This window comes from Serratia sp. CoH_134_PS_4 (assembly GCF_058190535.1).
This window is the reverse complement of the sequence record NZ_JBXWKI010000018.1, coordinates 1-57,264: the sequence shown is the minus strand read 5'-3', so window position 1 is coordinate 57,264 and position 57,264 is coordinate 1. Positions and strand designations below refer to the sequence as shown.

The window sequence follows — 57,264 nt, the reverse complement described above, 5'->3', positions numbered from 1 at the left end:
TATCGGTGTAGCCGGTGCCGGTCAAGAGATCTCTACCCGTCCGTTCCAACTGGTGACCGGCCGTGTGTGGCGTGGCTCCGCCTTTGGTGGCGTGAAGGGCCGTTCGCAACTGCCAGGTATTGTCCAACGCTACCTGGACGGCGAGTTCGCTCTGAACGACTTTATTACGCATACCATGGGACTCGAACAGATTAACGAGGCGTTCGATTTGATGCACGAAGGCAAATCTATCCGTTCCGTTATTCACTTCGATAAAAAATAAGCCAGGAGGCAGAGATGACTTTGTCATTAGAACTTCTCGAAGAGCACCGTATGTTCGGCGGCTGGCAACAGCGCTACCGCCATGCGGCGCAGAGCCTGAATTGCAACATGACTTTCAGCATCTATCTGCCACCACCGCGCGACGATAACCCGCCGCCGGTGCTGTACTGGCTGTCGGGGCTGACCTGCAATGATGAAAACTTCACGTTGAAGGCCGGCGCACAGCGCATCGCTGCTGAACTGGGACTGATACTGGTTATGGCTGATACCAGCCCACGCGGCGAGGATGTCCCCAATGATGAAGGGTACGATCTGGGCCAGGGTGCCGGTTTCTATTTGAATGCCACCCAGGCTCCCTGGGACAAACACTTCCGGATGTACGACTACATTAGCGATGAGTTGCCGGCGTTAATCAATCAGCATTTCAGCGTAAGCGACCGTCAGTCGATTTTCGGTCACTCTATGGGCGGTCACGGTGCATTGATGATGGCATTCCGCAATCCTCAGCGTTTCCGTTCTGTCTCGGCGTTCGCGCCGATCGTGAACCCCTGCCAGGTACCCTGGGGGCGTAAAGCCTTCAGCACCTATTTGGGGGATGACGAAAGTCAGTGGCTGCAATATGACAGTTGTCATCTGCTGGCCAATGGTGCGGAAAAAATGCCGGTGTTGGTGGATCAGGGGGATGACGATCAATTCCTGGCCGATCAACTGCAACCTGCCAAGCTGGCCGAACTGGCACGCCAACGCGACTGGCCGCTGACCTTGCGCATCCAGCCGGGTTACGATCACAGCTATTTTACCATCGCCAGTTTTATTGAAGACCATCTGCGTTTCCACGCCGAGCATCTGTTCCGATAAATAAAGCCAAATAAAGGGGTTTGGCGGCGTATGACTGCCAAATCCCTTACTCAGAACGCGAAGAAACTGTCTCTATACCTTTGTACCAAGGGTAAAAGGCTTGCGCCAGATTGCACACTTTCCAGATGGCGAAATAAGCCAGCACACCGCATTTCGGCTCCGGTAATAGAATATTCAACGGGGGCTGACGACAGGATTTAATCAGAAACCATCAATCAGAAAATCAATGGCGGCCTTAATTTGATTTCTCTGTTCACTCGCATTACCAGCAGTATCCCCAATCTGCGTCCGCCGCACGCTGGCCATTTCATGCGTCATAGCCAAATAACGCGCCCCATTAACCTCAATTTCCGGACACAAACGCGGAGGAATTTTCGTTCTGATTTTGTCCAGAGGGTAGAGAGGAATCACTAATCTTGTCGAAAGGACATCAATAAGATCGCTTTGAACATCCAGTAGATAGGGTAAGCGGAGGCAGGATGCGTATTATGATAAACCGTGAACTGCATAGTCAGAACACCTTGTATTCATCAGAAAGCAAACCATTCTCTTCAGAAATACGGTTGAGCTCTTCCAATGCATGTCGATTTTCCTCACGCCATTGTTGAATTTCAATATCGCGTACCCGAGCATTTAAAGCATCAGCCAATACTGAGGATACATTGACGCCGAGAGCCTTTGCCTTCTGGAAAAGTTCGCGATCAACAGTCACGTTTACCGTTTTTTTTGTCGAGCTATTATTGACTGCAGACATGCTTTCACCCCTGCTTGACGCATGGATTAAATAATCATCAATTATACTCATGAAGCAGGGGTATACCAATCAAACTATGCCGCACTCCGCCCCTGCCTCACAGAAAATCATCCCTTCAATTTCGGATCCAAGGCATCTCGCAGCCCATCCCCCAACAGGTTAAATGCCAATACGGTAATGAATATCGCCAGGCTGGGGAAAATCGCCACGTGTGGTGCAATCACCATATCCGCTCGCGCTTCATTAAGCATCGCCCCCCATTCCGGCGTGGGGGGTTGCGCGCCCAAACCGAGGAATGACAGGCTGGCGGCGGTAATGATGGATGTGCCGATACGCATAGTAAAATAGACCACGATCGACGAAATCGTCCCAGGGAATATATGCCGCATGATAATGGTCCAGTCCGACGCCCCCAGGCTGCGTGCCGACTCGATATAGGTCAGGTGCTTCAACACCAGCGTGTTGCCTCGTACCAGCCGGGCAAATGCCGGGATGCTGAAAATGGCCACCGCAATGATCACATTGGCCATGCCGCTGCCCATTATCGCCACCACACCGATTGCCAGCAAAATGCCGGGGAAGGCAAACAGCACGTCGCAAATACGCATGGTGATGCGATCCCACCAGCCTTCGTAGTAACCCGCCAACAGGCCCAGCAACGTCCCAATCACGCCGCCGACCAGCACCGAAAACACCCCGGCAGCCAGTGAGATACGCGCCCCCATCAGAATGCGGCTAAAAATATCCCGCCCCAGTGAATCCACCCCCAGCCAATGCATTAACGAAGGGCCTTCGTTCAGTCGGTCATAATCAAAGTAGTTTTCCGCATCAAAGGGCACCAGATAGGGCGCCAGCAATGCGGCTACCGCCAATACCACCACCAGCGCCCCGGCCAACAGCGCCACGCGTTGTTGGCGGAAACGCCGCCAGAACTCATGCCATGGCGTACGCACTGCGTGAGAATCCATCGTCGGTAGCGCTTTCAGTACGGCATTACGTCGCCAATGCTTAATCATCCCGCGTCCTCATTTGTAGCGTATCGCCGGGTTAATTGCCGCATACAGCAGGTCCACCAACAAGTTAATCAAAATAAACTCCAACGAAAACAGCAAGACTTCAGCCTGGATCACCGGATAATCACGCATCTCTACCGAGTCGACCAACAGCCTGCCCAGCCCCGGCCAGTTGAACACTTTCTCCACGACGATCGAACCGCCGAGCAAAAAGCCAAACTGTAACCCCATCATGGTGACCACCGGGATCATCGCATTGCGCATCCCATGTTTCACCACCACCATGGTTTCCCGTACCCCCTTGGCCCGCGCAGTGCGCATATAGTCCTCTTGCAGCACTTCCACGAATGAAGCACGGGTAAAACGCGCCATCACCGCCGCTACCGCCGCCCCCAGTGTGATGGAGGGCAGGATATAGTGCCGCCAGCTGTCGGCGCCCACCGTCGGCAGCCAACCCAGGTTGACGGAAAACACCTGCATCAGCAGCATACCAAGTGCAAACGCGGGGAATGAAATCCCAGAAACGGCCAGCGTCATACCGAGGCGATCGGGCCACTTATTGCGCCATACAGCAGACACCATGCCGATCCCCATACCGAAGATCGTCGCCCACAACATGCTGGTCAGAGTCAGCCACAACGTCGGCAGGAAACGCGAGCCGATTTCTTCGCTCACTGGGCGTTTGGATACCATCGAGGTGCCAAAATCCCCCTGCAGCGCATTGACAAAAAAGTGCACAAACTGCTGCGGTAGCGGCTTGTCCAACCCCAAATCCTTACGGACCAGTTGCACCACCGCCTCGTCGGCTTCCGGGCCTGCCGCCAGCCGGGCCGGATCACCAGGCAACATATGGACGAACAGAAACACCAGCACCGCGACAATCAATAACGTCGGGATTAGGCCTAACAGTCGTTTCAGAAAATAATTAAGCATCTCGCGTGAGTCCCCTCACCCCGCCCTCGAAGAGAGCGGGGATGGGTGCCTTATTTAAGGTCGGCATTGTCAAAGTTGAACGAGGTATCCGGCATCACATAGAAACCACTCAACTGCTTGTTATTGGCTGACAACAGGCGTTCTGTCGCCAGGAAGATCCAGGGCGCGTCAGCCCAAATGCGATCCTGCGCATCCTTGTACAGTTTTTGCTTTTCGGTACGATCGGTCGTCGCCAGAGCACTGGTCAGATCCTGATCCACCTGCGGATTGCTGTAAAACGCCGTGTTGAACTGCTTCGGCGGTGCGGCCTGGGTAGAGAACAACGGTGACAGTGCCCAATCTGCCTCACCGGTTGACGCAGACCAGCCGGTATAGAACATCCGTACCCCGGTGTCCTTCACACCAACGCTTTCCACCTGCGCCGCACGCTGGCCGGCATCCATGGCAGTGACCGTCACTTTCACCCCAACCTGCGCCAACTGCTGCTGGGCAAATTGCAGTACTTTTTGCGCAGTACTGTGGTTATGAGAGGACCACAGTGTGGTCGTGAAACCGTTAGGATAACCAGCCTCTTTCAGCAGTTCGCGTGCCTTGGCCGGATCGTACGGCCACGGCTTATAACGGGTAGCAAAATCGATGGCCGGTGGCACCGGCCCTTCTGCCGGTACCGCATAGCCGGAGAACGCCACCTTGATCAACGCATCTTTGTTGATGGCGTAGTTTAGCGCCTGACGGACCTTCAGGTTGTCAAAGGGCTTTTGGGTCACATTCAGGCTGATATAACGCTGCAGAATCGAGGGAGCGGCCACCAGATCAAGCTTGGCATTGCCTTCCAACACCTTGGCTTGCTCATAAGGGATCGGGAAGGCAAAGGTCGCCTCGCCGGTTTGCAACATCGCCGCTCGGGTATTGTTGTCCACTATCGGTCGCCAGGTGATGCTGTCGAGCTTAGGTAGCCCCGGTTTCCAATACCCATCAAACTTTTTCACCTTGACGAAATCGGTTTGGTTCCAGGTCACGAATTGATACGGGCCGGTGCCGACCGGATGGAAACCGATCTCTTTACCGTACTGCTTCAGCGCCGCCGGGGATATGATCACCGCTGCCGGGTGTGCCAGGTTGTTGATAAACGCCGAGAACGGCGCCTTCAGCACAATCTTCACCGTGGTGGCGTCCACCACCTCGGTTTTGTCGATCATCTTGAACAGGTTGTAGCGTTTGAGGTGGTTGTCCGGGTTGCTGGCGCGATCCAGGTTAACCTTCACCGCCTCGGCATTAAACTCGGTACCGTCGTGGAATTTCACCCCCGGGTGAAGCTTGACGGTGTAGGTCAAACCGTCTGGGCTCACCTCGTAGCTATCAGCCAATACGTTCACCAGTTTCATATCCTTATCAAAACCAAACAGGCCCTGATAGAAGGATTTGGCCACCGCCTGTGACAACGTGTCATTGGCATCATAGGGATCAAGCGTGGTGAAGTTGGACGCGACGGCGATCACCGCATCCTTTGCTGCCCAAGCTGGGCCAGCGCCCACCGCCGCCAGCAGCACGACGGCCGCTAATGCCTTACGTTTGAATGTGTGCTTCATGGTGCTTGCTTCTCCTGAGGTCACTAAAAGGCACCGGCGATCGGGTGACGGGCAACAAAGTGCCCGGGGCCAACCTGCACCAGCGGTGCGGTAACGGGTTCATCGCCCAATGCGCGGATCGGGCTGGGGATTTCATCTACCAGCAGAGGCTGGCGTTTGTGATCATGGGTCGGATCGGCCACCGGCACGGCCGCCATCAGCTTGCGCGTATAGGCATGCTGGGGGTTATCAAACACCGCACGACGTGGGCCGATCTCAACGATCTGCCCGAGGAACATCACGGCGACGCGGTGGCTAATACGCTCCACCACAGCCATATCATGGGAGATAAATAAAAAGGCGATGCCAAACTCACGCTGTAAATCGAGCAGCAGGTTGACGATCTGCGCCTGAATCGACACATCGAGAGCCGACACCGACTCGTCGGCGATCACGACTTTAGGATTGAGTGCCAACGCACGTGCAATGCAGATGCGCTGCCGCTGCCCGCCGGAGAATTCATGTGGGTAGCGCCGAGCGTGTTCCGGTTTCAATCCGACACGCTCCAGCAGCCAGGCGACCCTCTCTTGCGCCGCCTTGCCGCGCATCACGTTATGTATCAGCAAGGGTTCCATAATCGAGAAACCGACGGTCAAACGTGGGTCAAGTGAGGCGTAGGGGTCCTGGAAAATAAACTGAATGTCTCGCCGCACATGCTGTAATGCCGACCCTTTCAATTGATTAATCTGACGACCATCAAAAGTAATGGTACCGCGCTGGCTGTCCACCAGCTTCAGCAACGAACGGCCGGTGGTCGATTTTCCGCAACCTGACTCCCCCACCAAACCCAGCGTTTCTCCGGGGTAAAGATCAAAGCTGACATTTTCCACCGCATGTACCTGACGGGTGACACGGTTCAGAATGCCGCTGCGCAGATCAAAGCGAGTAACCAGGTTTTCTACCCGTAGGATCGGCGAGGCGCCTGACGGCACGGTGTCCTGAGGCCCGCCATTGTCCGTACCGTCCGGCAAGGGAAACTTGGCCGGAAAGTCTTGCATCGCCATCGAACCGAGCTTCGGTACCGCGGCCAGCAATGCCTGGGTATACGGCTGTTGCGGGGCGGTGAACACGTCTCTCACTGTGCCTTGTTCGACGCTCTCCCCCTGGCGCATCACCAGTACCCGGTCGGCAATCTCCGCCACTACGCCCATGTCGTGAGTAATGAAAATCACCCCCATCTGCATTTCCTGCTGAAGCACACGGATAAGCTGCAGGATCTGCGCCTGAATGGTCACGTCCAGCGCGGTAGTCGGTTCGTCAGCGATCAATAAAGCAGGTTTGCAAGAGAGCGCCATGGCGATCATCACCCGCTGACGCATACCGCCGGAAAGCTGATGCGGATAGCGCTTGAGCACGTCTTTGGCTTCAGGGATCCGTACCAGGTCGAGCATCTGTAAAGCGGCTTGCTTCGCCGTGCGGTGATCCATTGCCTGATGCAGGCGTAAGGATTCGGCGATCTGCTCACCTACCGGGAAGACCGGATTCAGCGAGGTCATGGGTTCCTGAAAAATCATCGCCATATCGGCACCGCGAACCCTGCGCAGCATGCCCTGAGGCGCCTGGGCCAGATCCAGCACGTCACCGCTACGCCGCCGAAACGGCATGGCACCACTGACGATTTCCCCGCCCCCCTGCTCGACTAAACGCATCAATGCCAGCGAAGTGACGGACTTTCCTGAACCGGACTCGCCCACGATCGCCAGCGTTTCACCGCGATCGACATCAAATGACAGGTTACGCACCGCGTTGACGGTTTCGCTCTGTTGATGAAATTGAATACTCAGATCACGCACCGACAGTACGCGCTGCGGTGGCAGCACTAACCCACTGTCGGCCGCGGGTGGCATTAAGGTCTCAGTCATGCACCCTCCTGGCGATCGATTAGCGATAAATCCCTACCGACGGCGCATCGCCGACATAACCAAAACCGCGGTACATACCTTCACTATTAAAAGGCAGCGCCACGTTACCCTGGCTGTCGATGGCGATCATGCCGCCGCTGCCACCCATCGCCAGCAGCTTTTCCATTACCACCCGGTCGCTGGCCTGTTGCAAGCTGAGACCGGCATACTCCATCAAGGCGGAAACGTCATAGGCCGACACGCCGCGCATGAATATCTCACCCGTGCCGGTACTAGACACCGCCACGGTGGCGTTATTGGCATAGCAACCGGCGCCGATAATGGGCGTATCACCGACCCGACCCGCTTGTTTGTTCGTCATTCCGCCGGTCGAGGTCGCTGCCGCCAGGTTGCCCATGACGTCCAGCGCCACCGCACCCACGGTGCCGAATTTACGATCGGGATCAATCGGCTCACCGGTCTGTGCGGCACCGTCATGATCGAGCAACACGCGCCCCTGCTCCGCCTGAGCACGGTGCAATTGGTCAAAACGCTGTTGGGTAAAGAAGAAGTCGGGGGAGACCATTTCCAGGCCATGGGCGGCGGCGAATTTCTCAGCGCCCTCTGCGGCGAACAAGACGTGTTGGCTGTTTTCCAGTACCGCGCGCGCAGCCAGCACCGGATTGCGTATCCGGCTCACGCACGCCACGGCGCCAGCATCACAGGTTCGGCCATCCATCACACAAGCATCCAATTCATGCGTGCCCTGATGGGTAAACACGGAACCTTTGCCTGCGTTAAACAACGGGCACTCTTCCAGTAACCTTACGGCTTCGGTAACCGCATCCAATGCGCTGCCGCCTCTGGCCAGAATCGCCTGACCCGCGCCAACAATGCTGGATAACGCCAAAATATACTCTTGTTCCTTTTCAACACTCAGCGCCGCACGGGTAATTGCACCCGCACCGCCATGAATAGCAATCACTGGTTTGCTCATTTGCCTGACACCCTGTGTTAATCCCGCACCGTTTCCGGGCTGATAATTATTTATTTTATCTTTTCCCGACTATATTTAGCCCGGCATTCTATGTAAAGCATTAAGTCATGGCTCAGCCTTTAGCGTAGCCCGCTTAGATTATTTCGCACATTGAAATAGCTTAATGGAATAAAAACAGTGGGTTATAACGCACTCAAAACGTCATAAATAACGGCTGGGATTTTTGGTAAAAACACCTGACGGAGGGAGAACTATTATCTAAAGAAATAACCGATATCTCTGAACATTTCGAAACCACAGGTTCAACCTGCTGTTTTTACGCAGGCTGAACGCAGAAAATCAATATTCAGAACCCCGATCCCGGTAACAACAAAAATGCTTCTTCTTCCGGCGTAGAGACACGGCCTAATATCGCATTCCGGTGCGGGTAACGGCCGAAACGGTCGATAATGGCTTTATGCCGCAATTCAAAATCCAACTGATCGCCATTATCAAGTTCTCGGTAAAGCGCCAGCGCTTGCTGATGAATCAGTGCCGACTCCGAATGCATAAAAGGCAAATAGAGAAAACCACGTTGCACCGGGCTGAGCTGTTCACACTGCCCGGTGCGGATCGCCTCTTGCGCTAACACCAATGCCATACAGTCACTGGCAAATGAACGTGGCGTACCCCGGAACAAATTACGGCTGAACTGATCAAGGACAATCACCTCCGCCAGCCGCCCTTCAATGGTTTCTCGCCAGTGAGCCAACTCTCCGGCAGCGGCAGCATGCCAAATTTCGCTAAAACGCGTATGCAGCAGGCGATCAAAATCATCATCCTTTTTGAACCACAATGCCGGTTCGATCTCGTCGAACCAGAAGTCTAATACCTGTGTGTGCATCACTGCCTCCTGTTGTTTATACCCTTCATACTTGAAGCTGCATCTGTGTTAACTGCGAGCATCCCCCCTGTCACTTACTTGAGTAAGCTCCCGGGGATGAATGCTCTTGTCGCCGTGATGCAACTCCAATTATTTTGGGTATACATCAGCATAGCATCCTTCATAATACCCCTACTTTGCCGAAAATTTCGCGCACCCTGATTACGGAGCTCCCCCGATGGATCATTGCCATACTTCCGATCTCATTTCCCTGGAGCAGGCATTAGAGAAGATGCTCAGCCAGCTTTCTCCCCTGCAACAGACCGAATCCATTGCCCTGACCGCCGCTGCGGGCCGCATTACTGCCGCACCGGTGATATCCCCTATTGATGTCCCGCCGTTCGCCAACTCGGCCATGGACGGTTACGCCGTGCGCCTCGCCGACTTGCAGGCCAACACGCCACTGCCTGTGGCCGGAAAAGCCTTTGCCGGTGCGCCATTCAACGGTGAGTGGCCGGCAAATTCCTGCATCCGCATCATGACCGGCGCGCCTATCCCTGCGGGTACAGAAGCCGTGATCATGCAGGAACAAGCAGAGGTGAGTGAGGCTGGCGTACGCTTCACCGTTGAAGTGCAAACCGGGCAAAATATCCGCTTGGCCGGGGAAGACATCCGCCAGGGCGCAGAGGTGTTGCCCGCAGGTGTGAGATTGGGTGCCGCACAGTTGCCCTTGTTGGCTTCGCTCGGCGTCGCCGACGTACAGGTCATGCGTAAATTGAAGGTAGCCGTATTTTCTACCGGTGATGAACTGCAACCGGTCGGCCAGCCCCTGCAGGCCGGTCAAATTTATGATACCAACCGTTTTGCTGTGCGCCTGATGCTGGAACAACTCGGCTGTGAGACGCTGGATCTGGGCATTATCCGTGATGATCAACATGCGTTGCGCGCGGCCTTTGAACAGGCGGACAGTCAGGCAGATGTGGTGATCAGCAGCGGTGGGGTCTCGGTGGGTGAAGCCGACTACACCAAGCAAATGCTCGATGAGTTGGGCGAAGTCAGTTTCTGGAAGCTGGCAATCAAACCGGGTAAACCTTTTGCTTTCGGTAAATTAAAGCATGCTTGGTTCTGTGGCCTGCCGGGCAACCCGGTTTCCGCAGCCCTGACCTTCTACCAACTGGTACAACCGCTCTTGGCGAAACTGGCCGGGCACAGCGACTGGCATCTGCCACCGCGCCTAAAAACCCGCACATTGACGCCATTGAAGAAGGCACCTGGTCGCCTCGATTTCCAGCGCGGCGTGTTTACCAGCAATGCTCAGGGTGAGTTGGAAGTGAGCACTACCGGGCATCAAGGGTCGCACATATTCAGTTCATTCAGTCAGGGTAACTGCTTTATCGTATTGGAGCGCGAACGCGGGTTTGTTGCCGCAGGCGAAATGGTCGAAGTTGAGCCCTTCAACGCCCTGCTGAGGAACTGAGCATGCTGCCGGAATTAACCGATGCCGAAGCGCTTCGCTATAACCGCCAAATTATCCTGCGCGGCTTCGACTTTGACGGCCAGGAAAAACTGAAAGCCGCACGGGTGTTGATTGTCGGCCTCGGCGGGTTGGGCTGCGCCGCCGCCCCCTATCTGGCCGCGGCGGGCGTGGGTCACCTGACGCTGGTTGATTTCGACACCGTTTCGCTCTCCAACCTGCAGCGCCAGGTTCTGCATCGCGACGCGCGCATCGGCATGGCAAAAGTGGAGTCTGCCCGCATCGAATTAAGCGCGATCAATCCCCATGTTCACATTGATACCCTTGATGGCCAACTGAATGACGAACAGATGGCGGCGCAGATTGCCGCCTGCGATCTGGTGCTCGATTGCACAGACAACGTGGCGACGCGCGACCTGCTGAACCGCCTGTGTCACGCACAACGCAAACCCTTGGTATCCGGTGCGGCGATCCGTATGGAGGGGCAGCTCAGTGTCTTCACCTATCAACCTGACGAGCCTTGTTACCGCTGCCTGAGCCGGTTATTCGGTGACAATGCGCTGACCTGCGTTGAAGCCGGGGTAATGGCACCGCTGGTCGGCACGATTGGCACCTTGCAGGCCATGGAGGCCATCAAGCTGCTGGCGCAGTATGGCCAGCCACTCACCGGTAAACTGCTGATGTTTGATGCAATGACCCTGCAGTTCCGCGAAATGAAACTGCCGAAGAACCCGCAGTGTGAGGTGTGTGGCGGGGAATAACAGCAACAAAAAAGGCGGGATTGCTCCCGCCTTAGCGTGTCACTGGTTAGGGGCGCGCCCCTACCGAAGCGTTATACGATACCCTGGCTACGCAGATAGTCTTCGTAGTTGCCGGTAAAGTCGACAACCTTGGTCGGTGTCATTTCCAGTACGCGGGTTGCCAGTGAGCTAACGAACTCACGGTCATGGGAAACGAAGATCAAGGTGCCCTCGTACATTTCCAACGCCATGTTCAGCGACTCGATGGATTCCATGTCCAGGTGGTTGGTTGGTTCATCCATAATCAGGATGTTAGGGCGCTGCATCATCAGCTTGCCGAACAACATGCGGCCCTTCTCCCCCCCCGACAACACCTTCACTTTCTTCTTGATGTCGTCCTGGCTGAACAGCAAACGACCCAGTACGCTACGCACCGCCTGCTCGTCGTCTTTTTCCTGTTTCCACTGGCTCATCCAATCGAATACCGTCAGGGTGTCATCGAACTCGTATTCGTGATCCTGCGCGTAGTAACCAATCTTGGCGTTTTCAGACCATTTCACGCTGCCGCTGTCCGGCTGAGAGTCGCCCACCAGCGTTTTCAGCAAGGTAGACTTACCGATACCGTTCGGGCCCAGCACCGCGACTTTCTCGCCGACTTCAACCATCAGGTTAAACTTGCTGAACAGTGGGCCGTTATCGAAGCCTTTGGTCAGTGCTTCTACTTCCAGCGCGTTACGGAACAGTTTCTTGTCCTGTTCGAAACGAATGAACGGGTTCTGGCGGCTTGAAGCCTTCACTTCTTCCAGCTGGATCTTGTCGATCTGGCGTGCACGCGAAGTTGCCTGCTTGGATTTGGACGCGTTGGCGCTGAAGCGGCTCACGAACGACTGCAGTTCGTTAATCTGTGCCTTCTTCTTCGCATTATCCGCAACCAGACGCTCACGCGCCTGAGTGGCCGCCGTCATGTATTCGTCGTAGTTGCCCGGATAGACACGCAGCTCGCCGTAGTCCAGATCCGCCATGTGAGTACACACCATGTTCAGGAAGTGACGGTCATGCGAGATGATAACCATGGTGCTGTTACGTTCGTTCAGCACCTGCTCCAGCCAACGAATAGTATCGATGTCCAGGTTGTTCGTCGGTTCATCGAGCAGCAGGATTTCTGGATCGGAGAACAACGCCTGTGCCAGCAATACGCGCAGCTTGAAGCCCGGCGCAATTTCGCTCATTGGGCCGTAGTGCTGTTCAACCGGAATACCTACGCCGAGCAGCAGTTCGCCGGCACGCGCTTCAGCGGTGTAACCGTCCATCTCGCCGTAAGCCACTTCCAGATCGGCCACTTTATAGCCGTCTTCTTCGCTCATTTCGGCCATCGCGTAAATGCGGTCGCGCTCTTCCTTCACTGCCCACAGTTCATGGTGGCCCATGATGACAGTGTCCAGCACGCTGTATTGCTCAAAAGCGAACTGATCCTGACGCAGTTTACCCAGGCGTTCGTTCGGGTCGAGGAACACGTTGCCGCCGCTCGGTACCAGATCGCCACCCAGGATTTTCATAAAGGTGGATTTGCCGCAGCCGTTGGCCCCGATCAAACCATAGCGGTTACCGCCACCAAATTTAACAGAGATGTTTTCAAACAGCGGCTTACTGCCAAACTGCATAGTGATGTTGTTAGTGCTTAACACAGCGCTCGCTCTTCATATCATTGGGAATGTGATTTGGCGCGCATTATGCCATAACGGGGATAAGAGATCGCGGGAAGTTTTGGTGACAATTTGAGCAGACAGCAAGCGCAGAAAAACAAAGAGTACCCTGCGGCCAGCCTGGCATCAAAACAGTCAGGTACGTCTTCGTGCCGGCAAACAAGTATAAAGGCTACCTCAGTACGAACGGTCCACGGAAGAATGGCGCTATAGAATAACGAGATGGCACATCGTGCAATGAAAAAAATCCTACGTGGCGAGAGTAATACGTCAGACAGAGATGGCTGAGCGTTGTATCTAATACTGGGGGCAAGTCATATAGAATCAATAAGAGAAGGGAGCCTATTTCCCCTTCCTTCTTTCCTTACCACGCGAATCAAGCGCAGACTCGACTGTTCCATGAATCTCGGTAGATTATGTTTCCATCTGTGCACTTCCATGTGATTGCTTCATAACGCAGCTCTAGAGTTTCCAAGTGAGTGCTGCTCATACCGTTAGGAGCAAGATAAGGAGAAACCGTCGTGACTTTGACATTTTCCAGAATGATATTGAAATATTCAGCTTCGATACCCGATTCCATAATACGATACATCTTGATCGTCGCTTTCTTCATTGGTCGGCCTTCACACACTGCGCGATACAAGAGCGGCGTAGTCTTATCGAATTCTTTCACTATCGTGATCGGATTGTGAACACGCGTTCCAGTAAGCTTTCCCCAGCCAGGATCAACCGGAATAGTGACTGCATGGGAGAATGATTTAAGCTCGATAGAACCTAAACGCATCGGCATCATACAGCTACCGACAATCGGGGAGCCATTTTCGTCTTCAAGCCATAAATGTGCAGGGGTAGACATACAATTTCCTTATCGGTGAGATTTTAAATAAAGCTACTGTTTCTGACCTTACCATTTACAATAGCGTGTAAATATAATAATCATAATTATGGCAAATACTCCTGCCGGCCAGACAGGGCTGTTAGGGAAAAAATAACCTTGAAGCAGTGTGAAAATAAACGTGAGAATGATAGGACCATATAGTGATGATAAAAATCTAAGCTGCCACAGTAGAAATTTCTTTAGCGATTTAAGCATGGTTATCGAACCATTCGAGTAATGATGCTTGCTATGCCTAAATCAGACGCCCATTGTGCTTCAAGCGCACCCGCCCGCTCGAATACCGGTTCAATCAGGAAATACATCATTTCCAGTTGTTGCGTGTAAAGCGCCGAGTAGTAGGCAGGGTATTGGATGTGTAGGCGATAGGCACTATCCGCCGCTTTCTGAATTAAACCATATGTAGCGACTACCCCGGCAGCCGTACCAGCTGCACGTCCCGTAAGGGCGCTGAGTTGTATACGTAGATTCATTCCAATACGGACACTGGTAGCGACCGCTAAAGCATATCCGGCACCGGTAAGAGTGCTGGCGGCGATATGGATATTCACAGCCATTAGAGATTTTTTAATGTACTCTAATTGGTCATTATTTTTGTATTTGAGTATTTTTTCAAAATAAATACGAAGCATGTCATAGACCACATCACCATGCTGAACAATGCGAATAACACCATTTCTGAATCGCAGGTCTTCCGTCTTTTGTCGCTGACAAACATCGTTATATTCATCAGTGAAGCAGGACGTATAATAAAGAAGACGGGTAGTACCTTTCCCTAAGATATCAATTTGATTTGTGATCTGCTGACCTACGGCAGAGACAGCATGATCGAGCTTCAGCGCAAGAATTTTATTAGCCTGTAAATAACTGATAACTTCATTATTGCTATACATAATCGCTCCTTGATCATTTCATTGTCGTGCAATAATACAAATTTACTTATAACACAAATAACCAATAGGGTGAAATTCAATCATCATACTTATAATTTACCAGTCAATTCTGTTTCTTCATCAATATAAGCAGATTCAGAAGGACGTTGTATTAGCTCCATAACCCCCCTTAAATTAAAAAAAAGGAAGCGCCAAGCCCCTATTAGTAGTACAAGTCAAGCTCCCACGTCTAAAAACAGAAACGACGCGTTTATTGGGATATGGCAGATATTTAGCGGTAGAGATGTGAGAATGAAATATTCTAATCCTGTATAAGGTTATATCCCTGTCACTTTGGCTTTCCTAAAACGAAATAACTTTAGTTTATTCTGTTTTAACCACCTGATTACCTTATTTCCCTCTCTAAAATTGGTTTTGTGATTGGACTCTTAAAACCTGCGTTGATTTAGGCTGGTTATGCGTAATAGCTCACTAAATCGATTCATAACCTTTCGCCAATAATCTCGAAAAATAAAAATAAGACACTGACAAATAAATAATTATCACATTCAATACAACTGTAATCAGGTTATCTGAACGCGTATTGCACATGCTTGTACATACAAGTATATGTAAATGTAAGGTTGCAGTTTTGTGATTACGCGAGTGCCGTCAGCGCCGATCGCAGTACCGATTACAGACATGGCGGAAACATGCGGCATTACCAATAAAAATAATGAATAACAAACTCCAAACCTATCACGAGAGATAATGATGAACACTGCAGAAAACGCGTTATCCGAGAATCAAACCGCCGAAAAGAAGGCGGTTAATTATAAAGTCATCTTCGGTGCCAGCCTGGGCAACGGGTTGGAGATCTTCGACTTCACCGTCTACAGCTTCTTTGCCGCTATTATCGGTAAGCTGTATTTCCCTAGCGACAGCGCCTACGGGTCTTTATTAATGTCGGTGGCGGTCTTCGGCGTCGGTTTTATTATGCGTCCGCTGGGCAGCATGGTCTTGGGCGCTTATGCTGACCGCGTCGGGCGCAAGGCGGCCATGTTGATGACCATCGTCCTGATGGGTGTCGGTACCGCTTTGATTGCCTTTGCCCCCACCCATGCGCAGATTGGTGTCTTCGCCCCCATACTGATTGTGGTAGGGCGACTCATTCAGGGCTTTGCTGCCGGTGGTGAAGTCGGTTCGGCCACGACCTTGTTGTTGGAGTCTGCCGGCGCCAATCAGCGCGGTTTCTTTGTCAGTTGGCAGGCGATTAGCCAAGGTATCAGCGCCCTGCTGGGTGCCTCTTTCGGGTTGTTGTTAACCTATTTTCTCTCAGAAGAAGCGCTCTACTCCTGGGGCTGGCGCGTGCCCTTTATTATCGGCCTGCTGATCATTCCTGCCGGTGTGTATATTCGTAAACACCTGGAAGAAACCTACAGTGGGGAAGCGCCAGATAAAAAACACCCCTCGACAAACCCGGTGCTGGATTTGCTGCGTAACCACGTTAAAGACCTGCTGCTGGGCGTGCTGATTATCATGTCCGGCACGGTGATGGTTTATATTGTGCTGCTGTATATGCCAACCTATATGATGCAGACCTATCACATCGCAGGTCCTGTCGCCTACCTGTTCAGCTGTGTCGCTTCCATAGTGCAAATCATCGCCGTGTATTACGCTGGCCGCTATGTGGATCGCGTGCAAAACTACAAAAAACCGCTGACTCTCTCGATTTTTGCCTCATTGGTGCTGATTTACCCGACCTTTTGGTTTTTGGGTTCCGCCGAGTATCTATGGTTAGCCATCGTTATCCGCATCCTGCTGATCGGCGCTCTGGGCATCAACATGTTAACGAGTACCATGCTGATCGTCTCAGCGCTACCGCGCCACGTCCGTGCCACCGGCACCTCGATGATATACGCTTTTGGCGTGACGCTGTTTGGCGGCTCGGCACAGCTTATCGTCACTTGGCTGCTGGATGTGAGCGGCAATCCACTGGCTCCAGCGTGGTACGTCACCGGTATGCTGACGATTAGCCTGATTGCAACCACCCTATTCAGAGAAAGGCACAAAGACTGAGGGGAACGTTCACGACCGGACCCTAGCCATCACACGCTGGCTTTCCGTGGCGCTGGCCTGAATCATCTATTCGGGCTGGTGCAGCGCAGCAACAGTACCGTCGATATCGCTAAGGCAAGCTTTGCTGCAGGCTAAGCAGATTCTGCGGTACCACTCTGATTAATCCTCCCCGGGGGGTGTCAATATCGGCGATCATCGCCATCGATAAAGCCACCATCGCCGGTAGCACCAGCGGGAAAATACTTTTCCCTACCTGGCTCCGAGCGCTGTATCCCACCAACATGCAACAAATCAGCGCAATCACGATCAGCAAGATCCAGGCGGAAACCGGTATACGATTCAACCATGCGGCCTGGGTATAACCCTGCGTATTGATCACATCGTTCATGCCTGACACCGCCAGCGCGACAATGGGTGTCGCCTGCTCTTTTGCCGCCTGCTGGATTTCCGACCACAGCTGCGCCTGTTGCCCATTGGTCTGTTCGGCAAGCGCCGCCAGAGCTTTGACGTCGCGTGTCTGGTAGTAGTCTATTCGCAGCTGGACATAGTGTTTTAGCAAACTGCGGATCTTTTCGCGCCTGTCGCTGGAAACCAAATCGGCCCGCAGAAATTCGGTACCTATGGCGTTGGCTTCCTCTTCTTCATAGTTTTTCCGCTGATCGTATCTGCTGATGGCCATAGAAAAACTAAAACCAATCAGCAACGCCAACAGCGTCAAGGTCGCTCCTTGCACAAGGTTAAAATCATCCAACTCTGCACCATCAAGGCGTTTTTTCCTTCTGAGCAGAAAAATACTTCCCAAAGACCCCAGCGACATCAGGGCAAAAAGCGCTAAAAACAAAAACAGAGGATGCCGGAGAATTTGCTCCATATGCTCGCCTCGTTGCTGAGTTATTGATTCATCAATATTTATTAGTAATAGTTGCACAAAATAAACTCGTCAACCTGATTACAAAAGATAATATTATTATTCTGTATCTAACCCATGATGAGTAAGTTAATAACCTCAAGCTGTCACTTATTTTCTATTTTCCTTTCTGCTATTAAGGTGTCATATCACACCCTAAGATTAATGTTATTTCCATACGCTAAGCGCCTCGGGTTGGGCTGCCGGCCCTTTCGCCTTACGCGGACCGGCAGGATCAACCGTTTTATTATCCTCAGCTCATTAATTTGCCTTGGCGTCGGCTTGGTTCATCTTTTGGGGTTAACGTGACGCTGGAAATCACAGGCGTATCCCGTTTCTATTCTCAATAGAGCGATGGCTCAATCAGGAAAACAGCCATTGATGTGTGCATAGGGTGCCGCGTCGCTAAACAAGGGTTCGGAACCGCCATCCGTAAGAAAATCCGTGGTCAATTTTGCGGTGTGCGACCATAACGTTTGCGGGATCCATGAGCCGACGCTGACCCGTCTTACCCCCAGGGCGGCAAGCTGATCGGCAGGCAAAAGACCGGGCCAGGCGATCACGTTTAGCAGCAGTTCCGTATTGTCGGAAATTTCACGGATGGCCTGCGGATCGGTCACCCCCAAAACAAACAGGCCGTCCGCCCCTGCGTCGCGGTACAATTTGGCACGCGCCAACGTTTCATCCACCTGCATGGCGGCAGGTACCAAATTGCGCGCGTAAACATCCGTACGGGCATTGATGTAAAGTTTGACGCCCATCCGTTCCGCGACTTTGCGCGCCAGGCCAATTTTTTCACATAGCGTTTGCGGCTGGTCCGCGCCATCCTGAATATTGATACCTACCGCGCCGACATCAATAAAACGTGCTACTACACGTTCAAGGCTGTGTTGCGCCGTGGCATAGCCACCTTCAATGTCGACACTGAGCGGTACGTTAATCACGCGCGCTATCGAAGCAATACTTGCAAGATGCAGCTCCAACGGCAATTTATCTCCATCGCGATAGCCCAATGACCACGCAACGCCGGCGCTGGTTGTCGCAATCGCCGCGGCGCCAAGGCTTTCAATCAGTAATGCGCTACCGGCATCCCAGGCATTGGGTAGGCGCAATGGATGAGGTTGACGATGTAAATGGGCAAAAACGGTGGCGTTATTATTGAGGTCCATAAAATTCTCCCGAAAAAACGCATTCTAACCACCGTCAATATGGATGATAATAGCCACCAATTTCAGACATTCATTCCTTAGGAGAACGAATGGAAGAGCCTTCCTTGCACCTGGTGAAAGCCTTTGTCGCAGTGGCGGAACACCAAAGCTTCGCTAAGGCGGCGCAAGCGCTGAGCATGACCCCTTCCGCAGTTAGCCGCTTGGTCAAGAAACTTGAGCAGCAGGTTGATATGTTGCTGATCAATCGCACCACCCGCGCAATGTCACTCACCGACGCCGGACAACGTTATTTCATTGATTGCAGTAACGCCCTTGAGCAATTACGCATCGCTTATGAGCGCATGCGCGATGAAAAAAGCCAGCCAAGGGGAACGCTACGGCTCAGCACTTCGTTGTCTTTTGGCCGCCTCCATGTGGCACCGCATCTGTCGTCCTTTATGGCGCAATATCCCCAATTACGCGTAGACCTGCTGATGACCGACCGTTATGTCGATATCGTCGCGGAACGCGTGGCGGTGGCTATCCGCATCGGTCGTTTGCCGGATTCGAGTTTGGTCGCGCGTAAACTTCTCAATAATCGTCGTATTCTGGTGGCCTCACCGCGCTATCTGCAACAATTTGGCGAACCCACCGATCTGGAAGAACTGCAACAGCACGCTTGTCTGGTATCGACGGCAAGCCACGATGGCGATAACTGGCGCCTGTTTGGTCCTGCGGGTGAAACCGTTTTTCGCCCCAAAGGCCGAATGCGTGCGGACAATGGTGACGCTGTTAAGCAATTTTGCCTCGACGGACAAGGCATCGCCTTTCATTCCGCAGTGACCATGGCCGATGCCATGCATTTGGGGACGTTGGTGCAGGTATTGCCGAAATGGGCTGGCAGAGAGACCGGGGTATATTCCGTTTATCCGCCGGGGCCCGTGGGGCCAGCAGCGCGAGCGCTGGTTGATTTCTTGAATTTGCGATGGCAGCAGGAACTCTGTCTGCAAACCGCCAGGATCCCGTGATTTGCGGCCGCCAGGTTAGCCAGCATACCCGGACATCACTACATAAAATTTTGCCGATGCAAAACCTCGATAAACGCCTGCGACGCTGCGCTACGGTAGGCACCCTTGCGTTGCAGCAATACCACCTGGCGCACAGGCATGGCGTCAATAAGTGATACCGGCTGCAACTGGGGGTTTTCTAAGGCAATCGCCGCCGGCAGCAAGGTCGCCAGTTGGCTACGGCGCACAATGTCAATGATGGCGCCAATCGCATTGGCCTCCATCGCCACTCGGGGACGAATGCCCAGCCGCTGGCAATAATCGTCGATAAACTGACGAGTCGCGAAGTCCTCACTGAGCAACACCAACGGCTGCTGTTCGAACGCTTGCGCAGACAAAGGTTCGCGCTGTTGAGCCAGCGGGTGATGAGTCCCAACCATCATATTCAGTGACTCGCTAAACAAATCCTCTGCTTCAATATCCGCCGATTGCGCCTGGCCGAAAGCAATGCCCAAATCCAACCGATCTTCCGCCAACTGGGCCTCAATCTTGTCCTGCGTCATTTCATGAATACTCACCGAAACGCCCGGATAACGCCGATAAAAAACGTCGATAACCGGCCCAATCAGATAGGCGGTAAACGTGGGTGTCATCGCTAACCGCAGGCTACCGCGTTCCAATGTCGCCACATCATGAATTGCCCGCGTTCCTGCTTCCAGATCTTGCAATGCCAGCCGGGCATAGCGCATCCAGGCCGCGCCGGCGTCGGTCAAACGTACCGCGCGTCCGGTGCGATCAAACAGGGGGGTGCCTAGTTGCTCTTCCAACTGCTTGATTTGCTGCGATAACGTGGGTTGGGAGACATGCAGCACTTCGGCCGCGCGGGTGAAATTACCCTGCTCGGCAACGGCGAGAAAATAACGGATGTGTCGTAACAGCATAGCGCACCTACTATTGGTAATTCCTATGGACATCATTATAAATGGGTCTTAGACCCTATAGCCAGTACAGCGCATGATGCATCCATCGCTTAACAGCAACCCGATGGAGAAAATATGAAAGAAGTGATCGAGGGTTTTCTGAAGTTCCAGCGCGAAGCATTCGTCGAACGTACGGCATTGTTCCAGCAATTGGCTACCCAACAAAGCCCGCGCACCCTGTTTATCTCATGTTCTGACAGCCGTCTGGTGCCGGAACTGATTACCCAGCGTGAACCTGGCGACCTGTTTGTGATCCGCAATGCCGGCAATATTGTGCCTTCGTTCGGCCCCGAGCCGGGTGGCGTCTCCGCATCAGTGGAATATGCCGTCTCTGCGCTCGGCGTGGAAGATATCGTGATCTGCGGGCATTCCGACTGTGGCGCGATGACGGCGATTGCCACTTGCCAGTGCCTGGATCATATGCCGACCGTAGCAAACTGGCTGCGCTACGCCGATTCCGCCAAGGTGGTCAATCAGGCTTATCCGCATGCCTCCGAAGGGGAACGCGTCAGTGCTATGGTCCGTGAGAACGTCATCGCGCAACTGACCAATATTAAAACCCACCCTTCCGTTGCCCTGGCGCTTGAACAGGGGCGACTGAAGCTGCACGGCTGGGTTTACGACATCGCCAGCGGCTGCATCGAAGCGCTGGATGGTGAAACCCGACGCTTTATTCCGTTAGCCACTAATCCTGAAGTCACGGCAACCCCTGCCGTAGCCCGTTTTTAATTTCATTTATTAAAGGAGACAATATGACACAGTCACTGCATCACTCATCTTCACGCGAAGCCTTAACCGACATCATTATGGACGCCAAGATCCGCAAAAACCTGACCTTCGAAGCGATTAATGAAGGTACCGGCCTGAGCCTGGCGTTTGTCACCGCGGCGCTGCTGGGCCAGCATCCACTCCCAGAACAGGCTGCCCGCGCCGTTGCCGCTAAGCTCGATCTGGACGAAGATGCCGTACGTCTGCTACAAACCATCCCGCTACGCGGCAGTATCCCTGGCGGTGTACCGACCGATCCGACCATTTATCGCTTCTACGAAATGGTGCAGATTTATGGTTCCACGCTGAAAGCCCTGGTGCATGAACAGTTTGGCGACGGCATTATCAGCGCGATCAACTTCAAACTGGACATCAAAAAAGTGCCGGACCCGGACGGTGGCGAACGTGCCGTGATCACCCTGGACGGCAAATACCTGCCCACTAAACCTTTCTGATAGCCCATTGCCGGTGGCCCCCACCGGCAAATTGACAACCCGACAATCCTTGGCTAAATTAACTGCGTTCTAACGCCTTTCTGGCGTTTTTCACTACCCGAGGCCTGTATGTTGGAGATTGTAGCGACCCGATAGTCACTTCCTTGCCGTTTTGGCAGGAGGTTCTGACGTATCCGACACGCATTTGCGTGGGGATGCGTGTATCTGGGTTTACTGCAGGATTTCTCAACATGAACATTTCCAAAGCGGAACAACGCGTGCTGCACGTGTTGGCTAAAGGTGGTTATATCGCGTTCACCCGTGATAACGCGGGTCGTGTGACCCACGTTCAATGCTTTACCCGCGAAGGGCTAGGCCTGGCCGATTGCTCTCTACCCATCTTTACCAAACTCAAAACCAAACGCATGATCCTTTCCCGCCAGGGACGCCCTTATCGCGTAACTATCACCGGGCTGAAAGCCGTACGTGCGCAATTGGATAATCGCTAATCATTTTTACCGGTCAGGCCTAGGCTTTGGCCGGTTTCACTCTTATTTGGAGACTGTTATGACTTTTATTATTCGTCATGAAGAATCGGGCGACATCTGCGCCATCGAAGCCCTGACCGCTGCCGCATTTTTGAGTGAGGAGCACAGCAGCCATACGGAGCAGTTTATTGTCAACGCGCTGCGACGTGCCGGTGCCTTATCCTTATCTTTGGTTGCCGAGCGGGGTGGCATACTGATTGGGCACGCCGCCTTATCACCGGTAACGATCAGCAACGGCGAGAAAGGCTGGTACGGACTGGCGCCGGTTTCGGTGCTGCCGGCTTACCAGAATCAGGGGATAGGCAGCCAATTGATCCGCCAACTGTTGACCGAACTGCAAGAAAGCAGCGGAGCGGGTTGTGTGGTGCTGGGCAATCCGACTTACTACGGCCGCTTTGGTTTCATGACACAGGCAGGTCTGACACTGCCGGGCATTCCAGCTGAGTATTTCCAGGCTCTGTCATTCAGTGGCCCATTCCCGCAGGGCACGGTCACTTTCCATTGTGCATTTGACGCTACGGCCTAAGCTACATAAGGCAGTGCCCGAATCAGGGCCTGCCTTAACACAGGGTGTTTACGCTTGATCGCCATAACGGACAATGGTCAAACGCTCTTCTTCCGAAGGCCCCACAAAATATTGAGTGAGTAAATCAAATGCCTCTTCGGTTAACACGAAGGGATGATCGCCGCGCTCGTTTCTGATTCTTATCCGGCTCTTGCACTGCGCATCGCTCACATCCAAAAAATGCAGGCAATGGTCAACACCGGCCCGATCGGCTAATTGCCTGGCCCACAGCCGGCGATCCGGCGTATTCATCGGGAAATCCAGTACCACAGACAACCCATTAGCCAGCAGTTGCACAATGTGCTCACTCAACGCCTGGCGTAAGCGAGCTGAATAACGGGCGTAGTCTTGTAGGGTCGCCATCTGTTGTTCATACAACGTCGCCAACCAACTGTCTTCAACCAGCAACAATGTATCGGCTTGCTGTGCCAGGCTATTCGCCAATGTTGACTTGCCGGAGCCGGCTTTACCGCACATCAGGTGTAAAACGGCGGGGGGATGGTTCTTCATAAGTGCCTCCTGGGGATATTATATTGCCAGTCGGAGGACCTTTTTGCCCCGCCTGACTGGCGGGGTTTCGCTTATAACAGACGCGCTATCCCACCACTCTGAGAATGGTGATAATAATCTGCGCGAATGAAAAAAGGCTTCTGTTCATCAGTTATGAATAAGACAAAAGGACCAGGCTGTCAACGCTCAAAGAAACGCGCTAAGCGCACCAGGTGTCACGGATAAAATCGGCAAACAGCCGAACTTTTTGCTGAACATGGCGACGCGTCGGGTACACCGCGAACAGTTGATGGGTGTGGCTGACACTATCCGGGAATAATCTCATCAACCGACCTGCAGCAATCTCGGGATCGGCGACAAATGATGGCAACGAACCAATGCCTAACCCTGCGCCAATCATGTCACGCAGCATCAGGCTGTTATTTGCAGTGAACCGCGGTTTGACCACCACGCTCATATCTTCTTCACCCAACGTAAAATGCCAATGCCCAGGCTTTTCAGCTAATGAATATGCCAGACAATGATGCTGCTGCAACTGCACCAACGACTGCGGAGTGCCGTATTGCGCCAGATAAGCCGGTGCAGCACAAATCCGTTGCTGTACCTCGGCAAGGGCGCGGGCACTCAGAGAAGAATCCGGTAAATGGCGGCGAATACGCAGAGAAATATCAAAACCCGCCGCCACCACATCCAACACTCGGTCATCCAGCGTCAGTTCAACCTGAAGTTCAGGGTAGCGTTGCATAAACTGCGGCAACAAGGGTGATAACACCATCAGGCCAAATGACAGCGGCGCATTGACACGTAACGTGCCGGCCACCCGTTGAGTCGTATCAGCAACCGACTGCTCCAGCGCATCAAACTCTGCTAATAACCGACACGCCTCCTGATAATACAGCTGTCCCGCCTCGGTCAGGCTCATGGTACGCGTGGTGCGCGCGATCAACACCGTGCCCAACCGAGTTTCCAACTGCTTGATCTGCTTGCTGAGGGCCGCGGGTGTTACCGACAAGTCCTCGGCTGCCTTGTAAAAACTGTTGCGTTCAACCACTCGGCGGAATGCCCGCATCGCCAGTAAAACGTCCATATAATTTCCAAAAAGTTAATTATAAATTAAATAAACCACAAATTATTAACCTAAACAACATCAGTAAACTCCAGATCAGCCACTTCATAACGTGAAGTGAAATCAATAAGTTGATCATCAAGGAGTTCAAAATGAAAAAGACCCTCATCGCCCTGCTGCTCGGCCTGAGCAGCGCAGCAACACCGCTCGCCTCGTTGGCGCAACCGACAGCGAACACCGCAACGCGTCAAGCTGGCTACGTTCAACCCCTGACTGCCGAAAACAGTCTGTTATTGATGGTCGATCTGCAAGACATGTTCGGCATGACCATCTCCTCTATTGATCAGACCAACCTGGTGAACAACGCCACGGGCATCGCCAAAGCAGCCAAGGTATTTAATGTGCCCACCATTTTGGCCTCAGCTAATGCCAAAAGCTTTGCTGGCCCGTTTTTTCAGCAGGTAACCCAAGCCCGCCCTGATTTGAAGGTGTATGACCGCACCGCGATTAACGTCTGGCAAGATCCTCGGGTGGTGGAGCAAATCAAGCAGTCTGGTCGCAAGAAGATCATTATTGGCGGCCTGTGGACGGCCAGTTGCGTCATGTTGCCGGCGCTGTCTGCACTGGGAGAAGGTTACGAAGTCTACATTTTGTCGGACGTCACCGGGGATATCACCGCAGATACTCAACACAATGCGATGCAGCGACTGATTCAGGCCGGAGCCACACCGGTAAACTGGGTGGCGCTGATGCTGGAATGGCAGCAGGATTGGAGCCACAAAAACACGGCCGGCGGAGTTTTAAAGATTGCCAGTGAACATGGCGCCAGTTGGGGCATGGGGGCAAACTACGCTGGCGCAATGAACGTCGGCAGCGAAGCCAAATAATCGCGCCCTGATAGCCCGCTCAGGCGGGCTTTTAACCAACGTGATAGCCGCGACTGTCCTGAGGGGCCTGTTCCCGCTGATCCAGGCCATAATCGCGCACCACTTCTGCTACCCGCAGGCGATAGTACGCCAACACGTCATGGCGCCCACGCGCCTGCGCAGCCCGATGCTGTTCGATGTTGCGCCACTGTTGAACTGCCGCCTCATCACGCCAAAAGGAAAGCGACAGCAACCGCTGCGGATCGGCCAGGCTTTGAAAACGTTCAATGGAAATAAACCCGTCAATTTCCGCCAACAGCGGTTTCAGTTCGGCAGCCAAATTAAGGTAGGTTTCACGTTGCCCGTCGGCAGCCTGCAATTCAAAAATAACGGCAATCATAATGTGCTCCTGTCAGAGGTAAATTCACGGCAAACTGCCATGAGGTTCTCCCTCACGCCAGGCCGGTGTGAAGACACATCCTAGCGCTAGACTGACTGCAATACTTCGCCTAAGCTCGAAGTATGAATGACATCCATATTGAAGACCGTTTGGCAGCGCTGACTGCCGCCATTGCCGACCGAACCCGGGCACGTATGCTGTGCCTGCTGATGGATGGGCGTGCCTACACCGCAACGGAGCTCAGTGCGGCGGTTGAAGTGGCGGCCTCTACCGCCAGCGGCCATCTGGCGCGCCTGCTGGAGCAGCGATTGATCCTGTGTATCAAGCAGGGGCGCTATCGCTATTTCCGTCTGGCCGGGCCGGCGGTCGCAGCCGCGCTGGAAACGCTGATGGCGCTGGCCGGTGTCGAAAAACCCATCGTAAAAAGCAGTACCCCAACGTCCCTGCAGTTCGCCCGTACCTGTTATGACCATATGGCCGGTGAAATCGCGGTAAAATTGCACGATCGTTTGCACCAGCGATGCTGGCTGGAAGGCGACGAACATTACCGGTTGAGTGATATGGGCCGGACGGCTTTAACTCAGTTGGGCGTTGACTGTTCTGCGGCACTTTCCCGGCGGCGTTTCGCCTGCGGCTGTCTGGACTGGAGCGAACGTAAAGCCCATCTTGGTGGCGCACTGGGTGCCGCGTTGCTCAATACATTTATCGAACGCAGTTGGATCCGACGCCAACTCGATAGCCGCGAATTGCAACTCACCCCCGCCGGTAAAAAAGTGCTGAAAGCACATTTTGATATCACGCTCTAACCCTGCGCCGCGTTAGCTTTGCTGCAATACTGAGAAAGCACAACGTCAACCCGAGGACTCTTCATGATCGATCAAACCCAATTCCCGATCGTCAAACGCTGGCCCGCCCAGCATCCTGAAAGGCTACAACTTTACTCTCTGCCTACGCCCAACGGCGTCAAGGTTTCCATTATGTTGGAAGAGATAGGTCTGCCTTATGAACCGCACCTGATTGATATCGGCAAGAACGAGACATGGACACCGGAATTTCTGTCGCTGAATCCGAACGGCAAAATCCCGTCGATCATCGATCCCGATGGTCCTGATGGCAAACCGCTGGCCCTGTTTGAATCCGGCGCCATCCTGTTATATCTGGCGGAGAAAAGCGGGAAGTTTCTGCCGCAAGATCCTGCCCTGCGTTATGAAACTATTCAGTGGGTATTCTTCCAGATGGCGGCGGTCGGCCCCATGTTCGGTCAACTTGGTTTCTTCCACAAATTCGCCGGCCGCGAATATGAGGATAAGCGCCCATTAGAACGCTATACAAATGAATCCAAGCGCCTGCTCGGCGTGCTGGAAAGCCGACTGGAAGGCCGTGATTGGATCATGGGCCAGGATTACAGCATCGCCGACATTTCACTGCTGGGTTGGGTGCGTAATCTGATCGGCTTCTATGAAGCCCGCGAGCTGGTTGAATTCGACAGTTTCCCACGCGTGGGACAATGGCTGGAGCGTGGCCTGGCACGCCCGGCAGTGCAGCGCGGTTTGAATATCCCCGCCCGCAACGCATAATTTATTGCCTGGGATAGCCGCCCGGCTATCCCATTCTCACTCCCGTCATAAAAGTGTCACGCACCTGCTCTACCCTCCTTACGTAACAAATTGATGCTAATTATGTTGTTATATTACGACAAGGAGCTTTCCCCCATGCAACATTCCGTTTCCCTGATCGCCAGTGCCGTGTTATCCGCCTTACTGTGTGCCACCGCCTTCGCCGATGACACCACCGTCAATACCGCAAGCCTTTCCGAGCGTGCAGCACGCGGCGACATCGTCGAGCCTGGTGGCGCACGCCGACTGAGCGGCGACCAAACCGCGGCACTGAAAGCGTCACTGTCCAACACAACGGCCAAAAACGTGATTTTGCTGATCGGCGATGGCATGGGTGATTCTGAAATTACCTCGGCACGTAACTATGCCGAAGGTGCAGGCGGCTATTTTAAAGGCATCGATGCCCTGCCGCTGACCGGCCAATATACCCATTACTCACTCGATAAAAAAACCCACAAACCCGACTATGTCACCGACTCCGCCGCCTCAGCGACCGCATGGTCGAGTGGCGTTAAAACCTATAACGGGGCTCTCGGCGTCGACGTCAACGGTAAAGATCAGCCGACGCTGTTAGAGATTGCCAAAGCTGCGGGTAAAGCCACGGGCAACGTCTCTACTGCCGAACTGCAAGACGCTACGCCGGCAGCACAAATTTCTCACGTTACCTCGCGTAAATGCTACGGCCCGGAAGAGACCAGCGAAAAATGCGCAACCAACGCGCTGGAAAACGGTGGCCGTGGTTCCATCAGTGAGCAGTTACTCAAAGCCCGCGCCGACGTCACGCTCGGCGGAGGTGCCAAATCCTTTAATCAGCTCGCGAAAAGCGGCGAGTGGAAAGGAAAATCACTGAAAGACCAAGCAACGGCACTTGGTTATCAATGGGTTGAGAACCTCGATGCCCTGAACGCCGTGAGCGTGGCTAATCAGCAAAAACCGCTGTTGGGGCTGTTTTCCGGCGGTAATATGCCCGTTCGCTGGCAAGGGCCGAAAGCCACCTATCACGGCAATATCGACAAACCGGCGGTAACCTGCGAAAACAACCCGGCACGCACTGCGGATATCCCAACGCTGGCAGCCATGACAGAAAAAGCTATCGATCTGCTGAAAACCAATCAAAACGGTTTCTTCTTGCAGGTTGAAGGGGCGTCGATCGACAAGCAAGATCATGCCGCTAACCCATGCGGTCAATTTGGTGAAACTGTCGATTTGGATGAGGCCGTACAAAAAGCGCTGGAATTCGCCCGTGCCGATGGCAATACCCTGGTGATCGTCACCGCTGACCATGCCCACTCCAGCCAGATTATCGCTGCCGATGCCAAGGCCCCCGGCCTGACGCAAATGCTGACCACCAAAGAGGGTGCGCCAATGACCATCAGCTACGGGAATTCAGAAGAAGATTCTCAGGGGCACACCGGCACACAATTGCGGGTCGCCGCCTACGGCCCACATGCCGCCAACGTGGTTGGGCTAACCGATCAAACCGATCTGTTCTATACCATGCGTGACGCCATGGCGATTAAGTAAGCCCGTGGCTGGTTAAATCTGCCCCCCATTCATCCCTTGTCTTTCAGGCGGTGAATGGGGCCTTTACCCTTTAAAACCCCCCTGCGGCTGCTATATTGAAGCGCCATTTTCGCTTATGAGAAGAACTCTTTATGGCGTTACTCCGTTGGGCTGGTTCCTTGTTTGCTTTCATGCCGTCTCTCGGTGAAAATCGGTTTTGATTCTGTCTGTGATATCAGGCAGGCTAAGCCTCATTCTCGAAGGCCTGATCACTCCCGGCAACGTTGAGCTGCAAGTGACTGCTCTGAGTATCATGACCGCTGGTCCAACCCTGCAAAAACTGTTACCCCGCTTGTTGAAAAACCGGTGTCAGCCTGCCCAACAATAAGGAACTATTTTTGAATGTGATCACCTTGCCCTTCGCCACAGAACGTCTGCAACTGCGCCGCTTTACGCCTGCCGATCTCGATGCCTATGCAACTTACCATCGCTTGCCAGAGGTTTATCGGTACCTGTACGCGCCAACACCCAACGACGCGCAACTGGCCGACCTGCTTGCCGATGCAGTGGCTTCGCGCTTTAGCAAAGACGGCGACGTTTTTTATTGTGCCGTCACGGTGAAAGACAGCGGCGATCTGATCGGTGAAGTCCTGTTAAAGCTGGCCAATCGCGCCGCGTTACAAGGAGAGATTGGCTATATCTTCAACCCGGCCTATGCGGGTAAGGGCTATGCCATTGAGGCCGTACGGGCAGTCCTGGAGCGCGGGTTTAACCAAGTGGGTTTTCACCGTATTTTTGCCCGTCTCGATGCCGCCAATCGCGGCTCGATCGGCGTGGTTGAACGTTTGGGAATGCGTAAAGAAGCGCACCTACGACAAAATGATCGCTTCAACGGTGAGTGGGGTGATGAGCTGATTTACGCTCTGCTGGCTGAAGAGTGGAATCAGGCATTGGTGCAAGACAAGCTTTAGGCATCTGCCAGCATCTTTGCCGCCATCTGTTTATAACTCGCCACCAACTCGCGGCCCTCATCCGGGCCGGTACTCACCGCGAGCCGCATCGTGGCTTCCCCCAAATGCATCAACAAGAAGGCAGCATGCTCAACCGATGCAGGATCCGCTTGCGGTCGCAGTCGACGTATCGCCGCTGCCAGCAATGCCCCGTTCAGCCGGCTTTCCGCCACTTCCTCTTCGCGCAGAGTCTTGTTGGCCTGTGTCGCTGCCCAGATATCCCGCATGACAGGTTCAGCCAGAAACAACGCATAATATTCATCGATCAGGCAGTTAAACGCTTCAATTAGCTGGGGTAACGACTGGACTTGGACGAGCCCCTGTTCAATACATTCACGCGCTTCCTGGTTATAACCTTGTGCCAACACGCGGACGATCGCCGTTTTATCCGGGAAATACTGATACAACGCCCCGATAGAAATACCGGCATTCTGCGCCACTTCACTCATGCGCATTGCATCGCTGCCCTGCGCGGCGATCAGTGCAGTCGCACAATCCAGAATCAATTTTACCTTTTCCCGGCTACGCGTTTGGCTGGGTTTACGCCGCAATGCGGGCGATTTTTTTTGCTTATCATTCATCATGCATCGTCCTTTGAACAAAAAACTGCCTTGACAATAATACGAGGGTTTATCATATTTACAAAACATGAGTAATACTCACATTTGGAGCAACGCCATGAACACCAACCAAAACGGGTCACCTATTCTGGTTTTAGGCGCGACCGGTAAAACTGGCAGCCGCGTAGCAGCACGGTTACAACAGCTGGAGATACCCGTACGCGCAGCGCATCGTCGTGCAGCCATTCCTTTCGACTGGCAAAATAGCACCACCTGGCACACGGCCTTACAAGGCGTCAAAAAGCTGTACCTCAGTTTCCAACCCGATCTCGCCGTGCCGGGCGCCATCGATACCCTGGAGCACTTTTGCCAACAGGCAGTAAATCGTGGCGTGCAAAAAATTGTGCTGCTCAGTGGCCGGGGTGAAGACGAGGCTCGCCAAGCGGAGGACGTGGTTAAAAACAGCGGTGCAGATTGGACGGTGTTGCGTGCCAGTTGGTTTATGCAAAATTTCAGCGAGAGTTTTATCCTCGACGATCTGCTAAATGGCCAGGTTTACTTGCCGCCGGGTGAGATCCCCGAACCTTTTATTGATGCAGAAGATATTGCCGACGCTGCGGTCACGGCCCTCACCCAGCCTGGCCACAGCAATACGTTGTATGAACTGAGCGGTCCGCGTTTGATGACCTTTGCGCAAGCGGTTGGCGAAATCGCCCTTGCCAGCGGACGCGAGATCCACTACCAGCAGGTGCCTGTCGCCGATTACGTCGGCTACCTGCGGGAAGCGCAACTACCGGCGGAAATGATCGCACTGTTGGAATATCTATTTAGCACCGTACTGGACGGGCGCAACGCTTCAGTGACCGACGGCATTCAGCGCAGTCTGGGGCGTGCGCCGCGTGATTTTAGCGCCTACATCGCCGACACGGCTGCCAGCGGCGTTTGGCAACCGCGTTAACATTCATCACCCAGGCAGCCGCAGGGGGCGAATATATTCGCCCCGATTAATTCATGCGCCCCCCCAATCCGGTATAACTGCAAATATATCGCGGGTATTCCATCGATATGCGATGATAACGAAATATCGTTTAAATCAGCGACAATTAAACCCTGCAAATATAGCGGTTATATTTAAATAAAAATACCAAATGAATTATTCCTGCCTTTAATCCGCTTTTTTTAATTACAAAAGTAGTTTTTAACAATATTGCAAACAATAATATCCCCTCAGTAACCAGAGTTGAACAACCTGTCCCCAGACAGCCTGTAATAATCCACTTTTCGTTAAAAAAAACGATTAACAAAAAGACATTATCACTGCGACTCGGCTTTGCCGGGCGGGTTAGTTTTACTTATTTCCAGGGTAGCTCCCGATAAATTCTTTCACCTGCAATGAGTAGAATTTACACACAAGAGATTTAATTTAATGAGAAAATTACTCGTCCTGATTTTCTGTCTGAACCTGTTTGGCGTTACGCAACAGGCCGCAGCAGAAGAGAATAAGACCGTTGATGTGGTACTGATCGGTGGCGGCATCATGAGCGCCACGCTGGGGACTTACCTGCATGAGCTGGAACCAAACTGGTCCATCGACATGTACGAACGCATGAACGGTGTGGCAGAAGAAAGCTCCAACGGTTGGAATAACGCCGGGACAGGCCATTCAGCCTTCGCTGAAATGAACTACACCCCAGAGAAAAAAGACGGCACCATTGATATCAGCAAAGCCGTGGTGGTAAACGAGTCTTTTGAAATCTCTCGTCAATTCTGGTCTTATCAGGTGAAAAATAATGTCCTGAAAGATCCAAAATCTTTTATTAACAGCGTGCCACATATGAGCTTTGTTTGGGGTGACGATAACGTCAACTTCCTGCGCAAACGCTATGCAGCGCTGCAACACAGCACCCTGTTCCGTGGTATGGAGTACTCAGAAGACGCCAACCAAATTAAACAGTGGGCCCCACTGGTGATGGACGGTCGCGATCCGAAGCAAAAAATTGCTGCGACCCGTATGCCGCTGGGCACCGACGTGAACTTTGGCGTGATCACCCATCAACTGGTGGATACGCTGACCAAAAATCCAAACTTCAAGCTGAACCTGAGCCATGAAGTCCGCGACATTAAGCGCAACGCCGACAACACCTGGCGCGTGACCGTGGCCGATCTGAACCGTGACGGTAAAGAAACCACTGTGAATGCCAAGTTCGTGTTTATCGGCGCAGGCGGCGCGTCCCTGACCCTTCTGCAAAAAACCGGCATTCCTGAAGCAGACGGCTATGGTGCTTTCCCGGTCGGCGGTCAGTTCCTGGTGACCACTAACCCGGACATCGCTAACCAACACCTGGCCAAGGTTTATGGCCTGGCCAGCGTAGGTTCACCACCGATGTCGGTTCCACACCTGGATACCCGCATGCTGGATGGCAAGCGTGTCTTGCTGTTTGGCCCGTTCGCTACGTTCTCCGGCAAGTTCCTGAAAAACGGTTCGCTGTTCGATCTGCTGCATTCCCTGAGCACGTCCAACCTGATGCCGATGACCCACGTCGGGCTGGATAACTTCGACCTGGTGAAATACCTGGTTGGTCAGTTGATGATGAACGACGACGACCGTTTCGCAGCGCTGAAAGAGTACTTCCCTGAAGCCAAACAGGCCGACTGGAAACTGTGGACTGCCGGCCAACGTGTGCAGATCATCAAGAAAGATGATGAAAAAGGCGGCTTGCTGCAGTTCGGTACCGAAGTGGTCAGTTCTGAGGACGGCAGCATTGCCGCTCTGTTGGGCGCATCACCGGGTGCTTCCACCGCTGCACCAATCATGTTGCACATGATGGAAAAAGTCTTCAAAGACAAAGTGGCGACGCCAGAATGGCAGAGCAAACTGAAAGAAATTATCCCGTCTTACGGCCACAAGCTGAATGGGGATATTGAAATGACGAACAAGATCCGCGGCTACACCAGCAGCGTGTTGCAGTTGGACTATATCGAAGTGAAGCCGGAAACAAACTGATACCCGTTTCCCCCTTCTCTCAAGGCCGCCTCGTGCGGCCTTTTTTATTTCCCGCCACAGCAAGAGCACTTTTCGCTACCTTTTACACCCCAGTTAACACTTGCGTAACCCGGTTACGCAGCCTATTATCAAAGAACTAACTTGGATAATTACCATTACCTACTGTGACCTGAATGTCGTACCCGCGGGAGAACTTAAACAATGGATCGCGTTAATATCATTCATGATTTGCTGGACTGGATTGAAACTCATCTTGATCAGCCACTGCTGTTAGACAACGTGGCGGCCAAGTCAGGCTACTCCAAGTGGCACTTACAAAGGATGTTCCGCACCACCACCGGGCATGCGCTGGGCAGCTATATCCGCGAGCGGCGTCTGTCGCAGGCCGCGCAGGCGCTGCGTTCAAGCCCTCGCCCCATTCTCGACATCGCCCTGCAATATCATTTCGATTCCCAGCCTTCTTTTTCACGCGCGTTTAAAAAACAGTTTGGCAAAACACCGGCGGTGTATCGCCGCACTACCCGCTGGGATGTCGCAGAGATGTCTCCACAGCCCATAGAACCCCTGAACGGGCATCGCCATGAGTCACCGGGCGTACATCTGTGGTATGCGGGGAAATGTCTGGAAGGTAAATGTGGCAACTGGATGGGGCAATAAGGCACCCACAGAATAGCAAAATGCCGCCCCTTTTAAGCACCGTGCTGGTGTTTTAAAAGGGGCGGCATTTTTACTGCATGCTATTACTTGAAGGTGACGTCTACGTTAGCTGTCGCGTTGAATACCCCTGGAGTCGGCGTATTCGTCAGCCATTTCAGGTTAGCGATAAAGGTTTCAGACACTTCGTTCTGCTTATCCTGTAATACACCACCAAAGTCTACGTTGGTCTGTAATGGGATCGGCTTCTTATTAGTATCACGCTGCTGGGTCAAGAAGATGGCTACACCTGGTTTGGTTGTAGGCAAAATCTGCGTGTTATTTGAAGGATCCGAATTGTTGCTGCTAAAACTCGCCTGTAATGATTGCCCTGCACACTCACCGCCCGACAACGTCGCTTTGATATCAAACGGGACCTGCTTAGCAACCGTCCCCGTTTTTGCGCTGGTGGTGCTCAACACACCAAAATCAACGCTGGCGCCATTATTCGCCAGCACGCTGATCTGCGGGTTACACTGAATCACGCGGATCTTGTCCAGCCCTTTTATATAGGCGTTAAAGTTGCTGTCTTTGGTGGCATTCAGACCGAGCACACCATCAATCTGGAACAACGAAGCACGTCCCAATGCCGGGAAATTGCCCGCTGGCGGTTTCACCCCGGTGGCTTTGATGTAGACCGAATAGGTGGCAGTGACCGCTTGAGGGTCAGCCTTCCTTCTGTTGCTACCCGGTTTGGTACCCGGACCTAAATTCGGCCCCGTCGGGCTATTGGAACTCTGCTTGAGGTTAATCGAATCATAATCAACACCGTTGATCGACACGCCGATAGACAGTGATTTGTCCAGAGCACCGAACGAGTTCTGCGGGTTCCAATAGATATAGGCGTTCTCCCCCCTCGGATAATTATCGGTATCCCAGCAAGTAAAGGTGGAGGTAAAGTTCTGCGAACGCCATATCAAATTACCCGCAACAAAGTCGCTGGCGGCCAGCACGATAGGCCGTCCAACGTCGATATCCTGGGTTACGGTGCCGGTTGGGTTGGCCGAACTGGTCGAGTTACCGAAGCGGCACTGCATTGCCGCCGCCTGCTGTGCCGCCATCAACCCCGTCAGCGCCACTAGTGACAAAAGTGTTTTACGTCCAAATGTATTAAATTTCATGGTGCACCTTAGAGTTTTTGGCATTGCAGGGTCAGTTCCTGATATCCCATACCCGCTTGTTGGTTACCCACGCTGGCCGGGATTGGCAGTACGCACTGCTGATCGGCTTTCGGGCCCCATTTAATCGTCAGTTTTTCACCCGGTTTTACACCGGAAACATAGGTGTCGCCATTGAGGCCCACAGTGCCGCTGTTGCGACCATCTTCGTTGAACACGCTGGCGCCAATCGCGGGGAAGTTATCGTTCCCGAGGCGGGCATGAATCAACAGGCTGACACCTTTGAAGGTATCGAAGGTGACTTTCACCACTGATTTTTCTGTCGGAACCACTTGCTTACTGGCTATAGGTACATCCAGCCCTGGCCCGAAGTCCTCGGTACGCAAAGCAACATAGTTGTAGCGATACGGGTTAGCCGATGGCACCACTGCATAACCAAAGCGGTCGATCGTCACACCCGGTTGGTTTTCCAGGCGCACACCTTTAGCGTCTTTGGCTTCCACCAGCAAAATTGTGTTCTGCAACGGCTGCGTTAAGGTGGCACCACCCGAGTGCACCAACAGGCCACCGGACAGGCCAAGCCCAGCCTGGCGGTAGTTATTGCTATACGCGTAACTACCGTCGATGTTACCGATGCTGCTGCTGTAACCCACATTCAGGTTGCTGTTCTGGCCCGAAGACTGCGTATGCCCAGTAGACACCGAGTAGTTCATACGACGATCGTCCAGCATGGTTCCACTGATACCGGTGGAATAGCTGTCCCCACTCTGTTTACTGTGTGCTGCACTGAAGTTGGCAGTGGTCGAATTATTGTTCTGACCCCAATCCAGCGGTACCGAAACGGTGAAGTTTACGCTGCGATCGGAATAACCATATTGGCCACGGGTATCTTGCAGATAAACACCGTAGGAAATACGCTTGTAACCATCGTTATAGCCCACCTGAATGGTACGATCGTTACCGGAAACGCCCCAATAGTTCTGATGGCTAACGTTGGCATATAAATTGGCACCTGCCCACAATTGCTGGCTGAGCGACAATTCAACGCGTTCGCGTTTGTTACCATAGCGAGCGGTGTAACGCGTACGCTTCTGGTTATTGCTCCAGGATGGCTGGCCCGGCTGCAAATCATTCGGATCCCAGTAATCATTCGCGTAAACACCATTGCGCCAGCGATTACGCTCTTCGACTGCGTCGCTGAGATCGTAATAGCCCGAAGTAGCATAGCGATAGCCCGCCAGTTGGAAGTTGGTTCCCATCTGGTTAAGCGATTTGGAATACAGGAAACGGAAGCTCTGGCCTTGTTTACGATCGCCATTAGCCAGTTCAGTATCTGAAATAGAACCGTCAACCGACACTGCCCCCCATGACCCCAGGCTTTTACCTACACCCAAAGCCGCGGAGCGATAGTGCTCAGCCATAACCACCCCACCAAAAGGCGTCAGGCCATAGTTCATGCCACGCGCCAGCGTACCCTGGATCAGATTAGGCTGATAACCGCCATTGCCATTGTGATATTTACCGGCTGTCAGTTGGAAGTTCCAAATGCCTTCACGCAGCATATTTGCCACGGATGAATAGGCTACGCTGAAGGTTTTATGGGAACCATCGGCTTCATTAACGGTGACAATCAGGTCGCCGTTGTTGGTATGTGGGTAAACATCATGGATCTCAAAAGGACCCGGCGCCACGTTAGTGCTGTAAATAATGTAACCGTTCTGGCGGATCTCTACCCGGGCATTGGTTGCCGCGATGCCACGAACCACAGGTGCATAGCCGCGCAAGCTGTCAGGCAGCATGTCGTCTACGCTGGAAAGCTGAACACCACGGAACTGGAAACTGTTAAATACGTTGTTGTTGGTACTGGCCTGACCCATGATCAAACGGCTACGCCATGGCGCAATGTCAGTTTCCGCCCAAGATGAGAGGTTAGTCCAGTTTGCACTGCTGCCGCTTTGCTTATCCAGCGTGGAGTTATTGCGCAAGCGCCATCTTCCCACGTTGAGGCCACTGTTCAGCGACAGGAAAGTATATTCGCTGTCATCTGCATCATCGCGACGATAACTGTTCTTGTTGTAATTGAAGGTATAGTTGGCGAACAGGGCGTTAATGCCTTCATCGTACATGCTTGATGGGATTGCACCTACAGCGCTCAAATCCATCATGGTCTGTGGTACAGAAATATTAATTTGCTGCACTGCTGCGTCATAGCTGACAGCGGCGTCTTTAATCACAGCAGGTAAATCAACACAGCTGCCTGCCGGCAGGGTTTCCGGCAGTTTAATACCGTAATTCAACAGATCTTCAACTTTAAGGCAAGGCTGAGATGCAGCCTGCCCTTTTACCTGACGAAAAGTAACATCTTTATGATCGACCTGGGTCAAGTTGACGTAGATATCAAATGGATAGACGCCAGGTTGCAACGCATCACCCTGAGCCACGGCTTCGGCGTTACTCAAGTTTTCATTGCCGTGTACAAACGACATGTTAAATTCTGCCAGCGCTGCTTCACTCCATAAAATCGGCGCGGCGGCGGCAATGATTGCAATCCGGATCAACTGTGTCAGCCGTGTCGTTCCGCATGCTACTTTTCGTTGATGTGCCATTCCCTGTCTCTCTTATTGTACTGGAACGTCCTTGACTTCCGTTCTACCGCCAAAATCATTGATATAACTGAACGAAATTTTGTTACTCGCGCTGACGCCTGCTGGGATGTTGATCGCAAGGCGCTCGCCTGGATTCACCATGTTGGCATCGACATCTACGGTCTTACCCGCGCTATTTTTCAAATGCAGCGCCCCAAAGGTAATATGCAGAGGGCCATCGTTAATCACCTGCAAACGTGAACCTTCACGCTGCCAGCGTAATTTTTGCACTTGCTCGTCCAGCGTCGTTTTCAACGCCACCGGTCGATAAAAAAGTTTAATTCGGGTACGCACTGCAACCTGAAGCACATTCTCCTGCTTCGGTGCGGGTGGTATTTCCTGCACGTTAATCCACAGCAGAGTTTCTTTATCTTGTGGAAGACCAGTACCGGAATAAATAAAGCGTAAAATAGCGGTCTTTGTCGCATCCAATTTCAGGATCGGTGGAACCACTACAATCGGCAGATTTTTCGGCACCTGATTTCTGTCACCGGTATCCAACCAGGTTTGCACCATATAAGCTTCAGCAGCATCATTATGAATCGGCAGCGAGGCTGATTTATCTGAGCCTTTATAGATTACCCGGGTGGCATCTACCTGGATCCCGGCGTAGCTGCTAAAAGTGCCCAGCATCAGCAGAGCAGCAAAGAACTTTTTCATCGGTTTCCTCTACGGGCCATCCTTGGCCGTTTGTGTCCTAAAAGATCAATTATTTGTATTCGATGGTGAACGGGCTGGTGGCATTTGCCAGACCAGCGGTCACACCAGCGAATGAACGGTAGCGAGCCTGCAGGTTGAAGGTCGCGGTACCGGCAGCATCAACGCTCACTTTAGCTACGTCGTCTTTGATGTTGCTACCATCGCCGATAGCGAAAGGTTTGCCGTTGTTGTCGGTAATTTCGATACCAACACCGGTAGCTGCTGTGCCAGTGCCGCCAACGTTGCTTACAGACAGCAGGTCAGGGTTGCCAGCAACGGTGTTGCCATCAAAACGCAGGCTGTAGTCGCCAGCATCACATTTTTCCAGAGAGATCTGGAAAGCTTTAGATGCAGACTTATCGCCAACATTTTGGAATGCAGAAGTAGGATAAGTACCCAAATAAACTTCTTTATTTTGAGTATCGCTAGTTACCTGGCAAGTAGACTGTTTGATTTCACCGGTGAATTTAACAGTGCCATTCGCAGCCATTGCGTTAGAAGCAGTTACGGACAATACCAGCGCAGCCAAAGGCAATAATACTTTTTTCATTTCCAGCTCCATAGAAAAACAATAAAATAATCGATTCAGTGACAGACGAATATATTAATCCCCGGCACTGAGCATACACTCAGCGATAGCACTCCTTGCTTAAAAGGAGTGTTGCCTCGATGAACCCATTGCCGGACGAAATATAGACCAACGGCATTCTTATTGTTAAATCGTTTAAAACATTCATAACCCCCCTCTTGATAGGAATAAACTATCAACAAATACCTATCGATCGATGTTGACGATTCAATCGAATAGGAATAATCTGTGTTTTGGAAAGCCATGCAGTCGGACATTTTGTCTTAAGACCTAATTATCAGTACATTATTCCGTATATTTACATTTTGTTACCTTTTGAGCACTTTAGAATTCGCGACAAAAAGCCCCTTTGATGGTCTGTAAGCGGCATTGCACATCTTGGCTGCTTTAAATAAGACATTTACCCATAAACAGCCAAATTTCATTAAATTATGCTTTAAAAAACAAACAGTTACACATCAATCAAGGGATTGAGGAATGCGCGGTTCTTTTAGAGAGAAAAATAACGGAATTAATTATGTTTTCCAGCCTATGTTCGCAAAATCGGGACAATTGCTGGCCGTTGAGTGTCTATCAAGATTCACTTTTAATAGTGAATATGCCCATTTCTCTCCTGAACAGTTCTTTCGTACAGCTGATAGCGCCACGCGAATTGAGATTTTGTTGGATCAGGTCAGTCTGATAGAAAAATATAACCACTGGTTTCGTGAAAACCAGGTTATCGCAACACTAAATGTAGACGACCATTCTCTTCGTTCTCTGGCCAATAGCCATTTTGCAGAAAGAATTAGCGCCACCCGATGTATTCATTTCGAAATCAGTGAAAACTCGACTCGGTTAGTAAAAGACCGTGTTCATGGCGATCCCTCACTGAAGAGCTATTCATTTTGGCTCGATGATTTTGGTTCAGGCTATGCGGGGTTTTCCGCGTTGTATAACAGCCAGTTCCGCTTCGTTAAACTCGACCGTTTTTTATTATGGGACTTTATGAAGAAGTCCGGTGGCGAGGGTTTAATGCGCGCTTTATTGCGCTTTTTTTACCTTAATCATTACAAGGTAATTATCGAAGGAGTAGAAACTCCCGAACATAAAAAATGGCTGGACGAAATGCCATATTACGCACTGCAGGGAAAGCTGTGGAAGGAATCCGACATCAAGGATTTGAACTCGCTTCTTACAGCTGAATACTTTTAACTCATTATGGGTGTTCTCCATTATGTCTAAAAACAATGTCCTTGTTATTAGTGAGTGTAAGTACAGCTATGTCGGCCTTTCGGTGTTACTGAAAAAACATTACGGCAAGTACGATATCAGGCTGTTTTCAGATTTTATGCATGGTGGCGCTAAGGCGGAGAAAATAATTAAGCACGATATCGCGCTGATCTTCACCTCACAAAATCTGGAACAAAGCGTCAACGTCATCGAAAGCCTTGTATCTCTCCATCAGCAATACAATTCTAAAACGCGGCTGCTGGTTTTTTATGATGATGAGCGCGTAGTAAAGCTGTTGTCGATCCTGGGGATTTCCGTTGAATTGGTCTCTACGCGTATTCCACTTTATTCGCTGCAGGAAAAAATACAAAACCTGTTGGAAAGCAAAGAGCCTGGCGGGATAAAAATGCAGAAAACCCGGGAACTTAGCCCGGCAGAAAGTGACGTCATCTTCAATTTACTGCGCGGTGACAGCCTACTGCATATTGCCCAAAAGCGCGGTACTCACCCCAAAACGATTTTTTCGCAGAAATACAGCGCGATGAAAAAGCTGCGGTTACGTAGCATGAGCACGATTTTTGTCGCCAACAAGTGATTGCCAGGCCGCCCCCCGGCGGCCTGAGTAACGCCCCTCGTTAAATTTATGTAACAACGAACGACAAAGCAGCAACAGCCACATAACACTCCTGCCTATTGGTTACGATTCACTCACGGGATTATCCCGAGAGTCATGTCGTCTGGATTAAAAAAACATCAGGAGATGTTATGAAGTCATCGTTATTCAGCCGTTATACCTGCTTTGTCTTAAGCCTCTTGCTGACGCTGGCGTCATTGACGCTATTGCCCCACCAGCCCTGGTTTTGGCTGCCGGTAATCATTTTTGGCGCACTGAGTGTACTGGGGGTTTACGACCTCACCCAGCAACGCCATGCCATCTGCCGTAACTACCCCATCATCGGCCGTTTACGCTTTTTCTTCGAATTTATCCGTCCGGAAATACGCCAGTACCTGTTGGAAGAAGATAACGCGCAGATCCCGTTCTCACGCACCCAGCGCACGCTGGTCTACCGTCGTGCCAAAAATGAGATGGGCGACAAACCCTTTGGGACCCAGTTAGACGTTTATCAAACCGGCTACGAATGTATTGGCCACTCCATGCGGCCGGTTGCCGTATCCGATCCAACCAGTTTCCGTGTCGCAATAGGCGGCCCGGATTGCAGCCAGCCTTACTCCGCCTCAATTTTTAATATCTCGGCCATGAGTTTCGGCGCACTGTCGGCCAACGCGATTCGTGCGCTCAATCTGGGGGCGGCAAAAGGAAATTTCTATCATGACACCGGCGAAGGCAGTATCAGCCGCTATCACCGTGAAAACGGTGGCGATCTGGTGTGGGAGCTGGGCAGTGGCTATTTCGGCTGCCGCACCGCAGACGGCCATTTTGATCCGCAGCGCTTTGCCGAGCAGGCTAAAACCCCACAGGTGAAAATGATTGAAATCAAACTGAGCCAAGGGGCGAAACCCGGTCATGGCGGTATTCTGCCGGCTAAAAAAGTGGATGCGGAAATTGCGGCAACGCGTGGGGTACCTGAAGGGGTGGACTGCATTTCGCCAGCCTCACACAGCGCCTTCACCACGCCCGTGGAAATGATGCATTTCATTCAGCAGTTACGTGAATTGTCTGGGGGCAAACCCGTGGGCTTTAAACTGTGCATCGGTCACCCGTGGGAATTTGTCGCCATCGCCAAAGCAATGCTGCAAACCCAAATATTGCCGGACTTTATCGTGGTGGATGGCAAAGAAGGCGGGACCGGCGCTGCGCCGCTCGAGTTATCCAACTACATGGGGATGCCGTTACGCGAGGGGTTATTGTTCGTGCACAATACCCTGGTAGGCTGCGGATTACGTGACCACATCAAGATTGGTGCCAGCGGTAAAATCATCAGCGCCTTTGATATCGCCAGCGTATTGGTATTAGGTGCCGATTGGGTGAATTCAGCACGCGGCTTTATGTTCGCTGTCGGCTGTATTCAATCTCAGAGTTGCCACACCAACCATTGTCCAACCGGCGTTGCTACCCAAGATCCACTGCGGCAGAAAGCCTTGGTGGTGCCCAACAAAGCAGAGCGCGTTTATCATTTCCACCAGAATACCGTGAAAGCACTGGCAGAAATGCTGGCCGCTGCTGGGGTCAGTCGACCGGAAGAGCTCACTTCTCATCATATGCTACGCCGCATTACCTCAACTGAAATCAAGGTTTATGCCGACATCTATTATTACCTGGAACCCGGTGCACTGCTGCAGAAAGAAATAGAAAGTGATTTCTATGCGCGCATGTGGCGCATGGCGACGCCAAACAGTTTCGATCAGGCGATCGCCCTGCCGGCTTAAGCCGATTTAGACGTCGCAGTTTCAAGGTGCAGCGAGAAGAATGACAGAGATGAAGTGCCCCCCGCCTCGGGGAAGAACTTTGGAGAGGGGGTTGCTTGCTACAGCAGCCCTTCCCTTCAGCGGCGAGAGGACATGTTGGGTTACAGTTTGCGTGCCGGAGCATCGCCAGCCACGTAATACTCGGCAGTACTTCGTGGCAGCGGCGTACGCTGGCGGATACGATCGGCAATTTTCTCAGCAATCATGATGGTGGTGGCATTCAGGTTGCCGGTAATGATCAGCGGCATAATTGACGCATCAACAACCCGCAGGCCTTCCATACCGTGCACCCGCCCTTGCCCATCCACCACCGCCATCTCGTCCTCACCCATTTTACAGGAGCAGGAAGGATGGAAAGCGGTCTCAGCATGCTCGCGTACAAAGGCGTCCAACTGTTCGTCGGTCTGGACTTCCGGGCCTGGGCTGATTTCACGGCCACGGTATTCATCCAGTGCCGGCTGCGCCATGATTTCGCGCGTGATGCGAATAGCGTCTCGGAATTCCTGCCAGTCCTGCTCTGTCGCCATATAGTTAAACAAGATGCTCGGATGCTGGCGCGGATCTTTTGATTTCACCTGCACACGGCCACGGCTTGGAGAACGCATAGAACCCACATGCGCCTGGAAACCGTGCTCTTTCACCGCGTTGCTGCCGTTGTAGTTAATCGCTACCGGCAAGAAATGGTACTGAATGTTTGGCCAGGCAAACTCTTCGCGGCTGCGGATAAAGCCACCCGCTTCAAATTGGTTGCTGGCGCCAATGCCGGTGCCGTTAAACAGCCATTCCGCGCCAATTTTCGGTTGGTTAAACCACTGTAGCGCCGGGTACAACGACACCGGTTTTTTGCAGGCGTATTGCAGGTACATTTCCAGATGATCCTGCAAGTTCTCACCCACGCCGGGCAGATCGTGCACCAGATCAATGTCCAGACGGTTCAGTAATGACGCAGGACCAACGCCGGAACGCTGTAAAATCTGCGGCGAAGCTATTGCACCTGCGCACAGCAGAACTTCTCGACGCGCGCGCGCGCGGGTGAGAGAGTTGCTCTCGCCCTGTAAATAATCAACGCCCACGGCACGCTTGCCTTCGAAACGAATGCGGTCGGTCAACGCGTGGGTCACAATCTTCAGATTCGGACGGGAGCGCGCCTGATCCAGATAGCCCCGGGCGGTACTGGCACGACGCCCTTTCGGCGTGACGGTGCGGTCCATCGGCCCAAAACCTTCTTGCTGAAAACCGTTCAGATCGTCGGTACGTGGATAACCCGCCTGGACACCGGCTTCCACCATCGCGTGGAACAACGCGTTGTTACCGGCTTTCGGTGTCGTGACACTCACCGGGCCATCGCCGCCGTGAAAATCATTGGGTCCAATATCGCGTGTTTCCGCCTTGCGGAAATAGGGCAAGCAGTCTAAATAAGTCCAGTCTTCCAGACCCGGTGCCTTCGCCCAATTATCAAAATCCATGGCGTTGCCGCGGATGTAGCACATGCCGTTAATCAGTGACGAACCACCCAACCCCTTGCCACGGCCACACTCCATGCGGCGATTGTTCATGTGTGGCTCAGGGTCAGTTTCATACGCCCAGTTGTAGCGACGGCCTTGCAGCGGGAATGCCAGCGCGGCCGGCATCTGGGTACGAAAATCCATCCGATAATCCGGACCACCGGCTTCCAACAGCAGCACACTGACGTCGGCGTCTTCGGTTAAACGGGTGGCTAATACGTTACCGGCCGAGCCGGCACCGATGATGATGTAATCGAATTCCATCGATATCTCCTTATACCCTTCGTCTTTCAAGCCACAGCGTTGTTGGCTGCATGCGCTCCCCCCAGTCACTTACTTAAGTAAGCTCCTGGGGACTCTCGCACTTGCCGCCTAGCTGTGACTTGAAATCCATTGGGTATATATTTTTATGATTAATAGCTTAGGGATTCCCAGACAAGCATTTAATCGATGATGGGATACTTAAAATATGGAGGTATACTCGCCAAGCTCTACCTGAATGGACTTGATCTGGGTGTAGTGCTCCAGCGTTGTCAGGCCATTTTCACGGCCGACGCCAGATTGCTTATAACCGCCGACGGGCATTTCAGCCGCCGATTCGCCCCAGGTGTTAATCCAGCAAATTCCGGCTTCCAACTGGTGGATTACCCGGTGGGCGCGGGTCAGATCATTCGTCACAAGACCTGCTGCCAAGCCGAAAGTCGTGTCATTGGCGCGGCGCACCACTTCTTCTTCGCTGTGATAGCTAAGAATGCTCATTACCGGCCCGAAGATCTCTTCACGCACGATGTCCATTTCGTCACTGCAGTCGGTAAATACCGTCGGCGCCACATAAGCCCCTTTGGCGAAATCACCGTCAGTCACACGCTCACCGCCACACAACAGGCGTGCGCCGCTGTTCTTGCCGCTTTCTATATAACGCAGCACGGATTCCATATGCGCGAAACTGACCAATGGGCCAAAGTTGGTTTGTGGATCAGTTGGGTCACCCAGACGAATGCGTTTTACGCGCTCGAGGATTTTGGCTTCAAACTGTACCTGCAGCGCTGCCGGCACAAATACGCGCGTACCGTTGGTGCAGACCTGACCGGAACTGTAGAAGTTGGCCATCATGGCGATATCAGCCGCACGGTCCAGATCGGCATCATCAAAGATGATCAGCGGTGATTTGCCCCCCAGTTCCATAGTGACTTCTTTCAACGTTGAACTTGACGCGTTGGCCATCACTTTTTTACCGGTTTTCACCCCACCGGTGAACGACACCTTAGCGATACCCGGGTGATCGGTCAGGTACTGGCCGACGTCTGCGCCGCTGCCGGTGAGCACGTTGAATACACCGTCAGGTAAACCGGCTTCAGTGTAGATCTCCGCCAGTTTCAACGCCGTCAGCGAGGTCACTTCACTCGGTTTGAAGATCATCGCATTGCCTGCCGCCAGGGCTGGCGCAGACTTCCACAAGGCGATCTGGATCGGGTAGTTCCATGCGCCGATACCGGCAACCACGCCCAGCGGTTCACGACGGGTATACACAAAAGCGCTCTCGCGCAGCGGGATCTGCTGGCCTTCGATCGCCGGGATCAGCCCCGCGTAATACTCCAACACGTCGGCGCCGGTGACGATATCCACCGCCGTGGTTTCTGACATGGCCTTGCCGGTATCCAAGGTTTCCAGCGCGGCCAGCTCGTCGTTGCGTTCGCGCAGAATGTCCACCGCACGGCGCAAGATACGAGAACGAGCCATCGCCGTCATCGCCGCCCATACCTTCTGTCCGCTGGCTGCACTGGCCACCGCACGGTTGACGTCTTCAACGCTGGCGGACTGGATCTCGGCAAGCACTTCACCATTCGCCGGGTTCACCGCGTTGAAAGTTTTTCCATCGGTACTGTCTACATAGGCACCATTAATATAGAGCTTCTGTAAGCCAAAACGGGACATAGGTTCTCCTTAGGTTGTCCTCAAGGTGGCGTGTGCCCCCTGAGTTGGAACGTAATGTAATCGGTCGTGAGTGCGATCGCCTGTGTCTGATTGAACGCAGCCCCACGCAATGCGCTGCGTAGCCACAGGCCGTCGATCAACGCCGCCAGCCCTTTCGCTGCCAATCGTGCCTCTGCCTTCGGCAATACACGGCTAAATTCAGCACACAGGTTGGAATACAGACGGCGGCCGTTTACCTGTTGCAGCCGGTTAAGTTGCGGCTGGTGCAGGCTGCTCGCCCAAAAGGCCAACCAGGTTTTCATCGCCGCACTGTTGATTTGGCTGTCGTCAAAATTACCGGCGACGATTGCCTGCAACCGTGACGCCGGAGCGTGATCGCTCAACGCCTGCAACCGCAGCTTTACCGCCTCACCCAAATGGCGAATCAAATAACGCATGGTGGCCTCCAGCAGGCCATTCTTATCCTTGAAATAATGGCTGATGATGCCGTTGGAAACCCCGGCCCGCCGCGCTATTTGCGCGATGGTAGCGTCATGCATTCCCACTTCGTTTACCGCGGCCAGCGTGGCATCTATCAACTGCTGCCTTCTGATTGGCTGCATTCCTACCTTTGGCATAATTCGACTCTCACAAAACCGACTTCGGCCTCATCTCAGCGGCGAAATTTCACGCTATTTTCACCTGCCGAACGTGGTCTTCATGCCAACCATTAAACTTTTTTTTGATTGAACGTTCAATAAAAATTGAATATATTTTATTACCGCTTGGTTACAAAAATGTACTTTTCGGTTGTGGAACTGGCTGATTTTTGTGAGGTATTTAACGAATCTGACCAAAATCAGTGTCTGTAAGCGGTTCCCAGCACGGAACGATTTTCTGTTCCGTTAGCAAGCAAAGCGGCAATCTTTGGCAAGCAAAATAGCGATTGCCGCAGCTTTTATCCGCACTGTTTCCCGGACGGCACCTGCGTGTTGTTCAGGCTGGTGTGTGGGCACGATTTTACTCAGTTGTTAAAAAAACAGAGGAAGACGATGACAACACGCGAAACCTCCTCAAAACCACAACAGGATGGGCTTAACCCTGTGGTTTTCTTTACCTCGGCAGGGCTGATACTGGCCTTCTCACTGATGACCATCTTTTTTACCGATTTCTCCGGGCGATGGATCACCCGCACCCTGAATTGGGTGTCAACCACCTTCGGCTGGTACTACTTGCTGGCCGCCACCTTGTACATCGTATTTGTGGTGTTTATTGCGGCATCGCGCTTCGGTTCGATCAAGCTTGGGCCAGAACAGTCGAAACCCGAATTCAGCCTGATGAGCTGGGCGGCGATGCTGTTCGCCGCAGGCATCGGCATCGACCTGATGTTCTTCTCCGTTGCCGAACCTGTGACGCAATATATGATGCCACCGGAGGGCCAGGGCCAGACAATGGAAGCCGCCCGCCAGGCCATGGTGTGGACGCTGTTCCACTACGGACTGACCGGTTGGTCGATGTACGCGCTGATGGGCATCGCGCTCGGTTACTTCAGTTACCGCTATAACCTGCCGTTGACCATCCGTTCGGCGCTCTACCCGATTTTCGGCAAACGCATCAACGGACCGATCGGCCACAGTGTAGACATTGCGGCCGTGCTGGGTACCATCTTCGGTATCGCCACAACGCTTGGCATTGGCGTAGTACAGCTGAACTACGGGTTGAAGGTCCTGTTCCACGTGCCGGAAAACCTGACGGTACAGGGTGCATTGATCCTGCTGTCGGTGATCATGGCCACCATCTCGGTAACCTCTGGCGTCAATAAAGGCATCCGTATTTTGTCCGAACTCAATGTGCTGTTGGCGTTGGGGCTGATCCTGTTTGTGTTGTTCTTCGGTGATACTGAGTTCCTGCTCAATGCCCTGGTGCTCAATGTCGGCGACTACATCAACCGCTTTATGGGGATGACGCTCAACAGCTTCGCCTTCGATCGGCCTGTAGAATGGATGAACAACTGGACGCTGTTCTTCTGGGCCTGGTGGGTTGCCTGGGCGCCGTTTGTCGGCTTGTTCCTGGCACGAATCTCTCGCGGACGCACCATCCGCCAGTTTGTGCTCGGTACGTTGATTATTCCTTTCGTGTTTACCCTGCTCTGGCTGTCGATCTTCGGAAACAGCGCGCTTTACCAGATTATTCATGGCAACGCGGCGTTCGCGCAGGAAGTGATGCAGTACCCTGAACGCGGCTTCTACAGCCTGCTGGCACAGTATCCGGGCTTTACCTTCAGCGCTTCCGTCGCAACCATTACCGGTTTGCTGTTCTACGTCACCTCGGCAGACTCCGGTTCACTGGTTCTGGGCAATTTCACCTCGCGTCTGAGCGACATCAACAGCGATGCGCCCAACTGGCTGCGTATTTTCTGGTCTATAACGATTGGCCTGCTGACCATCGGCATGCTGATGACCGACGGCGTACCTGCACTGCAAAAAACCACGGTGATCATGGGCCTGCCGTTCAGCTTTGTGATCTTCTTCGTGATGGCCGGGCTGTATAAATCGCTGCGGGTAGAGGATTACCGCAAAGCCAGCGCGCTGAACACCTCCGCACCGATGCCGGTATCCAGCAACGACGTGCTGAACTGGAAGCAGCGACTGTCGCGGGTGATGAATTACCCTGGCACTCAATACACGCAGAAAATGCTGGATACCCGCTGCCGACCGGCGATGCAAGAAGTGGCGCGTGAACTGGAACTGCGCGGTGCCAAAGTGGAATTCAGTGAGGTGCCACCAGCCGAAGATGAGCGCTTGAGCCATCTGGAACTGCTGGTGCATCTGGGAGATGAACAAAACTTTATCTATCAGATCTGGCCACAGCGTTACTCCGTGCCGGGCTTTACCTATCGCGCCCGCTCCGGCAAGTCGCATTATTACCGGTTGGAAACCTTCCTGATGGAAGGTACCCAAGGTAACGACCTGATGGATTACAGTAAAGAGCAGGTGATCGGCGATATCCTCGATCAGTACGAGAAACACCTGAACTTCGTGCACATCCACCGCGAGGCTCCGGGCAATACCCTGACCTTCCCGGATATGTGATCCGTTCAAAACGGCCAAAGGGCGCAGTTTTTTAAGCTGCGCCCTTTTTTACGATATCTCGCCAGGCAAATCGGATTTTAGCAACAGTATCGAACCCGCCAACAGCACCAGATCCTTTAGCAGAAAGCCGGTGGCACCGCCCATCGCCGGAAACCCACCGGCCGAGGCTTCCCAAGCGCCCGGCGTAGAGAAGATCAGCGTTAGGGTGGTCAGGTAGGTCAGCGTCGATCCCGCGGCCCCCAACAATCCCAAACGTCGTGACCAGAAACCCGCCAACAGCAAGAGGCCAAAGCTCCACTCGGCGACCCCCAATACATAACTGGCACCGCGAATGCCAAACACATCGTGCATCCAGGCCAACAGTGGGCTGTTGCCAATCAGTGGCACCAGCCCCTGCGCTTCATAGTCAAACCACTTGGCATAGCCGAAGGCGGCGAAGATCACCACCAACGCCAACCGCATAAAGGCCACATCCCAGTTTGAGCGCCTAAAGCGCTGCAGCCATATTGCCTGCATCATCGTTCCTCCCTTATTCTGCCCGCAGCCGAGCTAAAACAACCGGCTGTCCGGCTGCGGGGCACGGCGGTTTACTGCCCCATCGCGTCTTTTTTCATTTCATCTTTTTTCATGCCGTCTTTGGCCATGCTGTCTTTTTTCATACTGTCTTTCTTCATGCCGTCATGTTTCATCGCATCCTTACTCATGGAATCTTTTTTCATGCAGTCCTTGCCCATGCAGTCTTTCTTCATACTGTCTTTGGCCATCCCGTCATGGGACATTGCACTCATACTGTCCTTTTTCATTGCGTCTTTGCTCATGCTGTCTGCAGCATTTGCACCTGCAACACCCAACATCAATGCGCTACACATCATCATTGCGAATAACTTTTTCATGGTATTTCCTTCTCTCATTTAAAAAGCACGTGTCGTGCAGGGGGAGTGTTCAGGGCAGCCGTTAGCTGCCGCCAAACCAGTTGTAACCTTGATCTTCCCAGTAACCACCAGGGAAACGATTGGTGACTTCAATCACCTGAATATGTTTCGGATTCTTGTAGCCGAGTTTGGTCGGCATACGCAGCTTCATCGGGTAGCCATATTTACGCGGCAGGATCTGGCCGTCGTAGGTCAGCGCCATAATGGTTTGTGGATGCAGCGCCGTGGCCATATCAATGCTGGTGTAATAGTCGTCGGCACATTTGAAGCTGACATATTTGGCGCTCAAGTCTGCACCGATCGCCTGGAGAAATTGCGAGAACGGCACCCCACCCCACTTGCCGATGGCGCTCCAGCCTTCAACGCAGATATGGCGCGTTACCTGGCTGATTTGCGTCATGCTGTGCAATTGCGGCAGTGTCCAGGGCTGTTTATTCAGCACCAGGCCGCTGACCTCAAGCCGGTAGTCGTCACCCTTGATATCCGGTGCCTCCTCCTCGGCGTAAAACGCGTTGAACGGAAACGGACGGGTGATCATCGACTCAGCATATACCGGGGCCAAATGGTCGGCGTTGAACAACCAGCCTTGTACCCGATCGTTAAACCGCGAGATACGATTCAACGCCTGTTCCACATGCGTGTTATCACTGATGTCACAGCCGGTGAGCATCGCAATACCGCCCAGTGTCAATCCGTTGCGCAGGAAGCGCCGGCGTGAGGAAGACGCCAGTTGGCGCGCCAGTAACTGCTGCGCTTCTCTGACAATCTCCCGCCCTTCACTCAGGCTAATGGGGTTTTTATCCGATTTCATCGGGTTCTCCTTAACGTCCACGCAACATGGCCAACAGCGTGCGTGGCACTAACGCCACCATCACCAAATGCACCAGAACAAAACCCACCAGCGCCGACATGGCATAAAAGTGGATATAGCGTGCCGCGTCATAGCCACCGAGCAACTCACGCAGCAGCGGAAATTGCACCGACTTCCACAACACCAGGCCAGAGAGCACCATCACCACACCGGCAACCATCACGAACAGATAAGCCGCGCGTTGCACCATGTTGTAGTGCCGTAAATCGCTGTGCCCGAGCTTGCCCCTCAACGCGGCAAACAGATCGCTCAGCAAGGCTTTGGGGCTCAGCGGCCAAAATTTGCGTTTCAGGCGGCCACTGAACAGATTTATCAGCAGATAACACAAGCCATTAATCCCAAACAGCCACATGCCGGCAAAGTGCCACTGCAACGCGCCCCCCAACCAACCGCCCAGCGTCAGCTCGTTCATAAAGCTGAAGTTAAATAAGGGTGAAGCGTTGTAGATGCGCCAGCCGCTGGTCACCATGATCAGCATCGCCAACGCATTCAGCCAGTGTGTCAAACGCAGCCACAGCGGATGGATCAACTCGGTTTTATCCGGCGTAATGGACATGGCCATGGTGTCTCTCCAGACGGCGTGATTTCGATGGGCTGAGTATCCAACTGATTTGTTCCCCAAGACCTCACGCAAAGTTAAATAAAATGTGATAACTCCGACTACGGGGGTTGTGTAGACTTCAATAAGGTCTGGCAATCAGCGGTGAGAAGAATGGAAAAGCCAAAGAAAATTTTAATCGTCGAGGATGACGGTAATATCGCGGAGCTGCTGCAATTACATCTGCGTGACGAGGGTTATGACATCAGCCACGCCGCCGATGGTAACGTCGGTATGGCGATGCTGGAACAGGGCGGCTGGGATGCGCTAATCCTCGATCTGATGCTGCCAGGAATTGATGGGCTGGAGATTTGCCGCCGTGCACGCAACATGACGCGTTACACCCCGATCATCATCACCAGCGCGCGATCAAGCGAAGTACACCGCGTACTCGGGTTGGAACTGGGTGCTGACGACTACCTCGCCAAACCCTTTTCAATGTTGGAGCTGGTGGCCAGGGTCAAAGCGCTGTTTCGCCGCCAGGAAGCGATGAGTCGCAACTTGAAGATGGACGCCGGTACCCTGAGTTTTGACGGGTTAATCATCGATCCGATTGCGCGTGAGGTGCATTTGAATCAACAGGCGATCGATCTGACCCCACGTGAATTTGACCTGTTGTATTTTTTTGCCAAACACCCTGGAAAGGTCTTTTCCCGCCTCAGCCTGCTCAATCAGGTGTGGGGCTATCAGCATGAAGGCTATGAGCACACCGTAAATACGCATATCAACCGGCTGCGCATCAAGATCGAATCTAACCCGGCGGAACCCGAGCGCATCCTCACCGTGTGGGGTATGGGCTATAAATTCGCGGCAGCGCCGCAAGAGTGAACCATGAAAAATCTTACGCTAACGCAACGTCTGACCTTGATTTTCGCGCTGCTGATGGTGGTCAGCTGTGCTATTTCCGGCTGGATGCAGGTACGTAGCAGCACCCAGTACAGCCAGGCCGTGATCCAACGATTGTCCGGTAATCTGGCGCAGCACATTGCCGACAGTAACCCACTGCTTGGGCAAAATGGGCTAAATGCAGATTCGGTGCATGGCTTGTTCAATCAACTGATGGCAGTAAACCCCAGCGTTGAGGTCTACCTGCTCGACAAACAGGGCGACATCATTGGTAACGCAGCGCCGGCGGGCCATCTGAAACGGCAGAAAGTGGATTTACTGCCGATACAGGCGCTACTCAATGGCGCCAACATGCCGGTTTACGGCGATGACCCACGTAACCCTGATGCCAAAAAAGTCTTCAGCGCCGCGCCATTGAAGGTCAATGGTCAGATTGAAGGCTATTTATATGTGGTGCTGCTCGGCGAAGATTACGACGCCCTGGCCAGCAATGCGTCGTTTAACTCGGCGGTGACCATGGCGCTGTGGTCATCAGGCCTGATGGTGCTATTTAGCCTGGTGGCTGGCGGTTGCGCTTTCTATTGGGTGACTCGGCCTATCCGCCGTCTTACCCGCCAGGTCAGTGAACTTGATAGCGGCGGGATTGCCGCGGTACAAGCCTATGCTGCACTGCCCGTTGACAGCGACGGGCGTGATGAGGTCAGCCGATTACAACAGGCATTTAATCGCATGTCGCGGCGTATCGCCGAGCAGTGGCAGTCGCTTTCGCAACAGGATCAACAGCGCCGCGAGTTTATCGCTAATATTTCACACGACCTGCGTACCCCGCTAACCTCATTGCACGGCTATCTGGAGACACTGTCGGTAAAATCCGCCAGCCTGAGTGAAAACGATCGCCAGCGTTATCTGGAGATCGCCTTGGCACAAAGCCGCAAAGTGGGCCGGCTTGCACAGGAACTGTTTGAGCTGGCACGGCTGGAATATGGCGTGGTAAAACCGCAGAAAGAACCCTTCTCTCTGAGTGAGCTAGTACAGGACGTATTCCAGAAGTTCGAGTTGGCGGCCGAGGCTCGCCAACAAAGACTACTGGCGGATATCACCCCCGGTATTCCGTTGGTGTTTGCCGATGTCAGCATGATTGAGCGGGTACTGACCAATCTTTTGGATAACGCCATTCGTCATACCCCCCAAGGCGGCGAGATCGAGGTGCGTTTGTGGCAACAGGCAGGCAAAGTCCTGGTGCAGGTCAATGACAGCGGCCCGGGTATCCCACAAGAATTACGCGCCGACTTGTTTATGCGCCCTTCCATTCTGAGCAGCGCCCGTCGGCATGCCAGTGGCCTGGGATTGATGATCGTTCGACGTATTTTGCTACTGCACGACAGCGATATCCAACTGGTCGATCGACCACAAACCGGAGCCTGTTTCCGTTTTTCTATCCCGTTGCGCTAGCCCTTTATTGTCAGTTAAGGCAGCTTTTATCGACGCTGATAAATTTGTCGTTGTAGATAATAAATTTCTGCCCTTTCAGCCGAATACCGGCATGGGTCAGCGTATCACCGGGGCGCAGGTATTCGGTGATGCCTTCTTCATCTGTGCTGTCACAGCCGGGTTTAAGCAGAAATTTAAAGTAGGTGTTACCGGTATTCGTCAGCGTCCCGCGCTGCAAATCAAGCCGATAGGCGAAGTTAGTTTGGCGTGGACGCACCACCAGAATGGTGTCCATCACCACTATCGGCTCCAGATTGGCCCCGTTGGTCTGGCGCGCCGCCGGGTCGATAGAACGCGTCGGAATTTCGCGGAATGACACCCGGTAATAACGCTCGCGGTTATCCTGTGGGCCACGATAGAAGAACTTGTAATACTCACCCTGCCCCGCCTGCAGTTGGAGCTGACGGGGCGCAAACAGCAGCTCTCCGTCTGCCGGGCGGCTGCGGGCTTCATTTTCGCCCGGTCGGTCGATAGCACGCAGGATCACCTGATAAATACGTGCACTGCGATTATTGTTCAACACCCGTTTGGCGGTGAACGATTGGTCTTGATCCATGGTGAACGTCAAAGTACCGACATTCATCGCCGCCACGCTAAGTGGCAGGTACAGCAGCCAAAACAGCCAGAGTCTCACGATGCCGCCCCTAGTTAATGTTGCGCCAAGTGGCTTCAACATGGATCTCCCCAGCTGCGCTGACGTCACCGTACCAACCATTACCGGCAATCGTCTTAAGCGAAATCGGGTTATTCATCGGGATACTGAATTTCACCCGGGTTTTGTTTAACACCCCGACCTCGCCGGAAATGTCATTCCAGGGTGTACTGCTCCATAGCGCATTGGTCATGTCATGCCACTGTCCATCGCAACCAGCGTCATAGTGTTGCTGGCTGTTGGTGCTGGTGGTTATGCTGAGCGTCGCAGGGAACGGCACCTGGGTTTGGCTATCCGCCGAGGAAAACACGCAGTAACTTATCCCATTAATGACCTGCGTCGGGCCGGTAGCCATCACGCTGACCCGATCGGCCGCCGTCTTCCCGCTGGTCGTAACGATATACCCGAACTCCAGCGGCGGCTCTGCCGGGCCAACGTAACCTTCTCGATAGGGCCGATTGTCGAAGTCGTCAGCGATGATGCTAATGCTGAAATCACGGGGCTTGATGATGAGCTGATTAGACGTGGAAAACTCATACCAACCGGATTCCGGCGAGGTGGTATTTTGGAAACGGAAATTAATCAATTCGCGGGTGCCGCTGTCGGAAATACCCAGTTTCACCATCTGTTTAAAGAAATTACTGCCGAAAAAGACGTAAATCGCGTTGCTGCTCTTGAGCTCGTTAAAGGTGTAGTAGCTGCCAGTGCCTGAGGTGTTTTTCCAGTTGTTGCCGTTCAGGCTGAACTGCAAGTCAGCCGCGTTAACTGCCGACGTCAGCGCGGCATTGTTGATCGCCGGAAACACATGAATGGAGGTATTACTGACGCTGCCGTCGGTTTGCAGATCGTAACTGACCATTTTGCACATGATGCCGGAACGCGCACCTATCGTCTGGTTTTTGCAGTCGGCATTCCCCTCGCCAATGATCGGCACGCCGTCGCTGTTAACAAACACTTCCGACACCGCGTTGGTGTTGATAAACCGCAGATGGGCGGCCTTGCTGTGGGTCACAGTGCGCTTGTACCAGTTGCCCCTGGCTTGATTCTGGCAACGCTCCCCGTTACTGGCATCGTAAACATCGGGAGACTGGCAGCTATTGATCTGCATACTAAACGCATCACCTGCGGCCAGTTGCTTCAAGTATTGATAGAAGCTCGGGGACATCATGCCGTGCATCCATTTTGCTCCCCCCGCCGTCACCACCGCACCATAAAACCCCTTTTCATCGGTAGTTTGCGGCAAAATCAGGCTGGTATCCATGTTGCAGCCGGCATACCAGTTAATGCAGCGTAACCCGAGAAACGGATTCTTGATCGGCGCATCTTCCAGCCACATGTCAAAGCGGTAATTCGTCGACAGCCCCGTGTTGTAGCCGTTATCCACATAACCCAGGCTTTGCTGATAGATGGTGCCGGATCCGCCGTATTTTAGCCCGGTCCATTTATTGGCACCGGTCATGCGCGGATCCAATGCCCCTGCGGGCGTGACAAAGAAGTTATCGTCTGCATTGTTTTCGACGAAAACATATTTCACCGTCGCGGCATTCGGCCAGTTGGTGACGGTAACCGCAGCGCGCAACGGCAAAACAACCCACAGCATGAGCAGCAGCGCAATATTAGCCTTCATTAATCATGTCTCCTGCCTGTGTGTTGCCGGCATAGGTTTTCAGCCCGGTGCAGACCACATCACCGACCCACACGGCACCCTGCGCTTTACTCAGATCCAAATCCACTTCACAGCTCTGGTTGCCGCTGTGGGTAAAGTCGATGACCGGGAATTTCTTGTCGACATCCATGATGAATTCACCTTTCTCGTCCGTACGGGTGCGGCCGATATGGTTTTTGATATAGGCATTGGCCAGCAGCGTGCCGTCTTCAGCCTTAATGCGGCCGAACACCGTGACCATCTGTTTAATTTCCGCCGAGATCACCGCTACGTTGCCCGGATATAACGTCAGCTTGCTCTTGCGCTTGGTGACGATATCAAAGCTTTCCGCCGAGTTTTTGTTATTCATCAGTTCGACGTCGTACTGGCCATACGGCGATAAGGGGACATAGTTCTTGTTGCCGGTCAGCTTCACCGTCCGCCCATCTACCCGGGGGTGATGCTGCCAACTTACTGATTTAGTGTATGATGGTGTTTTTGAGGTGCTCCAGTGGCTTCTGTTTCTATCAGCT

At 52.9% G+C, this 57,264-nt stretch carries 54 protein-coding genes and 2 pseudogenes (1 of these 56 only partly in view); 24 read left to right on the top strand and 32 right to left on the bottom strand.

Annotated features, from left to right (window positions below):
• Both AC2FCQ_RS22000 and fghA read left to right on the top strand, forming a co-directional pair.
• Positions 1-262, top strand: partial view of an S-(hydroxymethyl)glutathione dehydrogenase/class III alcohol dehydrogenase gene (locus tag AC2FCQ_RS22000; RefSeq protein WP_490308980.1) — the final stretch only. Its footprint begins 866 nt before the window's first position; 262 of the gene's 1,128 nt are visible here — the last part of the coding sequence; the start codon falls outside the window, past its left edge; its stop codon occupies positions 260-262.
• Between the two features lie 14 nt (positions 263-276).
• On the top strand, positions 277-1,119 hold the full coding sequence (gene fghA, locus AC2FCQ_RS21995; protein WP_209632431.1) for an S-formylglutathione hydrolase: 843 nt from the start codon (positions 277-279) through the stop codon (positions 1,117-1,119).
• A 201-nt stretch (positions 1,120-1,320) separates the two neighbouring features.
• Here fghA and AC2FCQ_RS21990 read toward each other — a convergent pair.
• From AC2FCQ_RS21990 to AC2FCQ_RS21955, 8 genes and pseudogenes are all read right to left on the bottom strand, one after another.
• Positions 1,321-1,628: pseudogene (locus AC2FCQ_RS21990) on the bottom strand (CcdB family protein).
• Between the two features lie 2 nt (positions 1,629-1,630).
• Positions 1,631-1,873 (bottom strand): type II toxin-antitoxin system CcdA family antitoxin, encoded by a 243-nt coding sequence (locus AC2FCQ_RS21985; RefSeq protein WP_209632430.1) that lies wholly within the window; start codon positions 1,871-1,873, stop codon positions 1,631-1,633.
• A gap of 107 nt (positions 1,874-1,980) precedes the next feature.
• Positions 1,981-2,889, bottom strand: a complete 909-nt coding sequence (gene gsiD / locus AC2FCQ_RS21980; protein WP_209632429.1) for a glutathione ABC transporter permease GsiD — start codon at positions 2,887-2,889, stop codon at positions 1,981-1,983.
• Between the two features lie 9 nt (positions 2,890-2,898).
• The gene (gene gsiC / locus AC2FCQ_RS21975; RefSeq protein ID WP_209632428.1) at positions 2,899-3,819 is read right to left on the bottom strand and encodes a glutathione ABC transporter permease GsiC; all 921 of its coding nucleotides are present in this window, start codon (positions 3,817-3,819) and stop codon (positions 2,899-2,901) included.
• A gap of 50 nt (positions 3,820-3,869) precedes the next feature.
• Positions 3,870-5,408, bottom strand: coding sequence for a glutathione ABC transporter substrate-binding protein GsiB (gene gsiB, locus AC2FCQ_RS21970; RefSeq protein ID WP_490308981.1), 1,539 nt, complete (start codon positions 5,406-5,408; stop codon positions 3,870-3,872).
• Positions 5,409-5,431: 23 nt separating this feature from the next.
• Complete coding sequence (locus AC2FCQ_RS21965; protein ID WP_404760016.1) at positions 5,432-7,309, bottom strand: dipeptide ABC transporter ATP-binding protein; 1,878 nt, start codon at positions 7,307-7,309, stop codon at positions 5,432-5,434.
• A 19-nt stretch (positions 7,310-7,328) separates the two neighbouring features.
• Positions 7,329-8,285, bottom strand: coding sequence for an isoaspartyl peptidase/L-asparaginase family protein (locus tag AC2FCQ_RS21960; protein ID WP_209632425.1), 957 nt, complete (start codon positions 8,283-8,285; stop codon positions 7,329-7,331).
• A 346-nt stretch (positions 8,286-8,631) separates the two neighbouring features.
• Positions 8,632-9,168, bottom strand: a complete 537-nt coding sequence (locus AC2FCQ_RS21955) for a DUF924 family protein (RefSeq protein WP_209632424.1) — start codon at positions 9,166-9,168, stop codon at positions 8,632-8,634.
• 217 nt (positions 9,169-9,385) lie between these two features.
• On the opposite strand from AC2FCQ_RS21955, the gene moeA reads away from it, so the two are divergent.
• Positions 9,386-10,624, top strand: coding sequence for a molybdopterin molybdotransferase MoeA (gene moeA, locus AC2FCQ_RS21950; protein WP_490308982.1), 1,239 nt, complete (start codon positions 9,386-9,388; stop codon positions 10,622-10,624).
• Positions 10,625-10,626: 2 nt separating this feature from the next.
• Positions 10,627-11,382, top strand: a complete 756-nt coding sequence (gene moeB / locus AC2FCQ_RS21945) for a molybdopterin-synthase adenylyltransferase MoeB (RefSeq protein WP_265557148.1) — start codon at positions 10,627-10,629, stop codon at positions 11,380-11,382.
• A 71-nt stretch (positions 11,383-11,453) separates the two neighbouring features.
• On the opposite strand, the gene AC2FCQ_RS21940 is transcribed toward moeB, so the two are convergent.
• The 3 genes from AC2FCQ_RS21940 to AC2FCQ_RS21930 form a co-directional block, all read right to left on the bottom strand.
• A complete protein-coding gene (locus AC2FCQ_RS21940) occupies positions 11,454-13,046 on the bottom strand; it encodes an ABC-F family ATPase (RefSeq protein ID WP_209632421.1) in 1,593 nt (530 codons plus the stop codon).
• A 394-nt stretch (positions 13,047-13,440) separates the two neighbouring features.
• Positions 13,441-13,920, bottom strand: coding sequence for an Hcp family type VI secretion system effector (locus AC2FCQ_RS21935; RefSeq protein WP_209632419.1), 480 nt, complete (start codon positions 13,918-13,920; stop codon positions 13,441-13,443).
• A gap of 239 nt (positions 13,921-14,159) precedes the next feature.
• Positions 14,160-14,852 carry a hypothetical protein gene (locus AC2FCQ_RS21930; protein ID WP_209632418.1) on the bottom strand — a complete coding sequence of 231 codons (693 nt, stop codon included), beginning with the start codon at positions 14,850-14,852 and terminating at the stop codon, positions 14,160-14,162.
• Between the two features lie 750 nt (positions 14,853-15,602).
• On the opposite strand from AC2FCQ_RS21930, the gene AC2FCQ_RS21925 reads away from it, so the two are divergent.
• Positions 15,603-16,910 carry an MFS transporter gene (locus tag AC2FCQ_RS21925; protein ID WP_490308984.1) on the top strand — a complete coding sequence of 436 codons (1,308 nt, stop codon included), beginning with the start codon at positions 15,603-15,605 and terminating at the stop codon, positions 16,908-16,910.
• Positions 16,911-17,019: 109 nt separating this feature from the next.
• Here the strand turns inward: AC2FCQ_RS21925 and AC2FCQ_RS21920 are convergent, their stop codons facing one another.
• Positions 17,020-17,781 carry a bestrophin-like domain gene (locus AC2FCQ_RS21920; RefSeq protein WP_209632416.1) on the bottom strand — a complete coding sequence of 254 codons (762 nt, stop codon included), beginning with the start codon at positions 17,779-17,781 and terminating at the stop codon, positions 17,020-17,022.
• Positions 17,782-18,176: 395 nt separating this feature from the next.
• Positions 18,177-18,986, bottom strand: a complete 810-nt coding sequence (locus AC2FCQ_RS21915; RefSeq protein WP_490308985.1) for an isocitrate lyase/PEP mutase family protein — start codon at positions 18,984-18,986, stop codon at positions 18,177-18,179.
• 89 nt (positions 18,987-19,075) lie between these two features.
• Here AC2FCQ_RS21915 and AC2FCQ_RS21910 point away from each other — a divergent pair, with 89 nt between their 5' ends.
• Entirely contained in the window at positions 19,076-19,993 is a 918-nt protein-coding gene (locus AC2FCQ_RS21910) for a LysR family transcriptional regulator (protein ID WP_490308986.1), read from the top strand.
• Between the two features lie 38 nt (positions 19,994-20,031).
• Here AC2FCQ_RS21910 and cynR read toward each other — a convergent pair whose 3' ends face one another.
• Complete coding sequence (gene cynR / locus AC2FCQ_RS21905; RefSeq protein WP_490308987.1) at positions 20,032-20,913, bottom strand: transcriptional regulator CynR; 882 nt, start codon at positions 20,911-20,913, stop codon at positions 20,032-20,034.
• A gap of 114 nt (positions 20,914-21,027) precedes the next feature.
• Between cynR and AC2FCQ_RS21900 the strand changes: the two genes are divergently transcribed.
• The 4 genes from AC2FCQ_RS21900 to AC2FCQ_RS21885 all read left to right on the top strand — a co-directional run bounded on the left by AC2FCQ_RS21900 (position 21,028) and on the right by AC2FCQ_RS21885 (position 23,228).
• The gene (locus tag AC2FCQ_RS21900; RefSeq protein ID WP_209632412.1) at positions 21,028-21,681 is read left to right on the top strand and encodes a carbonic anhydrase; all 654 of its coding nucleotides are present in this window, start codon (positions 21,028-21,030) and stop codon (positions 21,679-21,681) included.
• A gap of 23 nt (positions 21,682-21,704) precedes the next feature.
• Positions 21,705-22,175: a cyanase gene (gene cynS / locus AC2FCQ_RS21895; RefSeq protein WP_209632411.1), complete on the top strand. Its 471-nt coding sequence runs from the start codon at positions 21,705-21,707 to the stop codon at positions 22,173-22,175.
• Positions 22,176-22,405: 230 nt separating this feature from the next.
• The gene (locus AC2FCQ_RS21890; RefSeq protein WP_209632410.1) at positions 22,406-22,663 is read left to right on the top strand and encodes a YjhX family toxin; all 258 of its coding nucleotides are present in this window, start codon (positions 22,406-22,408) and stop codon (positions 22,661-22,663) included.
• 58 nt (positions 22,664-22,721) lie between these two features.
• Positions 22,722-23,228, top strand: a complete 507-nt coding sequence (locus tag AC2FCQ_RS21885) for a GNAT family N-acetyltransferase (protein WP_490308988.1) — start codon at positions 22,722-22,724, stop codon at positions 23,226-23,228.
• A gap of 48 nt (positions 23,229-23,276) precedes the next feature.
• Here AC2FCQ_RS21885 and AC2FCQ_RS21880 read toward each other — a convergent pair whose 3' ends face one another.
• Positions 23,277-23,777, bottom strand: coding sequence for a P-loop nucleotide/nucleoside kinase family protein (locus tag AC2FCQ_RS21880; RefSeq protein WP_490308989.1), 501 nt, complete (start codon positions 23,775-23,777; stop codon positions 23,277-23,279).
• 199 nt (positions 23,778-23,976) lie between these two features.
• On the bottom strand, positions 23,977-24,864 hold the full coding sequence (locus AC2FCQ_RS21875) for a LysR family transcriptional regulator (protein WP_490308990.1): 888 nt from the start codon (positions 24,862-24,864) through the stop codon (positions 23,977-23,979).
• A gap of 131 nt (positions 24,865-24,995) precedes the next feature.
• Here AC2FCQ_RS21875 and AC2FCQ_RS21870 point away from each other — a divergent pair, with 131 nt between their 5' ends.
• A complete protein-coding gene (locus tag AC2FCQ_RS21870; RefSeq protein ID WP_209632406.1) occupies positions 24,996-25,730 on the top strand; it encodes an isochorismatase family protein in 735 nt (244 codons plus the stop codon).
• A 31-nt stretch (positions 25,731-25,761) separates the two neighbouring features.
• Here AC2FCQ_RS21870 and AC2FCQ_RS21865 read toward each other — a convergent pair whose 3' ends face one another.
• Positions 25,762-26,109: an antibiotic biosynthesis monooxygenase family protein gene (locus tag AC2FCQ_RS21865; RefSeq protein WP_209632405.1), complete on the bottom strand. Its 348-nt coding sequence runs from the start codon at positions 26,107-26,109 to the stop codon at positions 25,762-25,764.
• A gap of 122 nt (positions 26,110-26,231) precedes the next feature.
• On the opposite strand from AC2FCQ_RS21865, the gene AC2FCQ_RS21860 reads away from it, so the two are divergent.
• From AC2FCQ_RS21860 to AC2FCQ_RS21845, 4 genes are all read left to right on the top strand, one after another.
• Positions 26,232-26,915 (top strand): ArsR/SmtB family transcription factor, encoded by a 684-nt coding sequence (locus tag AC2FCQ_RS21860; RefSeq protein ID WP_490308991.1) that lies wholly within the window; start codon positions 26,232-26,234, stop codon positions 26,913-26,915.
• A gap of 63 nt (positions 26,916-26,978) precedes the next feature.
• Entirely contained in the window at positions 26,979-27,686 is a 708-nt protein-coding gene (locus tag AC2FCQ_RS21855) for a glutathione S-transferase N-terminal domain-containing protein (RefSeq protein WP_209632403.1), read from the top strand.
• Positions 27,687-27,821: 135 nt separating this feature from the next.
• Positions 27,822-29,249: an alkaline phosphatase gene (phoA, locus tag AC2FCQ_RS21850; protein ID WP_490308993.1), complete on the top strand. Its 1,428-nt coding sequence runs from the start codon at positions 27,822-27,824 to the stop codon at positions 29,247-29,249.
• 383 nt (positions 29,250-29,632) lie between these two features.
• Positions 29,633-30,199: a GNAT family N-acetyltransferase gene (locus tag AC2FCQ_RS21845; protein ID WP_265557161.1), complete on the top strand. Its 567-nt coding sequence runs from the start codon at positions 29,633-29,635 to the stop codon at positions 30,197-30,199.
• Here AC2FCQ_RS21845 and AC2FCQ_RS21840 read toward each other — a convergent pair.
• Entirely contained in the window at positions 30,196-30,819 is a 624-nt protein-coding gene (locus AC2FCQ_RS21840) for a TetR/AcrR family transcriptional regulator (protein ID WP_209634140.1), read from the bottom strand. The two genes, AC2FCQ_RS21845 and AC2FCQ_RS21840, sit on opposite strands and share 4 nt — an antisense overlap.
• 97 nt (positions 30,820-30,916) lie before the next feature.
• Here AC2FCQ_RS21840 and AC2FCQ_RS21835 point away from each other — a divergent pair, with 97 nt between their 5' ends.
• From AC2FCQ_RS21835 to AC2FCQ_RS21825, 3 genes are all read left to right on the top strand, one after another.
• Positions 30,917-31,756, top strand: a complete 840-nt coding sequence (locus AC2FCQ_RS21835; RefSeq protein WP_209632400.1) for an NmrA family NAD(P)-binding protein — start codon at positions 30,917-30,919, stop codon at positions 31,754-31,756.
• A gap of 468 nt (positions 31,757-32,224) precedes the next feature.
• On the top strand, positions 32,225-33,802 hold the full coding sequence (gene mqo / locus AC2FCQ_RS21830) for a malate dehydrogenase (quinone) (protein ID WP_209632399.1): 1,578 nt from the start codon (positions 32,225-32,227) through the stop codon (positions 33,800-33,802).
• 201 nt (positions 33,803-34,003) lie between these two features.
• Positions 34,004-34,459, top strand: a complete 456-nt coding sequence (locus AC2FCQ_RS21825) for a helix-turn-helix domain-containing protein (protein WP_490308994.1) — start codon at positions 34,004-34,006, stop codon at positions 34,457-34,459.
• 83 nt (positions 34,460-34,542) lie between these two features.
• Here the strand turns inward: AC2FCQ_RS21825 and AC2FCQ_RS21820 are convergent, their stop codons facing one another.
• From AC2FCQ_RS21820 to AC2FCQ_RS21805, 4 genes are read right to left on the bottom strand one after another with little or no spacing between them, the layout of a single operon-like run.
• Entirely contained in the window at positions 34,543-35,616 is a 1,074-nt protein-coding gene (locus AC2FCQ_RS21820; protein ID WP_209632397.1) for a fimbrial protein, read from the bottom strand.
• Positions 35,617-35,624: 8 nt separating this feature from the next.
• Positions 35,625-38,219, bottom strand: coding sequence for a fimbria/pilus outer membrane usher protein (locus AC2FCQ_RS21815; protein WP_209632396.1), 2,595 nt, complete (start codon positions 38,217-38,219; stop codon positions 35,625-35,627).
• A gap of 12 nt (positions 38,220-38,231) precedes the next feature.
• Positions 38,232-38,918, bottom strand: coding sequence for a fimbrial biogenesis chaperone (locus AC2FCQ_RS21810; RefSeq protein ID WP_209632395.1), 687 nt, complete (start codon positions 38,916-38,918; stop codon positions 38,232-38,234).
• 49 nt (positions 38,919-38,967) lie between these two features.
• On the bottom strand, positions 38,968-39,507 hold the full coding sequence (locus tag AC2FCQ_RS21805) for a fimbrial protein (RefSeq protein ID WP_209632394.1): 540 nt from the start codon (positions 39,505-39,507) through the stop codon (positions 38,968-38,970).
• Between the two features lie 516 nt (positions 39,508-40,023).
• Between AC2FCQ_RS21805 and AC2FCQ_RS21800 the strand changes: the two genes are divergently transcribed.
• The 3 genes from AC2FCQ_RS21800 to AC2FCQ_RS21790 all read left to right on the top strand — a co-directional run bounded on the left by AC2FCQ_RS21800 (position 40,024) and on the right by AC2FCQ_RS21790 (position 43,146).
• Entirely contained in the window at positions 40,024-40,740 is a 717-nt protein-coding gene (locus tag AC2FCQ_RS21800) for an EAL domain-containing protein (RefSeq protein ID WP_404760029.1), read from the top strand.
• 22 nt (positions 40,741-40,762) lie between these two features.
• On the top strand, positions 40,763-41,353 hold the full coding sequence (locus AC2FCQ_RS21795) for a LuxR family transcriptional regulator (protein ID WP_209632392.1): 591 nt from the start codon (positions 40,763-40,765) through the stop codon (positions 41,351-41,353).
• Between the two features lie 170 nt (positions 41,354-41,523).
• Entirely contained in the window at positions 41,524-43,146 is a 1,623-nt protein-coding gene (locus AC2FCQ_RS21790) for an FMN-binding glutamate synthase family protein (protein WP_490308995.1), read from the top strand.
• 140 nt (positions 43,147-43,286) lie between these two features.
• Here the strand turns inward: AC2FCQ_RS21790 and betA are convergent, their stop codons facing one another.
• From betA to betI, 3 genes are all read right to left on the bottom strand, one after another.
• Positions 43,287-44,954 carry a choline dehydrogenase gene (gene betA / locus AC2FCQ_RS21785; RefSeq protein ID WP_404760031.1) on the bottom strand — a complete coding sequence of 556 codons (1,668 nt, stop codon included), beginning with the start codon at positions 44,952-44,954 and terminating at the stop codon, positions 43,287-43,289.
• A 198-nt stretch (positions 44,955-45,152) separates the two neighbouring features.
• Complete coding sequence (gene betB / locus AC2FCQ_RS21780) at positions 45,153-46,625, bottom strand: betaine-aldehyde dehydrogenase (RefSeq protein WP_490308996.1); 1,473 nt, start codon at positions 46,623-46,625, stop codon at positions 45,153-45,155.
• Between the two features lie 20 nt (positions 46,626-46,645).
• Positions 46,646-47,242, bottom strand: coding sequence for a transcriptional regulator BetI (gene betI, locus AC2FCQ_RS21775; protein ID WP_209632388.1), 597 nt, complete (start codon positions 47,240-47,242; stop codon positions 46,646-46,648).
• 414 nt (positions 47,243-47,656) lie between these two features.
• Here betI and AC2FCQ_RS21770 point away from each other — a divergent pair, with 414 nt between their 5' ends.
• The gene (locus tag AC2FCQ_RS21770; protein WP_404760033.1) at positions 47,657-49,696 is read left to right on the top strand and encodes a choline transporter; all 2,040 of its coding nucleotides are present in this window, start codon (positions 47,657-47,659) and stop codon (positions 49,694-49,696) included.
• A gap of 48 nt (positions 49,697-49,744) precedes the next feature.
• On the opposite strand, the gene AC2FCQ_RS21765 is transcribed toward AC2FCQ_RS21770, so the two are convergent.
• The 4 genes from AC2FCQ_RS21765 to AC2FCQ_RS21750 form a co-directional block, all read right to left on the bottom strand.
• Positions 49,745-50,215, bottom strand: coding sequence for a YkgB family protein (locus AC2FCQ_RS21765; protein ID WP_490308997.1), 471 nt, complete (start codon positions 50,213-50,215; stop codon positions 49,745-49,747).
• A gap of 68 nt (positions 50,216-50,283) precedes the next feature.
• Positions 50,284-50,589 (bottom strand): pentapeptide MXKDX repeat protein, encoded by a 306-nt coding sequence (locus AC2FCQ_RS21760; RefSeq protein WP_209632385.1) that lies wholly within the window; start codon positions 50,587-50,589, stop codon positions 50,284-50,286.
• 61 nt (positions 50,590-50,650) lie between these two features.
• Complete coding sequence (locus tag AC2FCQ_RS21755; RefSeq protein ID WP_265556355.1) at positions 50,651-51,439, bottom strand: molybdopterin-dependent oxidoreductase; 789 nt, start codon at positions 51,437-51,439, stop codon at positions 50,651-50,653.
• Between the two features lie 10 nt (positions 51,440-51,449).
• A complete protein-coding gene (locus AC2FCQ_RS21750) occupies positions 51,450-52,061 on the bottom strand; it encodes a cytochrome b/b6 domain-containing protein (protein ID WP_265556354.1) in 612 nt (203 codons plus the stop codon).
• Between the two features lie 150 nt (positions 52,062-52,211).
• Between AC2FCQ_RS21750 and AC2FCQ_RS21745 the strand changes: the two genes are divergently transcribed.
• Entirely contained in the window at positions 52,212-52,925 is a 714-nt protein-coding gene (locus tag AC2FCQ_RS21745; RefSeq protein WP_265556353.1) for a response regulator transcription factor, read from the top strand.
• A gap of 3 nt (positions 52,926-52,928) precedes the next feature.
• Complete coding sequence (locus tag AC2FCQ_RS21740; protein ID WP_490308998.1) at positions 52,929-54,395, top strand: sensor histidine kinase; 1,467 nt, start codon at positions 52,929-52,931, stop codon at positions 54,393-54,395.
• Positions 54,396-54,405: 10 nt separating this feature from the next.
• Here AC2FCQ_RS21740 and AC2FCQ_RS21735 read toward each other — a convergent pair whose 3' ends face one another.
• The 3 genes and pseudogenes from AC2FCQ_RS21735 to AC2FCQ_RS21725 form a co-directional block, all read right to left on the bottom strand.
• Positions 54,406-55,068, bottom strand: coding sequence for a fimbria/pilus periplasmic chaperone (locus AC2FCQ_RS21735; protein ID WP_490308999.1), 663 nt, complete (start codon positions 55,066-55,068; stop codon positions 54,406-54,408).
• A 10-nt stretch (positions 55,069-55,078) separates the two neighbouring features.
• Positions 55,079-56,713, bottom strand: a complete 1,635-nt coding sequence (gene ecpD, locus AC2FCQ_RS21730; RefSeq protein WP_209632379.1) for a fimbrial adhesin EcpD — start codon at positions 56,711-56,713, stop codon at positions 55,079-55,081.
• Positions 56,703-57,185, bottom strand: a pseudogene (locus tag AC2FCQ_RS21725) (CS1-pili formation C-terminal domain-containing protein); the annotation flags it as partial. The pseudogene AC2FCQ_RS21725 and the gene ecpD, both read right to left, overlap by 11 nt.
• Between the last annotated feature and the right edge of the window lie 79 nt (positions 57,186-57,264).

Bases quoted from the DNA above. Each gene is read 5' to 3' on its own strand.
- fghA (WP_209632431.1), top strand. From the start codon at position 277: ATGACTTTGTCATTAGAACTTCTCGAAGAGCACCGTATGTTCGGCGGC.
- AC2FCQ_RS21985 (WP_209632430.1), bottom strand. From the start codon at position 1,873: ATGTCTGCAGTCAATAATAGCTCGACAAAAAAAACGGTAAACGTGACT.
- gsiD (WP_209632429.1), bottom strand. From the start codon at position 2,889: ATGATTAAGCATTGGCGACGTAATGCCGTACTGAAAGCGCTACCGACG.
- gsiC (WP_209632428.1), bottom strand. From the start codon at position 3,819: ATGCTTAATTATTTTCTGAAACGACTGTTAGGCCTAATCCCGACGTTA.
- gsiB (WP_490308981.1), bottom strand. From the start codon at position 5,408: ATGAAGCACACATTCAAACGTAAGGCATTAGCGGCCGTCGTGCTGCTG.
- AC2FCQ_RS21965 (WP_404760016.1), bottom strand. From the start codon at position 7,309: ATGACTGAGACCTTAATGCCACCCGCGGCCGACAGTGGGTTAGTGCTG.
- AC2FCQ_RS21960 (WP_209632425.1), bottom strand. From the start codon at position 8,285: ATGAGCAAACCAGTGATTGCTATTCATGGCGGTGCGGGTGCAATTACC.
- AC2FCQ_RS21955 (WP_209632424.1), bottom strand. From the start codon at position 9,168: ATGCACACACAGGTATTAGACTTCTGGTTCGACGAGATCGAACCGGCA.
- moeA (WP_490308982.1), top strand. From the start codon at position 9,386: ATGGATCATTGCCATACTTCCGATCTCATTTCCCTGGAGCAGGCATTA.
- moeB (WP_265557148.1), top strand. From the start codon at position 10,627: ATGCTGCCGGAATTAACCGATGCCGAAGCGCTTCGCTATAACCGCCAA.
- AC2FCQ_RS21935 (WP_209632419.1), bottom strand. From the start codon at position 13,920: ATGTCTACCCCTGCACATTTATGGCTTGAAGACGAAAATGGCTCCCCG.
- AC2FCQ_RS21930 (WP_209632418.1), bottom strand. From the start codon at position 14,852: ATGTATAGCAATAATGAAGTTATCAGTTATTTACAGGCTAATAAAATT.
- AC2FCQ_RS21925 (WP_490308984.1), top strand. From the start codon at position 15,603: ATGATGAACACTGCAGAAAACGCGTTATCCGAGAATCAAACCGCCGAA.
- AC2FCQ_RS21920 (WP_209632416.1), bottom strand. From the start codon at position 17,781: ATGGAGCAAATTCTCCGGCATCCTCTGTTTTTGTTTTTAGCGCTTTTT.
- AC2FCQ_RS21915 (WP_490308985.1), bottom strand. From the start codon at position 18,986: ATGGACCTCAATAATAACGCCACCGTTTTTGCCCATTTACATCGTCAA.
- AC2FCQ_RS21910 (WP_490308986.1), top strand. From the start codon at position 19,076: ATGGAAGAGCCTTCCTTGCACCTGGTGAAAGCCTTTGTCGCAGTGGCG.
- cynR (WP_490308987.1), bottom strand. From the start codon at position 20,913: ATGCTGTTACGACACATCCGTTATTTTCTCGCCGTTGCCGAGCAGGGT.
- AC2FCQ_RS21900 (WP_209632412.1), top strand. From the start codon at position 21,028: ATGAAAGAAGTGATCGAGGGTTTTCTGAAGTTCCAGCGCGAAGCATTC.
- cynS (WP_209632411.1), top strand. From the start codon at position 21,705: ATGACACAGTCACTGCATCACTCATCTTCACGCGAAGCCTTAACCGAC.
- AC2FCQ_RS21890 (WP_209632410.1), top strand. From the start codon at position 22,406: ATGAACATTTCCAAAGCGGAACAACGCGTGCTGCACGTGTTGGCTAAA.
- AC2FCQ_RS21885 (WP_490308988.1), top strand. From the start codon at position 22,722: ATGACTTTTATTATTCGTCATGAAGAATCGGGCGACATCTGCGCCATC.
- AC2FCQ_RS21880 (WP_490308989.1), bottom strand. From the start codon at position 23,777: ATGAAGAACCATCCCCCCGCCGTTTTACACCTGATGTGCGGTAAAGCC.
- AC2FCQ_RS21875 (WP_490308990.1), bottom strand. From the start codon at position 24,864: ATGGACGTTTTACTGGCGATGCGGGCATTCCGCCGAGTGGTTGAACGC.
- AC2FCQ_RS21870 (WP_209632406.1), top strand. From the start codon at position 24,996: ATGAAAAAGACCCTCATCGCCCTGCTGCTCGGCCTGAGCAGCGCAGCA.
- AC2FCQ_RS21865 (WP_209632405.1), bottom strand. From the start codon at position 26,109: ATGATTGCCGTTATTTTTGAATTGCAGGCTGCCGACGGGCAACGTGAA.
- AC2FCQ_RS21860 (WP_490308991.1), top strand. From the start codon at position 26,232: ATGAATGACATCCATATTGAAGACCGTTTGGCAGCGCTGACTGCCGCC.
- AC2FCQ_RS21855 (WP_209632403.1), top strand. From the start codon at position 26,979: ATGATCGATCAAACCCAATTCCCGATCGTCAAACGCTGGCCCGCCCAG.
- phoA (WP_490308993.1), top strand. From the start codon at position 27,822: ATGCAACATTCCGTTTCCCTGATCGCCAGTGCCGTGTTATCCGCCTTA.
- AC2FCQ_RS21840 (WP_209634140.1), bottom strand. From the start codon at position 30,819: ATGAATGATAAGCAAAAAAAATCGCCCGCATTGCGGCGTAAACCCAGC.
- AC2FCQ_RS21835 (WP_209632400.1), top strand. From the start codon at position 30,917: ATGAACACCAACCAAAACGGGTCACCTATTCTGGTTTTAGGCGCGACC.
- mqo (WP_209632399.1), top strand. From the start codon at position 32,225: ATGAGAAAATTACTCGTCCTGATTTTCTGTCTGAACCTGTTTGGCGTT.
- AC2FCQ_RS21825 (WP_490308994.1), top strand. From the start codon at position 34,004: ATGGATCGCGTTAATATCATTCATGATTTGCTGGACTGGATTGAAACT.
- AC2FCQ_RS21820 (WP_209632397.1), bottom strand. From the start codon at position 35,616: ATGAAATTTAATACATTTGGACGTAAAACACTTTTGTCACTAGTGGCG.
- AC2FCQ_RS21815 (WP_209632396.1), bottom strand. From the start codon at position 38,219: ATGGCACATCAACGAAAAGTAGCATGCGGAACGACACGGCTGACACAG.
- AC2FCQ_RS21810 (WP_209632395.1), bottom strand. From the start codon at position 38,918: ATGAAAAAGTTCTTTGCTGCTCTGCTGATGCTGGGCACTTTTAGCAGC.
- AC2FCQ_RS21805 (WP_209632394.1), bottom strand. From the start codon at position 39,507: ATGAAAAAAGTATTATTGCCTTTGGCTGCGCTGGTATTGTCCGTAACT.
- AC2FCQ_RS21800 (WP_404760029.1), top strand. From the start codon at position 40,024: ATGCGCGGTTCTTTTAGAGAGAAAAATAACGGAATTAATTATGTTTTC.
- AC2FCQ_RS21795 (WP_209632392.1), top strand. From the start codon at position 40,763: ATGTCTAAAAACAATGTCCTTGTTATTAGTGAGTGTAAGTACAGCTAT.
- AC2FCQ_RS21790 (WP_490308995.1), top strand. From the start codon at position 41,524: ATGAAGTCATCGTTATTCAGCCGTTATACCTGCTTTGTCTTAAGCCTC.
- betA (WP_404760031.1), bottom strand. From the start codon at position 44,954: ATGGAATTCGATTACATCATCATCGGTGCCGGCTCGGCCGGTAACGTA.
- betB (WP_490308996.1), bottom strand. From the start codon at position 46,625: ATGTCCCGTTTTGGCTTACAGAAGCTCTATATTAATGGTGCCTATGTA.
- betI (WP_209632388.1), bottom strand. From the start codon at position 47,242: ATGCCAAAGGTAGGAATGCAGCCAATCAGAAGGCAGCAGTTGATAGAT.
- AC2FCQ_RS21770 (WP_404760033.1), top strand. From the start codon at position 47,657: ATGACAACACGCGAAACCTCCTCAAAACCACAACAGGATGGGCTTAAC.
- AC2FCQ_RS21765 (WP_490308997.1), bottom strand. From the start codon at position 50,215: ATGATGCAGGCAATATGGCTGCAGCGCTTTAGGCGCTCAAACTGGGAT.
- AC2FCQ_RS21760 (WP_209632385.1), bottom strand. From the start codon at position 50,589: ATGAAAAAGTTATTCGCAATGATGATGTGTAGCGCATTGATGTTGGGT.
- AC2FCQ_RS21755 (WP_265556355.1), bottom strand. From the start codon at position 51,439: ATGAAATCGGATAAAAACCCCATTAGCCTGAGTGAAGGGCGGGAGATT.
- AC2FCQ_RS21750 (WP_265556354.1), bottom strand. From the start codon at position 52,061: ATGGCCATGTCCATTACGCCGGATAAAACCGAGTTGATCCATCCGCTG.
- AC2FCQ_RS21745 (WP_265556353.1), top strand. From the start codon at position 52,212: ATGGAAAAGCCAAAGAAAATTTTAATCGTCGAGGATGACGGTAATATC.
- AC2FCQ_RS21740 (WP_490308998.1), top strand. From the start codon at position 52,929: ATGAAAAATCTTACGCTAACGCAACGTCTGACCTTGATTTTCGCGCTG.
- ecpD (WP_209632379.1), bottom strand. From the start codon at position 56,713: ATGAAGGCTAATATTGCGCTGCTGCTCATGCTGTGGGTTGTTTTGCCG.